This window comes from Cupriavidus pauculus (assembly GCF_008693385.1).
Taxonomy (GTDB): domain Bacteria; phylum Pseudomonadota; class Gammaproteobacteria; order Burkholderiales; family Burkholderiaceae; genus Cupriavidus; species Cupriavidus pauculus_D.
This window is the reverse complement of the sequence record NZ_CP044067.1, coordinates 2258187-2314222: the sequence shown is the minus strand read 5'-3', so window position 1 is coordinate 2314222 and position 56036 is coordinate 2258187. Positions and strand designations below refer to the sequence as shown.

Annotated in this window: 55 protein-coding genes, 2 pseudogenes and 1 riboswitch (2 of these 58 cut by a window edge); of the genes and pseudogenes, 37 read left to right on the top strand and 20 right to left on the bottom strand. The window is 65.7% G+C overall.

Annotated elements, in window-relative coordinates; translation table 11 throughout:
- Both FOB72_RS28665 and FOB72_RS28660 read left to right on the top strand, forming a co-directional pair.
- A protein-coding gene (locus tag FOB72_RS28665; RefSeq protein ID WP_150376540.1) for an esterase-like activity of phytase family protein crosses the window boundary here: on the top strand, positions 1–151 show its final stretch. 1016 nt of this gene lie to the left of the window's left edge; 151 of the gene's 1167 nt are visible here — the last part of the coding sequence; the start codon falls outside the window, past its left edge; the stop codon is at positions 149–151.
- A 39-nt stretch (positions 152–190) separates the two neighbouring features.
- The gene (locus FOB72_RS28660; protein WP_150376538.1) at positions 191–562 is read left to right on the top strand and encodes a cupin domain-containing protein; all 372 of its coding nucleotides are present in this window, start codon (positions 191–193) and stop codon (positions 560–562) included.
- A gap of 16 nt (positions 563–578) precedes the next feature.
- Here the strand turns inward: FOB72_RS28660 and FOB72_RS28655 are convergent, their stop codons facing one another.
- A complete protein-coding gene (locus tag FOB72_RS28655) occupies positions 579–1769 on the bottom strand; it encodes an SMP-30/gluconolactonase/LRE family protein (RefSeq protein WP_150376536.1) in 1191 nt (396 codons plus the stop codon).
- Between the two features lie 133 nt (positions 1770–1902).
- Between FOB72_RS28655 and FOB72_RS28650 the strand changes: the two genes are divergently transcribed.
- Entirely contained in the window at positions 1903–2850 is a 948-nt protein-coding gene (locus FOB72_RS28650) for a LysR family transcriptional regulator (protein WP_150376534.1), read from the top strand.
- A gap of 5 nt (positions 2851–2855) precedes the next feature.
- Here FOB72_RS28650 and FOB72_RS28645 read toward each other — a convergent pair whose 3' ends face one another.
- On the bottom strand, positions 2856–3629 hold the full coding sequence (locus FOB72_RS28645; protein WP_150376532.1) for an SDR family NAD(P)-dependent oxidoreductase: 774 nt from the start codon (positions 3627–3629) through the stop codon (positions 2856–2858).
- A 145-nt stretch (positions 3630–3774) separates the two neighbouring features.
- Between FOB72_RS28645 and FOB72_RS28640 the strand changes: the two genes are divergently transcribed.
- Positions 3775–4689: a LysR family transcriptional regulator gene (locus tag FOB72_RS28640; RefSeq protein WP_150376530.1), complete on the top strand. Its 915-nt coding sequence runs from the start codon at positions 3775–3777 to the stop codon at positions 4687–4689.
- A 3-nt stretch (positions 4690–4692) separates the two neighbouring features.
- Here FOB72_RS28640 and fliD read toward each other — a convergent pair whose 3' ends face one another.
- The gene (gene fliD, locus FOB72_RS28635; RefSeq protein WP_191002291.1) at positions 4693–5505 is read right to left on the bottom strand and encodes a flagellar filament capping protein FliD; all 813 of its coding nucleotides are present in this window, start codon (positions 5503–5505) and stop codon (positions 4693–4695) included.
- Between the two features lie 182 nt (positions 5506–5687).
- On the opposite strand from fliD, the gene FOB72_RS28630 reads away from it, so the two are divergent.
- On the top strand, positions 5688–6218 hold the full coding sequence (locus tag FOB72_RS28630; protein WP_223851618.1) for a glycine zipper 2TM domain-containing protein: 531 nt from the start codon (positions 5688–5690) through the stop codon (positions 6216–6218).
- Here the strand turns inward: FOB72_RS28630 and FOB72_RS28625 are convergent.
- Complete coding sequence (locus FOB72_RS28625) at positions 6215–7105, bottom strand: AraC family transcriptional regulator (protein ID WP_150376526.1); 891 nt, start codon at positions 7103–7105, stop codon at positions 6215–6217. The genes FOB72_RS28630 and FOB72_RS28625 overlap by 4 nt on opposite strands.
- Positions 7106–7240: 135 nt before the next feature.
- Here FOB72_RS28625 and FOB72_RS28620 point away from each other — a divergent pair, with 135 nt between their 5' ends.
- Positions 7241–7786: a carboxymuconolactone decarboxylase family protein gene (locus FOB72_RS28620; protein ID WP_150376524.1), complete on the top strand. Its 546-nt coding sequence runs from the start codon at positions 7241–7243 to the stop codon at positions 7784–7786.
- On the opposite strand, the gene FOB72_RS28615 is transcribed toward FOB72_RS28620, so the two are convergent.
- Entirely contained in the window at positions 7767–9026 is a 1260-nt protein-coding gene (locus FOB72_RS28615) for an MFS transporter (RefSeq protein WP_150376522.1), read from the bottom strand. The two genes, FOB72_RS28620 and FOB72_RS28615, sit on opposite strands and share 20 nt — an antisense overlap.
- Before the next feature lie 103 nt (positions 9027–9129).
- Between FOB72_RS28615 and FOB72_RS28610 the strand changes: the two genes are divergently transcribed.
- Positions 9130–9939: an AraC family transcriptional regulator gene (locus tag FOB72_RS28610; protein ID WP_223851617.1), complete on the top strand. Its 810-nt coding sequence runs from the start codon at positions 9130–9132 to the stop codon at positions 9937–9939.
- A 58-nt stretch (positions 9940–9997) separates the two neighbouring features.
- Positions 9998–11311, top strand: coding sequence for a chloride channel protein (locus FOB72_RS28605; protein WP_150376520.1), 1314 nt, complete (start codon positions 9998–10000; stop codon positions 11309–11311).
- Here FOB72_RS28605 and FOB72_RS28600 read toward each other — a convergent pair whose 3' ends face one another.
- Entirely contained in the window at positions 11312–11755 is a 444-nt protein-coding gene (locus tag FOB72_RS28600) for a histidine phosphatase family protein (RefSeq protein WP_150376518.1), read from the bottom strand.
- Positions 11732–11886, top strand: a riboswitch (cobalamin riboswitch). It overlaps the preceding gene by 24 nt.
- Before the next feature lie 33 nt (positions 11887–11919).
- Between FOB72_RS28600 and FOB72_RS28595 the strand changes: the two genes are divergently transcribed.
- The 8 genes from FOB72_RS28595 (at position 11920) to FOB72_RS28560 (ending at position 21406) form a co-directional block, all read left to right on the top strand.
- On the top strand, positions 11920–12156 hold the full coding sequence (locus FOB72_RS28595; protein WP_150376516.1) for a CbtB domain-containing protein: 237 nt from the start codon (positions 11920–11922) through the stop codon (positions 12154–12156).
- An 11-nt stretch (positions 12157–12167) separates the two neighbouring features.
- Entirely contained in the window at positions 12168–12890 is a 723-nt protein-coding gene (locus FOB72_RS28590; protein ID WP_150376514.1) for a CbtA family protein, read from the top strand.
- Positions 12891–12977: 87 nt separating this feature from the next.
- Entirely contained in the window at positions 12978–15071 is a 2094-nt protein-coding gene (locus tag FOB72_RS28585; protein ID WP_223851616.1) for a TonB-dependent siderophore receptor, read from the top strand.
- Positions 15071–16657 carry an ABC transporter substrate-binding protein gene (locus FOB72_RS28580; RefSeq protein WP_223851615.1) on the top strand — a complete coding sequence of 529 codons (1587 nt, stop codon included), beginning with the start codon at positions 15071–15073 and terminating at the stop codon, positions 16655–16657. Before FOB72_RS28585 ends, FOB72_RS28580 begins: the two co-directional genes overlap by 1 nt.
- On the top strand, positions 16654–17718 hold the full coding sequence (locus FOB72_RS28575) for an ABC transporter permease (RefSeq protein ID WP_223851614.1): 1065 nt from the start codon (positions 16654–16656) through the stop codon (positions 17716–17718). Before FOB72_RS28580 ends, FOB72_RS28575 begins: the two co-directional genes overlap by 4 nt.
- A 2-nt stretch (positions 17719–17720) precedes the next feature.
- Positions 17721–18518, top strand: a complete 798-nt coding sequence (locus FOB72_RS28570; RefSeq protein ID WP_223851814.1) for an ABC transporter permease — start codon at positions 17721–17723, stop codon at positions 18516–18518.
- The gene (locus tag FOB72_RS28565) at positions 18515–19930 is read left to right on the top strand and encodes an ABC transporter ATP-binding protein (RefSeq protein WP_223851613.1); all 1416 of its coding nucleotides are present in this window, start codon (positions 18515–18517) and stop codon (positions 19928–19930) included. Before FOB72_RS28570 ends, FOB72_RS28565 begins: the two co-directional genes overlap by 4 nt.
- A 96-nt stretch (positions 19931–20026) precedes the next feature.
- Complete coding sequence (locus FOB72_RS28560; RefSeq protein WP_150376508.1) at positions 20027–21406, top strand: Fic family protein; 1380 nt, start codon at positions 20027–20029, stop codon at positions 21404–21406.
- A gap of 10 nt (positions 21407–21416) precedes the next feature.
- Here FOB72_RS28560 and FOB72_RS28555 read toward each other — a convergent pair.
- Positions 21417–22214, bottom strand: a pseudogene (locus FOB72_RS28555) (GlxA family transcriptional regulator); the annotation flags it as partial.
- 21 nt (positions 22215–22235) lie between these two features.
- Between FOB72_RS28555 and FOB72_RS28550 the strand changes: the two are divergent.
- Together FOB72_RS28550 and FOB72_RS28545 are read left to right on the top strand one after the other, a co-directional pair.
- Positions 22236–22904: pseudogene (locus tag FOB72_RS28550) on the top strand (nitrilase-related carbon-nitrogen hydrolase); the annotation flags it as partial.
- A gap of 35 nt (positions 22905–22939) precedes the next feature.
- Positions 22940–23482: a carbonic anhydrase gene (locus FOB72_RS28545; protein WP_150376504.1), complete on the top strand. Its 543-nt coding sequence runs from the start codon at positions 22940–22942 to the stop codon at positions 23480–23482.
- 3 nt (positions 23483–23485) lie between these two features.
- On the opposite strand, the gene FOB72_RS28540 is transcribed toward FOB72_RS28545, so the two are convergent.
- The 7 genes from FOB72_RS28540 to FOB72_RS32905 form a co-directional block, all read right to left on the bottom strand.
- Positions 23486–23911: a VOC family protein gene (locus FOB72_RS28540; RefSeq protein ID WP_150377519.1), complete on the bottom strand. Its 426-nt coding sequence runs from the start codon at positions 23909–23911 to the stop codon at positions 23486–23488.
- 35 nt (positions 23912–23946) lie between these two features.
- A complete protein-coding gene (locus FOB72_RS28535) occupies positions 23947–25401 on the bottom strand; it encodes an N-acyl-D-amino-acid deacylase family protein (RefSeq protein WP_150376502.1) in 1455 nt (484 codons plus the stop codon).
- A 5-nt stretch (positions 25402–25406) separates the two neighbouring features.
- On the bottom strand, positions 25407–26393 hold the full coding sequence (locus FOB72_RS28530) for a Bug family tripartite tricarboxylate transporter substrate binding protein (RefSeq protein WP_223851612.1): 987 nt from the start codon (positions 26391–26393) through the stop codon (positions 25407–25409).
- 81 nt (positions 26394–26474) lie between these two features.
- Positions 26475–27536: a threonine/serine dehydratase gene (locus FOB72_RS28525; protein WP_223851611.1), complete on the bottom strand. Its 1062-nt coding sequence runs from the start codon at positions 27534–27536 to the stop codon at positions 26475–26477.
- A gap of 11 nt (positions 27537–27547) precedes the next feature.
- Positions 27548–28537 (bottom strand): N-carbamoyl-D-amino-acid hydrolase, encoded by a 990-nt coding sequence (locus FOB72_RS28520; RefSeq protein ID WP_150376500.1) that lies wholly within the window; start codon positions 28535–28537, stop codon positions 27548–27550.
- Positions 28538–28802: 265 nt separating this feature from the next.
- Positions 28803–29747, bottom strand: a complete 945-nt coding sequence (locus FOB72_RS28515; protein ID WP_150376498.1) for a LysR substrate-binding domain-containing protein — start codon at positions 29745–29747, stop codon at positions 28803–28805.
- Positions 29748–29836: 89 nt separating this feature from the next.
- On the bottom strand, positions 29837–30262 hold the full coding sequence (locus FOB72_RS32905; RefSeq protein ID WP_150376496.1) for a rubredoxin: 426 nt from the start codon (positions 30260–30262) through the stop codon (positions 29837–29839).
- 328 nt (positions 30263–30590) lie between these two features.
- Between FOB72_RS32905 and FOB72_RS28505 the strand changes: the two genes are divergently transcribed.
- From FOB72_RS28505 to FOB72_RS28480, 6 genes are all read left to right on the top strand, one after another.
- Positions 30591–32039, top strand: a complete 1449-nt coding sequence (locus FOB72_RS28505) for an aldehyde dehydrogenase family protein (RefSeq protein ID WP_150376494.1) — start codon at positions 30591–30593, stop codon at positions 32037–32039.
- 62 nt (positions 32040–32101) lie between these two features.
- Complete coding sequence (locus FOB72_RS28500; protein WP_223851610.1) at positions 32102–33073, top strand: Bug family tripartite tricarboxylate transporter substrate binding protein; 972 nt, start codon at positions 32102–32104, stop codon at positions 33071–33073.
- Between the two features lie 63 nt (positions 33074–33136).
- Positions 33137–34114, top strand: a complete 978-nt coding sequence (locus FOB72_RS28495; RefSeq protein WP_150376490.1) for a Bug family tripartite tricarboxylate transporter substrate binding protein — start codon at positions 33137–33139, stop codon at positions 34112–34114.
- A gap of 25 nt (positions 34115–34139) precedes the next feature.
- A complete protein-coding gene (locus tag FOB72_RS28490) occupies positions 34140–35303 on the top strand; it encodes an iron-containing alcohol dehydrogenase (protein WP_223851609.1) in 1164 nt (387 codons plus the stop codon).
- 12 nt (positions 35304–35315) lie between these two features.
- On the top strand, positions 35316–36338 hold the full coding sequence (locus FOB72_RS28485; RefSeq protein ID WP_150376488.1) for a substrate-binding domain-containing protein: 1023 nt from the start codon (positions 35316–35318) through the stop codon (positions 36336–36338).
- A gap of 132 nt (positions 36339–36470) precedes the next feature.
- Complete coding sequence (locus tag FOB72_RS28480) at positions 36471–37856, top strand: carbohydrate porin (protein ID WP_150376486.1); 1386 nt, start codon at positions 36471–36473, stop codon at positions 37854–37856.
- Between the two features lie 74 nt (positions 37857–37930).
- Here FOB72_RS28480 and proC read toward each other — a convergent pair whose 3' ends face one another.
- The 6 genes from proC to FOB72_RS28450 all read right to left on the bottom strand — a co-directional run bounded on the left by proC (position 37931) and on the right by FOB72_RS28450 (position 43275).
- Positions 37931–38755: a pyrroline-5-carboxylate reductase gene (proC, locus tag FOB72_RS28475; RefSeq protein WP_150376484.1), complete on the bottom strand. Its 825-nt coding sequence runs from the start codon at positions 38753–38755 to the stop codon at positions 37931–37933.
- 17 nt (positions 38756–38772) lie between these two features.
- Positions 38773–39492: an ABC transporter ATP-binding protein gene (locus tag FOB72_RS28470; RefSeq protein WP_150376482.1), complete on the bottom strand. Its 720-nt coding sequence runs from the start codon at positions 39490–39492 to the stop codon at positions 38773–38775.
- On the bottom strand, positions 39489–40307 hold the full coding sequence (locus FOB72_RS28465) for an ABC transporter ATP-binding protein (RefSeq protein ID WP_150376480.1): 819 nt from the start codon (positions 40305–40307) through the stop codon (positions 39489–39491). The genes FOB72_RS28470 and FOB72_RS28465 overlap by 4 nt, the downstream gene beginning before the upstream one ends.
- Positions 40304–41191 carry a branched-chain amino acid ABC transporter permease gene (locus FOB72_RS28460; protein WP_150376478.1) on the bottom strand — a complete coding sequence of 296 codons (888 nt, stop codon included), beginning with the start codon at positions 41189–41191 and terminating at the stop codon, positions 40304–40306. The genes FOB72_RS28465 and FOB72_RS28460 overlap by 4 nt, the downstream gene beginning before the upstream one ends.
- Positions 41184–42077, bottom strand: a complete 894-nt coding sequence (locus tag FOB72_RS28455) for a branched-chain amino acid ABC transporter permease (protein ID WP_150376476.1) — start codon at positions 42075–42077, stop codon at positions 41184–41186. Before FOB72_RS28455 ends, FOB72_RS28460 begins: the two co-directional genes overlap by 8 nt.
- Positions 42078–42153: 76 nt before the next feature.
- Positions 42154–43275 carry an ABC transporter substrate-binding protein gene (locus tag FOB72_RS28450; protein ID WP_150376474.1) on the bottom strand — a complete coding sequence of 374 codons (1122 nt, stop codon included), beginning with the start codon at positions 43273–43275 and terminating at the stop codon, positions 42154–42156.
- A 169-nt stretch (positions 43276–43444) separates the two neighbouring features.
- Here FOB72_RS28450 and FOB72_RS28445 point away from each other — a divergent pair, with 169 nt between their 5' ends.
- The 13 genes from FOB72_RS28445 to FOB72_RS28385 all read left to right on the top strand — a co-directional run.
- A complete protein-coding gene (locus FOB72_RS28445; protein ID WP_150376472.1) occupies positions 43445–44119 on the top strand; it encodes a GntR family transcriptional regulator in 675 nt (224 codons plus the stop codon).
- 385 nt (positions 44120–44504) lie between these two features.
- Complete coding sequence (locus FOB72_RS28440) at positions 44505–45092, top strand: hypothetical protein (RefSeq protein ID WP_150376470.1); 588 nt, start codon at positions 44505–44507, stop codon at positions 45090–45092.
- Positions 45089–45304, top strand: a complete 216-nt coding sequence (locus tag FOB72_RS28435; protein WP_150376468.1) for a hypothetical protein — start codon at positions 45089–45091, stop codon at positions 45302–45304. The genes FOB72_RS28440 and FOB72_RS28435 overlap by 4 nt, the downstream gene beginning before the upstream one ends.
- 384 nt (positions 45305–45688) lie before the next feature.
- The gene (locus FOB72_RS28430) at positions 45689–47290 is read left to right on the top strand and encodes an ATP-dependent nuclease (RefSeq protein WP_150376466.1); all 1602 of its coding nucleotides are present in this window, start codon (positions 45689–45691) and stop codon (positions 47288–47290) included.
- Positions 47283–48353: a UvrD-helicase domain-containing protein gene (locus FOB72_RS28425; protein WP_150376464.1), complete on the top strand. Its 1071-nt coding sequence runs from the start codon at positions 47283–47285 to the stop codon at positions 48351–48353. The genes FOB72_RS28430 and FOB72_RS28425 overlap by 8 nt, the downstream gene beginning before the upstream one ends.
- Positions 48354–48664: 311 nt before the next feature.
- Positions 48665–48823: a hypothetical protein gene (locus FOB72_RS28420; RefSeq protein WP_191002290.1), complete on the top strand. Its 159-nt coding sequence runs from the start codon at positions 48665–48667 to the stop codon at positions 48821–48823.
- Between the two features lie 129 nt (positions 48824–48952).
- Complete coding sequence (locus FOB72_RS28415; protein WP_150377511.1) at positions 48953–49522, top strand: GbsR/MarR family transcriptional regulator; 570 nt, start codon at positions 48953–48955, stop codon at positions 49520–49522.
- A 5-nt stretch (positions 49523–49527) separates the two neighbouring features.
- A complete protein-coding gene (locus FOB72_RS28410; protein ID WP_150376462.1) occupies positions 49528–50904 on the top strand; it encodes a cytochrome ubiquinol oxidase subunit I in 1377 nt (458 codons plus the stop codon).
- Positions 50901–51926: a cytochrome d ubiquinol oxidase subunit II gene (locus tag FOB72_RS28405; RefSeq protein ID WP_150376460.1), complete on the top strand. Its 1026-nt coding sequence runs from the start codon at positions 50901–50903 to the stop codon at positions 51924–51926. Before FOB72_RS28410 ends, FOB72_RS28405 begins: the two co-directional genes overlap by 4 nt.
- Positions 51927–52034: 108 nt before the next feature.
- On the top strand, positions 52035–52472 hold the full coding sequence (locus FOB72_RS28400; protein ID WP_150376458.1) for a MarR family winged helix-turn-helix transcriptional regulator: 438 nt from the start codon (positions 52035–52037) through the stop codon (positions 52470–52472).
- A gap of 40 nt (positions 52473–52512) precedes the next feature.
- Positions 52513–53994: an efflux transporter outer membrane subunit gene (locus tag FOB72_RS28395; protein ID WP_150376456.1), complete on the top strand. Its 1482-nt coding sequence runs from the start codon at positions 52513–52515 to the stop codon at positions 53992–53994.
- A gap of 20 nt (positions 53995–54014) precedes the next feature.
- On the top strand, positions 54015–55220 hold the full coding sequence (locus FOB72_RS28390) for an efflux RND transporter periplasmic adaptor subunit (RefSeq protein WP_150376454.1): 1206 nt from the start codon (positions 54015–54017) through the stop codon (positions 55218–55220).
- A 27-nt stretch (positions 55221–55247) separates the two neighbouring features.
- A protein-coding gene (locus tag FOB72_RS28385) for a DHA2 family efflux MFS transporter permease subunit (RefSeq protein WP_150376452.1) crosses the window boundary here: on the top strand, positions 55248–56036 show its 5' portion. The gene runs 771 nt beyond the window's last position; the window shows 789 of its 1560 coding nt (coding positions 1–789); the start codon lies at positions 55248–55250; its stop codon lies off the right edge, out of view.

Sequence of the window (56036 nt, the reverse complement as noted above, 5' to 3'; positions counted from 1 at the left end):
ATTGCAGCGGCTGGACAATATCGAGGGCATCGCGTGGGGGCCGAAGCTGCCGAATGGCCACGACACGATCGTGCTGGTCTCGGACGACAACTTCCATCCGCCGCAGATCACGCAATTGCTGGCCTTCGAGGTGCTGCCGCCGGTAAACTGACGGGCTTTCGTTATCCACACTCTCCGCCCCGGCATCACCATGACCACGACGCCCGCCCTGATCGACTTCCGCGCCGAACCGGCCCCCACGCACGACCGGCCGAGCCCCGACCGCCTGGTCATCGGCAATCCGCACCGCACCACGTGGACGCACTACAGCGCCGAGCGCGGTGACTTCGACTGCGGCATCTGGGCCTGCGAGCCCGGCGCCTGGCGCATCGTGTTTCCGCCGACCAAAGAAGAGTTCTTCCACGTGATCAGCGGCCGCGTGCGCATCGCCGACACCGCGGGCAACGCGCGCGAATTCGGTCCGGGCGATGCCTGCGTGATTCCGTCGGGCTTCGAAGGCACGTTCGAGGTGGTCGAGCCCGTGCGCAAGTACTTCGTCGTACTGGACCGCAGCGCCGGCTGACAGCCCAGCCCGGCGTTTATCGCGTCGGCGCGGGCTTCGCGTCGATCTTCACGCGGAACAGCGAGTAAGGCTTGGATCGCAGGTCCTTGCCGCCGTTGAAGCCCGGCATCCGGTGCAGCTGGTTTGCCGTGAAGTACAGATAGCCGTCCGGCCCGATCGACAGCGTATCGGGCCACAGCGCGCGCGGGTCGTGCACGATCGTTTCCCAGCTGCCATCGGGCAGACGCTTGCGAATGCCGTTGTGTTCGTAGTCGGTTGCGTACACCGCGCCGTCGGCATCGGCCTCCATACCGTCGGAGGCGCCCTTCTCGCCCAGATCCTTCACCGCGGCCGAGATCTGCGCGTCGCTGGCCGCCGGGTCGCGCAGCAGTTGCGTGGGGACCGCGTACAGATGGCGGCTCGACAGCGGCGAGAAGTACAAGGTCTTGCCATCGGCGGACAGCGCGATGCCGTCGGACGCGACGCCGAACGGGCTGGTCTTGCCATCGGCCGCGCGGTTCATCATCGTCTTGCCTTCGACCACGGGCACGAACGACTTGTCCACCGACGTCGATGCATCGCCGCTCAGGCGGCGCACCGCGCGGCCGCTTTCGATATCGACCACGATGATCGCGCCGGGGCCCGATACCGACGAATCGGTGACGTAGATGGTGCCTGCCTGGCCGACGCGGAAGTCGAAGCGCATATCGTTCACGTACGTGCTGGGCAAGACGACCTCGGGCGGGAAGACGAGCGACTTCACCACCTTGTTCGTGGCCAGATCCACGGCGACCAGTCGCGCGCGGCCCGGTGCGGGCGCCGAGAATTTCGGCGCGGCCGTATCGAGGATCCACACCCTGCCCTGGCCGTCGGCCACCACGCTCTGCACGCTCAGGAAGCCCTGCGGGTTGTCCTCGCGGTTGATCGCCGCGTCGGGATACGGCACCACCTTGCTGCCGCGAATCTCGCCCACGGTGAACGGCACATCGTCGCCCCAGCGCGGGAAGTTGACGAAGATGCGGCCGGTTTCGGTCACCGTCACGCCCGTCGGCATCGCACCGCGAAATGCGAAGACCTGCTCCAGCGTGCCGGCATATCGCTCGGCCGGGAGGCTTGCGGAAGCGGGCTTGCCGGCGAGCGCGAACGGCGCGGCCAACGCGAGCGTGAGGGCTGCGGCAAATCGCGAGAGTCTGGGAAGGCCCCGATGGGCGAGAGACTGAGCTTGCATGGTGAACCTCGGCGGATAGATGACGATGGGAAAGACTGCAATGGATCCATCATGGCCATCGCCAACTGATTCAGAAAGAGGCAAAATCAGGGAGCACTTTCCCTGAATCAGTGAAAATCCCCGCGTCTCTCCCATGATCCGCATCGACGACCTCGCCCTGTTCGTACGTTCCGCCGCGCTGGGCAGCTTCTCCGCTGCCGCGCGCGAAATCGACCTGCTGCCCGGACAGGTCAGCGCCGCGATCCAGCGGCTCGAGCGCGACCTCGGCATTCGCCTGTTCGCGCGCTCCACGCGCAGCCTGCGGCTGACCGCGGATGGCGAGCAATACCTGCCCTATGCACAGGGCGCGCTGGAGTCGCTGCGCGAGGGACATGAACGTGTGCACGCGGAGACCGCGGCGATCAAGGGCGTGCTGCAGATTGCCGCGCCCTCCGATCTCGGCCGCAACGTGCTGCTGCCGATGCTGACGGAATTCCGCCGCGCGCATCCGCAACTGACGCTGCGGCTCTCGTTCTCCGATCAGGTGGCCGACGTGTTTCGCGACCCCGTCGATGTGGCATTGCGCTACGGCAATATGGAGGACTCGAGCTATGTGGCCATGCCCGTCGATCCGGGCAATCGGCGTGTGGTGGTGGCATCGCCGGCCTACCTCGCCGCGCATGGCGCACCGGCATCGCTCGATGCGCTCACCTCGCACACCTGCCTGCGCTTCATGCTGCATGGACGCGTGTACGACAAGTGGGCATTCCAGGAGGATGGCAAGCGCCGCGTGGTGGCGGTGTCCGGCCCGCTCGTCAGCGACGATGCCGATATCGTGCGCCGCTGGGCGGTGGCCGGCGAAGGCATCGCTTACAAGTCGCGGCTGGACGTCGCCGAAGACATTGCCACGGGCCGGCTTGTCCCGCTGCTCGACGGCGTGGTCGGCGATGCGATTCCGCTGAATCTCGTCTGCCCGCATCGCAAACAGTTCTCGCCGGCCATCCGGCTCCTGCACGCGTGGCTGCAGGACCGCGTGGCGCGGCACTTTCCGGCCACGGAACGCCCGAGGCGCGCGGCCGGCGGGCGCGCGCGCAAGGGCTGACCGGCTCAGACCAGCATGCCGCCCGACGCTTCGATGCGCTGCGCATTGATCCACTTCGTGCCGGGCGAGAGCAGCGCCGCGACCACGCCCCCGATATCGTCGGGCAGGCCCGGGCGCCCCAGCGCCGTAACCGACGCCACCATCGCATTGACCTGCGGGTTGTCGCGAACGCTGGCGCCGCCGAAGTCGGTCTCGATCGCCCCGGGCGCCAGGCTATTGACGCTGATCTGGCGCGCGCCGAGTTCCTTGGCCATGTAGCGAGTGAGCACTTCCACTCCACCCTTCATCGCGCCATAGGCGGCGTAACCGGGCATCGAGAAGCGTGCGAGGCCGCTCGACACGTTGAGAATGCGCCCGCCGTCGGCGATCAGCGGCAACAGCTTCTGCGTCAGGAAGTACGGCGCCTTCAGATGCACGCGCATCAGTTCATCGAACTGGGCCTCGGTCGTTTCCGCGATCAGCGCATGGATACCGACGCCCGCGTTGTTGACCAGAAAGTCGAAGTGCGTGCGTTGCCAGTCAGCGAGGACTGACTTCACATTTGTCGCAAACGCGTCGAAGGTGCTGCTGTCGCCGACGTCGAGCTGCAGCGCGACCGCGCGGCGGCCCTGTGCCTGCACCGCCGCCACGGCCGCTTCGGCCTCCGCGCGGTTGCCGCGATACGTCAGGATGATGTCGGTGCCCTGGCGCGCCAGATGCTCGACGGCATTTCGGCCGAGGCCGCGGCTGCCGCCCGTAATCAGGGCGATGGGAGCGATGGAGGAAGTGGGCGTGGTCATGGTCGGATCCTTGGTCGATGCATCGCGCGTTCATGCGTCGATGCGTTGATCCCACTTTATTGCGCGATCGATAAGGAATAAACTACGCATCTACGATATGACTGTTCACACGACGTGAACGATCGCGACGGCATAGCAGGGCACCATGGACAGCCTCGACACGCTCCGCATCTTCCTGCGCGTTGCCGATCTCGGCGGCTTCGCGCGCGCGTCGGCGAGCCTCGAACTCTCGAAGGCCGCGGTATCGATGGCCGTGCAGCGGCTCGAATCGTCGCTCGACACCCAACTGTTCCACCGCACCACACGCAAGGTCCAGCTGACCCAGGACGGGCAGGCGTTCTACGAACGCGCGCGCGATCTGCTCGACGACATGGATGAACTGCACGGGATGTTCCGGCAGGGCGAACACGCGCTGAAGGGAAGACTGCGCGTCGATATGCCCGCGGGTCTCGCGCAGCAGACCGTGCTGCCGCGCCTGTCGGAATTCCTCGCCGCGCATCCGGACCTGCAGATCGAGATCAGCGGCACCGACCGGCGCGTGGACGTCGTGCGCGAAGGGTTCGACTGCGTGATCCGCGTCGGCCCCCTGGAGGACAGCAGCCTCGTGGCAAGGCCGCTCGGCGTGCTGCCATTGCTGAATTGCGCGAGCCCCGCCTACCTGCGTGCGTACGGGACGCCGCACACGCTGGCGGACCTCGCGAACCACCGGCTCGTGCATTTCGTGGGCACGTTCGGCCAGCGGTCTTCGGGATTCGAATATATCGAGGATGGCGAGGCAAAGGCCCTGCCGATGTACGGCGCGGTGACCGTCAACAACGGGCAATCGTACGAGGCCGCGGCGCTCGCGGGCCTCGGCATCGTGCAGGCGCCCGCGCACACGATGCGCGCGCTGATCGAGGCAGGCGGCCTCGTCGAGATCCTGCCCGGCCTGCAACCGCCAGCGATGCCGGTGACGCTGCTCTATGCGCAGCGGCGCAACCTGCCGCTGCGCGTGCGCGCCTTCATGGACTGGGTGACGGCGTTGCTGACGCCGTCGATGGTGAAGCCGGTCAACCCTTGAACTTCAACCCTTCAGCACAGCCAGCTGGTCCGACATGAACGCGCTGGCCACGCCCATGTCGTTGTAGAGCAGGCTCAGCCGCTGGAACTGCGCGCGATAGCTAGCCATCAGCGCGGTCACGCGATCGGCCTCTTCATCCTGGTTCCGGCCAAGCAGCGCAAGCATGTCGCTCGCCTTGTCGGACGCCTGGGTCAGCGGGCTATTCTTGCCGGTCAACGTGGTAGTGAGCGCCGACATGCGGCCGCTCAGACCGGACGTGCCGTCATCGCCCACGAAGAACTGCTTCACGCCTTTCGGATTGCTCTGGATAGCGCCGTCGAGCCTGGCCTCGTCGAGCTGGAGCGCGCCGTCCTTGTCGAACGACAGACCCATGTCCGCGAGCGAGCCGCCGGGAATATTGTCGAAAGCCTTGCGCAGCTGCGACTGCACGTCGCTCAGCGCCTTGTCGCCGAACAGCGCCGCGCCGGCCTTGGCATCCTTGTCGTAGGCACCGAGATCCGAGACCACTTTCTGGGCCGCGTTGTACGACGCCACGAACGCCTTCACGGCCGACTTGATCTTGCCAGCGTCCGGCCTGGCCGTCGCGGGATCGTTGCCGACGGGGTCGAACAGGCCCGTTTTGCCGAGGCCCCCCGCCGCCGTCTTGAGGCTGCTCAGCGCGTTGATCACCTTGCCGTAGCCCGAAAGCTTTGCCGTATACGACTGCTCTTGCTGCGCCAGATTGCCCAGCCGACCGCTCTGTTGGCGCTGGATGTTGGCCATCAGCGTGTCGAGATTGAGGCCTGCAAGCGATCCGAGCGAGGAGGACGTAGCCATAGGGGGCATGGGAATGGTGATTGACAAGCGATTAACGGTGACATGTCCAGACAGCTTTAGCGTCACTTGAAGCATTTTTGCCAGATCGCACGCCGTGCCCGTGTGGTCTGCACGTATCTCATTTTCGGCTCATTCTCGCTTCGTAATCTTGTTCTCAACCAACGCTTGTCAGGGGAAACAAGATGAACACCGCCACTGCCACTACCACCACCGCCACCACCAGCACCGCCGGCCGCGCCCTGCGGGCCGCCACGCTCGTCGGCGCCGTCATGGCCGCCACATTCACGGTCACCGGCTGCGCCAGCCTCAACCCGCAGGAGCCGATCTACTCGGCCTCTCAAGTGCAGCGTGCCGACTATGTGCAGACCGCCCGCGTCGAATCGGTCCGTCCGGTGCTGATCGACAATAGCTCGCAGGCCTCGAGCCTGTTCGGCACGATCGGCGGCGGCCTGCTCGGCGCCGTGGCCGGCAGCGCCATCGGCCACGGCCATGGTTCGCTGCTCGCCGGCGTGGCCGGCGGCCTCGGCGGCGCGCTTGCCGGTAACGCGATCCAGTCGCACGTCGAACGCACGCAGGGTCTGGAGATCACGGTGCGCACGCCCGACGGCCGCATGCAGTCGATCACGCAGCCGGCGTCTGCCGGCCAGTTCTACCCCGGCCAGCCGGTGCGCCTGATCTCGGGCTACGACGGCACCACGCGTGTCGCGGTTTAAGTCGAATGTGAGTCCTGACCTTCGGCTTCGCCCCGCAGCCATTCGCGGGGCGATTGCCCGACCTTGGCCTGGAACGCGCGCGACAGGGCCGACGGGTTGGCGTAGCCGAGTTCGTCGGCCAGCCGCTTGACCGGCGTGCCGTCGCGCAGCCGCGCCTGGGCCAGGCTGACGCGCCAGTCGGACAGATAGTCGGCGGGGGTCTGGCCCACCACGTCGCGGAATGCCGCGGCGAACGCGCTGCGAGACATGCCCGCGCATTGCGCCATCCGCTCGAGATTCCATGCGTCGCCGGGCGCCTCGTGCATCGCGATCAGCGCGCGCGCGAGCCGCGGATCGGACAGTCCCGTGATCAGGCCCGGCTGGACGCCGGCCTCATCCGGATGGTCGAGCAGCCAGCGCAGCAGCTGAATCAGCACGACCTCGAACAGCCGGTCCGCCAGCAGCCGCTGGCCGCAACGCACCTGCTCGGTCTCGGCGAACAGCAGGTCCAGCGCGGGCGACAGGCCTTGCACCCGGGCAAGCGGCAGTGCAATCAGCGGCGGCAGCGCCCGCGCGATCGGGTTCATGGCACCCCCCGCGAACTCGAGCGTCGCGCAGGTGAACTGGGAACCGTCGGCCGGCGGATTGTGGAAGCGATGCACCGCATGGCGCGGGTAGAACAGCAGCGTCGGTTCCCTGACATGCAGCCGGCGCGGCAGGCCGCGCGTGCTGTGCGTGACCTCCATCTCTCCTTCGCGCATGACATGGAGAAAGCCCCGGCCCTTCTCGTCGAATGTGGTCAGGCCGCAGAGCGGTCCGTTGTAGAACAGGTGTGCCCGTACGCGGAACCGCTCGAGCACGGCGGAGAGGCGGTCCTGGGCGGTGACGGGTGACGAGGAAGCGGCCATGGCGGTGACTGGACTGGCTGGACGAATTGATACATATTCCGGACGAATTGTATCTTAGCGTACAGCGCCGACAACCATACTGGCTTCCAGGGACAGCAACCGCCGTCCGCCACCACCGAATGAAAGGAAGCCATCATGACCGCACGTATCCCCCTGCTCGACCAGCAAACCGCCCCCGCCGGCAGCGTCGAGACGCTGGCCCGGATTCACGGCGCCTTCGGCACCACGCCCAACATGTTCCGCGCCGTGGCCGATTCGCCGGCCGCGCTCAAGTCGATGTGGGGCGCCTTCGGCGCGCTCGGCGGCGGCGTGATTCCGGCCCAGCTGGGCGAGAAGATCGCCGTGGCGATCGCCGACCGTAACCGTTGCGAATACTGTCTGGCCGCGCATACGGCGCTGGGTCGCAAGGCCGGTGCGTCGACCGCCGACATGGCCGCCGCGCAAGGCGGCCGCTCGGACGACCCTAAGACGGCCGCCGCGCTGACGTTCGCGCTCAAGGTCGTCGAGCAGCGCGGCCAGGTGGCGGAAGCCGATGTCGCCGCGGTACGCGCCGCCGGTTTCAGCAATGAAGAAGTGGTCGAGATCGTCGCGCACGTCGCGCTGAACCTCTTCACCAACTACATCAACGTCGCGTTCGACGTGCCCGTGGATTTCCCCGGCGTCAGGCTGACCGCGCGCTGATCGGTCTTGCCCGCTCCCTCGCCGGGAGCGGGGTCTTTGCCGTATCGATCCGGATCGAACGCCCCGCGAACATCCCCACCCCCGCCATCGCCACACCCACCGCCACGCACAGCAGCAACGGCAGCGTCCAGTGGCCCGACCCGTCGTGCAGCAGACCGACCAGCGGCGGACCACCCGCCGCAAGCAGATAGCCGATGCACTGCGCCATGCCCGACAACGCCGCGGCCTGGCCCGCGCCCGACGTGCGCAAGCTGATAAAGGCGAGCGCGAGAATCAGGCCGCCGCCGGCGCCGAACCCGAAGCAGAGAATCCACAGCACGGCCCACTGCGGGGCGAGCAGCAGACCGCCAAGGCCGACCGACATACTCAGCGACAGCATCGCCGCGAGCGCGCGCTGATCGCGCATGCGCGGCACCAGCGGAATCAGCAGCAGCCCCGGCAACGCGGTGGCCAGCAGCAGCACGCCGTGGAAAGAACCGGCCTGCCCGGCGGAATAACCGCCATCGCGCAGGATCGCGGGCAGCCAGCTCACGCCCACGTAATAGAGGAAGCAGTCGAGCCCGAGGAACAGCGTGACCTGCCACGCGAGCGGCGAGCGCCAGAGCGCGCGCGAGGAAGCTTCGAGAGCGGCTGCCGCTGGTGCCGCGGTTGCCTTCGGAGCGCCGCGCGACAGCTGGGGCAGCCACACGACGGCGGCAATCGCCTGCAATACGAGCGCGGCCGCGGCCACGACGCGCCAGTCGAAGCCCGCGAGACGAGACAGCGGTACCGCCAGCGCGGAAGCGCTCGCCGCCGCGATACCCATCGTCAGCACATACACGGCCGTGAGCGCGGCCACCTTGTCGGGGAAATCGCGCTTGAGCAGGCTCGGCAGCAGCACGTTGCCGATCGCAATCCCGCTGCCGACGATCGCGGTGCCCGCATAAAGCGGCGCGGCGTGGCCGCTCGACCGGACCGCAATGCCCGCGGCGATGATGCCGAGCGCGAGAAACAGCGCGCGCTCGAGGCCGAGCCGGCGCGCGATACCGGCCGCGAACGGCGACACCGCCGAGAACGACAGCAGCGGCAGCGTGATCAGGAGGCCCGCCTGCGTGGCGCTCAGGTCGAAGGTCTGCTTCAGCGTTTCCAGCAGCGGGGCAATGCTCGTGAACGGCGCGCGCAGGTTGGCCGCGATCAGCAAGATGCCGGCAAGCAGCGCGATCTGGGACCGTGTGCCAGTCCGCTTCGTTTCGGTTGTCATGGTCGGAACTCTCATGGGGTGGGCAACATGGGAGTCAGCTTATCGATGGCCGTACGGCATGAATTTAGCTATCCTGACAAGATATCGCTAAATCCGGTCATCCATGTCCCCGTCAGTCCTTGCCGAGATGCGCGCGCAGAACGATCTCGATCGCATCGCGCAGCCCGCCATCGCATTGCGTGCCCACGCCTTGCGCGGCGACCGCGATCCATCGATGCATCGCCATCGCAAGGGGCAACTCGTGGTGGCGCTGCGCGGCAGCGTCATTTGCGAAGTGCCCACAGGGCTCTGGATGGTGCCGCCGCATTGCGGCGTGTGGATCCCCGGCGGGCGGCCGCACCTGATGCGCGTCACCGCGGACACCGACCTGTGCCTGCTTTGCGTGGAGCCGACGGCCGCGGCGCTGCCCGAAGAATGCTGCACGCTCTCCATCAGCCCGTTGCTGCGCGAACTGATCCTGCGCATCGCGGCCGACCCGCAGGACTATGACGAGGGCAGCCGCACCGCCCGCATGGTCGGCGTATTGCTCGAGGAGCTCGCGCAAATGAAGGTGGAGCGGCTCTACTTTCCCATCTCGGAAGATGCGAGGCTCCGGCGCATCGCCGACGCGCTCGCCGCGCGTCCCGACGATCGGCGCACGGCAAGGGAATGGGCCGAGCACGTTGCGGTGAGCGAGCGCACGCTGACGCGGCTGATCCAGCGGGAGACGGGCATGACGTTCGGCCGATGGCGCCAGCAACTGCATATCGTCGTGGCGCTCGGCAAACTTTCCGCGGGGGCGCGCGTCCAACGCGTGGCCGAGGACCTCGGCTATGAATCCGTGAGCGCGTTCATCACGATGTTCCGCAAGGCGATGGGCAAGCCGCCGGCGCGCTATTTTTCCGAAACCACCGGCGTGGACGCGCTTCGATGACCGACATGCGCCCGATATGGCACCATGCGGTGCGCCATCCGTTCCTCCTGACGTCAGCATGAAGCCTTCCGACACCGCTCCGCTCGCCGCCACCGACAACCCCAGCCCCACCGTCGGCGCGATCGCGCCGCGCTTCTCGATGAAGCTCGGTGTCGTGACGATCCTCACGGGTATCGGCGCGGGTCTGGGCGGCATGCTGCTGGCGTTGCTGCTGCACAAGGTCCAGCACATGGCGTACGGCTACAGCCTCGATTTCACGATCGGGACGGAAAGCTTTCTGGTCGGGGTGACGCATGCCTCCGCGCAGCGGCGGCTGATCGTGCTGGTGCTATGCGGCCTCGTCGCGGGCTTCGGCTGGTGGGCGATCTATCGCTTCGGCCGGCCGCTCGTGAGCGTCAAGCAGACCGTGGATTCCGATGCGCGCCCGATGCCCCCGGGCACGACGATCGCGCATGCGCTGCTGCAGATCGTCACCGTTGCCATGGGCTCGCCGCTCGGCCGGGAAGTAGCGCCGCGCGAGATCGGCGCGCTGTTCGCAAGCTGGCTGTCCGCGCGCACCGGCCTCACGTCCGAGCAGCGCCGGATGATCGTCGCGTGCGGCGCGGGGGCCGGCCTCGCGGCCGTCTACAACGTTCCGCTCGGCGGCGCCGTCTTCACGATGGAAGTGTTGCTGGTCACGTTCAACTGGCAGGCCGCGTGCCTGGCGATGGCCACGTCGGCGATCGCCGCGGGCGTCGCGTGGCTCGGCCTCGGCGCGGAGATCCAGTACGCGGTCCCAAGCTTCCTCCCAACCGCAAGCCTCGTGGTGTGGGCGCTCGTCTGCGGCCCATTGTTCGGCCTCGCCGGCCACGCCTTTATCCAGTTGGCCAACGCCGCGCGTAACCACGCCGCGCGCGGCTGGCAGTTGCCCGTCTACGCGGTCGTCAATTTCACGATACTGGGCGCGCTCGCGATGTACTTTCCGCAGTTGCTCGGCAACGGCAAGGGTGCCGCGCAGCTTGCGTTCGACAGCCAGTTCGCCATCGGCCTGGCCGCCACGCTGCTGGTGCTCAAGGTGCTGGTGACCGTGGGCAGCCTGCGCGCGGGCGCGAGCGGCGGCCTGCTGACGCCGGGGCTCGCCAATGGCGCGCTGATGGCCATCGTGCTCGGCGGACTCTGGAGTGTCGCGTGGCCGGGCGTGCCGCTCGGCGCATTCGCGCTCGTCGGCGCCGCGGCATTCCTGGCCACGTCGCAGCGCATGCCGCTGACGGCGGTGGTACTCGTGGCCGAGTTCACGCAGGTCAATCACAACTTCCTGGTGCCGATGATCCTCGCGGTGTCGGGCTCGGTCATGACCAGCCGCCTGTGGGAGCGGCACGCATCGGCGCGGTAATCAAAGCTGTACGCGCCAGTGCCCCTGCCGCATCGACAGCACGATCTTCACGCCCGGTGCCACATCCAGATGCCAGAACGCGGACATCGGCGCCTGCAGCAACTCCAGCACGCAGGCCCTGACCACGTTCGCGGGCAGGACGGCCTGCCTGTGGCCATCGTCCCAGACCGTCGCCGCAAACCACTGCGAGACGCGCGCCCGCATGGCGGCGAGCGACTCGCCGCCATGGCCATCGAAATCCGGATCGGCGAGCCAGCGTGCGAACGCGTCGGGCTCGGCATCGGCCACTTCCTTCAGCGACCGTCCGGCCCAGCGGCCGTAGTCCACGTCGCGAAGCGCGGGCTCGATGCGGTCATCGACCCGCGCATCGCCGCCGGATGGAAAGACGCCCGCGCGCAGGGCGGCCGGGGCAGGCTGGCATAACAAGGTGAGTTGGACGGTCATGCTCTACAATGGCACCCGATTTCGATGCGAGGAAGCCGGTGAGAGTCCGGCACGGTCGCGCCACTGTATCCCATGCCGGCGGTCATGCCACGGCACGGGGAGTCAGACCTTCCATCGATCCCCTGCCATCCATCACGGAACGCGTCATTCCACAAGGAGCCTCCATGCACGCCAGCGCCGCGCTCGGTTCGTCCCGCGCAGTCCCGACATTGCCCGCACTCGAGCCCGTCTCGATTCCCGTCCGCGAACTGTTGCCCTGGGCCATCTTCGGCAGCATCCTGCTGTTGCTCGCCATCTACTTCGTCGGCGTGGAGGAAGGTGCCGCGGCGATCTTCAACACGATGTACGTGCACGAATTCGTCCACGACGGTCGCCACCTGCTCGGCTTCCCCTGCCACTGACAGGCGCCGATATGGTCAGGAGTCTGTTGATACGCGGCATGGCCGCGGGGTTTCTGTCGTGCCTGCTGGTCTTCGCGTTCGCGAAAATGTTCGGCGAAGCACAGGTGGAAGGCGCCATCGCTTATGAAGCGCGCATGGAACACGCGATGGGCGGCAGCCACGCGCACGAAATGCCGGAACTCGTGAGCCGCGAGGTACAGGCCGGGCTCGGGCTGTTCGTCGGGCTGGCCGTGTTCGGCACGGCAGTCGGCGGGCTGTTCTCGCTCGTGTTCGCTTACGTATACGGCCGCTTCGGCAGGCTCGGCCCGCGCGCGCTGTCGGCAACGATCGCATTGCTCGCCTTTATCGCCATCGTGCTGGTGCCGTTTCTCAAATACCCGCCCAACCCGCCTTCGATCGGCGACCCCTCGACGATCGGCAGCCGCACCGCGCTGTTTTTCGCGATGATCGCGCTGTCGCTGGCGGCGCTGGTCGTGGCCGTCATGCTGGCGCGCCGGCTCGCCCATCGCCACGGGGCGTGGAATGCCACGCTGGCTGGCGGCGCGATGTACCTCGTGCTGATCGGTCTGGCCTGCGCCTTGCTGCCCACGGTCAACGAAGTCCCCGACGCATTTCCTGCCTCCCTGCTCTGGCACTTCCGCGTCGCGGCGTTCGGCATGCAGGCCGTGCTGTGGGCCGCCCTCGGCCTGCTGTTCGGCGCCCTTGCCCAGCCGCTGCTCATACGACATTCATAGACGAAAATTTTCTATCCGGGCGTGGGCCCTTCGCTGCTACCATATGCAACTTTGTTGCAATAGATAGACAATATGCCCGCGCCTCGAATGTCTTCGTCCCGCATCGTTCCCCACTCGCTCGCGCTCGCCGCGACGCTGGTCGCCGCGCAAGCCGGCGCGGAAGAAGCGCGGCTGCCGGAAGTCGTGGTCACCGGTGTGGCGGAGGACAGCTACGCCCCGCGCTATGCCACCGGCGCCACGCGCACCGAAACGCCATTGCGTGAAATTCCGCAGTCCGTGCGCGTGCTGCCACGCACGCTCGTCGAGGATATCGGGGCCTCGCGGCTCGACCAGACATTCGACTATGCCAGCGGCGTATCGCGGCAGAACGGCTTTGGCGGCCTCTGGGACAACTACGCGGTGCGCGGCTTCAGCGGCAACGAGAACACCGGCGCCGGCTATCTCGTGAACGGCTTTGCCGCCAATCGCGGTTACACCGCGCCGCGCGATACCGCGACGATCGAGCGCATCGAGGTGCTGAAGGGCCCGGCCTCGTCCCTGTACGGGAGCAGCGATCCGGGCGGCATTCTCAATATCGTCACCCGTCAGCCACAGTTCAAGCCGGCGCAGACGTACGAGATCGAAACCGGCAACTACGATCACTATCGCGGCGTGGCCGATATCACCGGACCGCTCGGCGAGAACGTGGCGGGACGGCTGATCGCGGTGGCCGACCATAACGGCAGCTCGCGCGACTTCGTCAATACGCAGCGCTATCTGCTCGCGCCATCCATCACATGGGCCGTGGGACCGAACACGATCATCGAGTATGCGGCCGAGATCCAGCGCTATACGGTACCGCTCGACCGTGGCGTCGTGGCCGTCAACGGGCACCTCGGTGCCGTGCCCCGCTCCCGTTTCCTCGGCGAGCCGAACGATGGCGACATCCGCCTCGACAGCCAGTCCCATCAGTTGTCCGTCGAACATCAGTTCTCGGAGGACTGGAAGGGCCGCGTGGCGATGGCCTATCGCGGCGGCAGCCTCGAAGGCTTCTCGACCGAGGCTACCGCGTTACAGGCCGACGGCCACACGCTGACGCGGCAGCGCCGCTATCGCGACTTCCAGTCCGACGACGTATCGCTGCAAGCCGATGTCACGGGCAAGTTCGCGACCGGTCCGGTCCGGCACGAGTTGCTGCTGGGTGTTGACACTTATCGGTTCAGCACGAGCCAGGTGCTGCTGCGGCGCAATCCGAGCACCGCGGCGCCCTACGCGATCGATATCTACGCGCCGGTCTATGGGCAAACGCCGCCGGCGCTGCTGCCCAACACGAACACGTACGAGCGCCAGACCAACGTCGGGTTCTACACCCAGGACCAGATGCAGTTCGGCGAGCGCTGGCGCGTGCTCGCGGGCGCGCGCTTCGACATCTACAACCAGTCGCTCGACAACCGCCTGCGCGCGACCGGCACCGGCCAGCACCAGACCGCGGTGTCGCCGCGCATCGGCGTGACCTACCTCGCCAGCCAGAACGTCTCGCTGTTCGCCAATGCGAGCCGTTCGTTCCGGCCGAATGCGGGGAGCGACGCGAGCGGCAACGCGTTCTCGCCCGAACACGGCCGCGCGCTCGAGGCCGGCGTGAAGTTCGACAGCACCGATCGCCGTACGAGCGCGACGCTCGCGGTGTTCGACATCCGCAAGCGCAACGTGCTGACCACCGATCCGCTCGACGCGTCGTTCCAGATCGCGGCCGGCGAAGCGCGCAGCCGCGGCGTGGAACTCGATGTGGCAGGGCAGATCACGACGAACTGGCGCGTGACGGGCAACTTCGCGTTCACCGATGCGGAGGTCACGCAGGACTCGCGCCTCGCGCCGGGCACGCCGCTGGCCAATATTCCGCGCACGAGCGGCAGCGTCATGGCGATCTACGAGGATCAGGCGCCGATCGGCCAGCGTTATGGCGTGGGCGGCGGCGTGCGCTATGTCGGCACGCGGGCCGGCGATACGCAGAATTCGTTTTCGCTGCCCGCGTACACGCTGGCGGACGTGCTCGCCTACTGGCAATACAGCAAGACCGTGCGCGTGACGATGAACGTCGATAACCTGTTCGACCGCACCTACTACGTGAACTCGTACAGCAGCGTGTGGGTGGCGCCGGGGCTTGGCCGCACCGTGCGTGTGGGCCTGCGGCTCAGCTACTGATGACGACGTCCCGCTCCGCACTGCCTGACTCCGCGCGGCGGCGCCGCGTGCTGCGCGCGGCCATGCTGTCGCCGCTGGCCGGGCTCGCTTCGGCAGCACGGGCGCATTCCACCGCGCCGCCACCCGCCATGTCGCGTCATGGCGTGCGCGTGATCGGGCCGTGGGAGCTTTCCAGTCTCGATCCGCTGCGCAATGGCTATCTGTTCGCGCGCATGCAGGTCACCGAGACGCTCGTCGATTACGACCTCGACGGTACGCCGGTGCCCGGGCTGGCCGCGCGCTGGACCGTGTCCGCCGATCGGCTGACATGGCGGTTTGCGCTGCGCCCCGATGCGCGCTTCCATGACGGCACGTCGGTGCGTGCCGTCGATATCGTCGCGGCGCTGACCCGTGCGCGGCATGCCGCCGGCGTACTCGCGCGCGCGCCGATCGCGGCCATCGACGCCGAAACGGATGCGGTGCTCATCCGGCTGGAGCGGCCATTCTCGCCATTGCTCGCCTTGCTGTCGCACAGCAGCACGCAGGTGCTCGCGCCGGCGTCGTTCGGCCGCGATGGCAATGTGCGCGCCATCGTCGGCTCCGGGCCCTATCGCATCGCCGAGCTCGAGCCTCCACAGCGATTTTCGATTGCCGCGTTCGACGGCTGGCGGGGGGTGCAGCTTGCCGTCCGGGAGGCCTCCTATCTGTCGGTGGGCCGTGCCGAGATGCGCGCGCTGATGATCGAGGGCGGACAGGCCGAGCTCGCCTACGGTCTCGATCCCGGCACGCTCGCGCGGTTGCGTCACGACCCCAACGTGCGGGTGCACGCGGTCACCATTCCGCGTACCACATTGCTCAAGGTCAACGCCGGGCATCCGTTTCTCGCCGATGCGCGCGTGCGGCGCGCGATGTCGCTCGCGCTCGACCGGCGCGGGATCGCCAGCGCAATCCTGCGGGATCCGGAACTTGCCGCCACCCAGCTGTTTCCGCCATCGCTGCCGGGCTGGCACGATGCGCGGCTGCCACCGCTGACGCACGATACCGGTGCCGCGCAGGCACTGCTGCGCGCGGCCGGGTGGACGCCCGGCCGCGACGGTATCCTGCGGCGCGGCGATGCGCGCTTCGCGGTGACCCTGCGCACATTCCCCGACCGGCCGGAACTGCCCGTCATCGCCACGGCCATTCAGGAGCAGTTGCGTCTCGCCGGTATCGACGTCCGCGTGGCGGTCGGCAACTCGAGCGACATTCCATTCGCGCACCGCGACGGTACCCTGGCACTGGCGCTATATGCGCGCAACTACGGCGTGGTACCCGACGCGTTCGGGGCCGTCGCGCAGGATTTCGGCGGAGAGGGCGGTGACTGGGGACCCATGGGCTGGCACGCACCGGCCATCGCCAGCGCGATCGCCGAACTGCCGGCCACCGTGGACACCCGGCAGGCCCAGACCTTGCGTGGGCAAATCGCCGCGGTGCTGCAACAGGAGCTACCGCTGATTCCCGTGGTCTGGTATCGGCAGACGCTCGCGGCCAACCCGCGCCTCGCCAATGTGTCGATCGATCCGTACGAGCGCACCTACCGTCTGACGCCACTGCAGTGGTCTTCATGAACGAGCAATCCGCTTCCCTTCCCGACGAGGCTTCGTTGCCGGACGCGTCCCCGACCCGCCGCGCATCGGCTGGCGGCCTCGGCCGCGCCGTCGGCCGCATCGTGCTCCAGCGCGGTGTGCAGGCACTGATCGTGGCGGCACTCGTGGGCACGCTGAGCTTCGTGATGATGCGGTTGCTGCCCGGCGACATGGCGTTTCGCGTGGCGGCGGGCCGCTATGGCTACGACATGGTGACTGCCCAGGCCGCGGAGGCCGTGCGCGCCGAACTTGGCCTCGGCCTGCCATGGGCGCAGGCACTGATGCAGTGGTGGCACCGGTTATTGCAGGGCGACTTCGGTCTTTCCGCGGTCACCGGCGCGCCAGTCGTCGCGGAGATCGGCCACCAGCTTGGGCATACGCTCATGCTGGCGATGGCCGCGCTTGCCGTGTCCTGCGCCATCGCGGTGCCGCTGGGCTTTGTCGCGGGCCTGCGCGCCGGTGGCGCGGCCGACCGTGCAACGCTCGTGGCCTCCGTGCTGTTGCGTGCCATGCCGCCGTTCGTACTGGGCATCGTGCTGGTGTCGGTACTGTCGATCGATTTCGCGCTGATCCCGGCCGCGGGGCCGCACGATCATGGCGGCCTGCTGGCGCCGGCCATCACGCTGGGGCTCGGCCTGTCCGCCACCGCCATGCGCGTGGCACGCGACGCCATGGCCGCGGTGACATCGTCGGCCTATTTCCGCTTCGCCCAGACCAAGGGACTTGCCGACCGCGACGCGCTGCTGCGGCACGGCGTCCGCAATGCGGCGATTCCGCTGGTCGCGTACCTCGGCGTCCAGCTGGTGTTTCTCGTCGAAGGCGTGGTCGTGATCGAGACGCTTTTCGCGTGGCCCGGTATCGGCCACGCACTCGTGCATGCGATCTTCGGCCGCGATGTGCCCATGATCCAGGGCACCGCCATCGTGATGGGGCTGCTGTTCGTCGCGCTCAATACGCTGGTGGACATCGCCTGCGCGTGGATCGATCCCCGGTTGCGGTTGCGTCCATGGTCGCGCGGCACCGGCACGGGGAGCGCGCCGTGACGATGCTTCGCTCTCCGCGCCATCTTTCAGGGCTTGCGCTGCTTGTGCTGCTGGCCGCGTTTGCACTTGCGGGTCCGTGGGTCGCCGGCCGCGCGCCGTTCGAGCAAAACCTGTACGGCATCCTGCAGGCACCGAGTCTGCAGGAACCGCTTGGCACCGATCACCTCGGCCGCAGCATGCTGGCGCGGCTGGCGAGTGCAAGCCGTCTGTCGCTTGGCCTCGCCGTGCTCAGTGTGCTTACTGCCGCGATCCCCGGGACATTGCTGGGTCTGCTGGCCGCCTGGCGAGGCGGCTGGACCGCGCGCACGATCGGCGCTATCGCCGATGCGGTGCTCGCGCTGCCCGGCCTGCTGCTCGTCCTGCTGCTCAGCGCGTTTGCGCCGGGTGCGTTCTGGCCGCTGTATGTCGGCCTGTCGCTCGTGCTGTGGGTCGAGTACTTCCGCGTCACGCGCGCATCGGCGGCCGTGCAGCTTGCCAGCGAGCATGTGGAGGCCGCGAGACTGCTTGGCTTTGGGCCGATGCATGTGCTGCGCCATCACGTGCTGCCTGAGGTGCTGCCGCTGCTCGGCACGCTGATGAGCTTCGGCGCGAGTGCCGCGGTGCTTGCGCTGGCCGCGATGGGCTTTGTCGGACTCGGCGCGCAGCCGCCTTCGGCCGAACTCGGCCTGATGATGACCGAACTGCTGCCCTACGCCGCCGAGGCGCCGTGGATCATCGCGAGCCCGATCGTCGTGCTGACGTTGGCCACGCTGACCATGGTGCTGCTTGGCGGCGGCGCAAACCGGAGGCACGCCGCATGACGCCAATGCAGCCATTGCTCGAAGTCGAGGCACTGCATGTGGAAGGTGCCAATGGCCGGTTGCTGGCGCCCGTATCGTTCGCGCTGCACGCCGGCCGCGCCCTCACGCTGCTCGGCGAAAGCGGCTCGGGCAAGAGCGTGCTTGCCCATGCGATCATGGGCACGCTGCCGCGTGGCTTGCGCGCGCATGGCCGCGTCGTGCTGGGTGGCCGCGCCTTCGATGCCGCCGATGGCGCATCGCGCCGCGCGTGCTGGGGCCACGAGATTGCGCTGCTGCCGCAGGAGCCGTGGGGCGCGCTCGATCCGACCATGCGCGTCGGGTCTCAGTTATCGGAAACGCATGCGCTGGTCGCCGGCAAATCGCGTGCCGAGGCATGGTCGCGCACGCTCGACGATCTGCGCACACTGGGTATCGGGGACGCGGCGATGGCATGGCCCATCACGCTGTCCGGCGGCATGGCCCAGCGCGCGGCATTCGCGATCACGCGCGCTGGCGGGGCGCCGGTGCTCATCGTCGACGAACCGACCAAGGGGCTCGATCATGCCTGTCGCGACGAGATCGTCGCGCGACTGCGGCAGGCGCTGGATGCAGGCTGCACGGTCCTTACGATCACCCACGATATCGCGGTCGCACGCGCATTGGGCGGGGATGTCGCGGTGATGCTGGGCGGCGATATCGTCGAACGTGGCGAGGCGCGGACCGTGCTGGCGCAGCCCGCGCACGCGTACACGCGTGCACTGATCGCCGCCGACCCGGAAGCGTGGACGGCCCACGCGGTAGCGGAACCCGGCGAGGAAATTCTCGGTGCCACGCGTCTGGGCAAGCGCTTCGGGCAACGAGCGCTGTTCCGCCATCTCGACCTCACCCTCCACGCGGGCGACCGCGTCGCCGTCACGGGTCCGAGCGGTAGCGGCAAATCGACGCTGGGCAACGTCCTGCTTGGACTGCACGCGGCCGACGAAGGCACGGTCCGCCGCCACACGGCCATCGACCGCGTGCGCTACCAGAAGCTCTATCAGGAGCCCACCTCCGCGTTCGCCCCGCGCCGCAGCATCGGCCAGGCGCTGGCCGACCTGTGCAAACTTCATCGCCTCGACGGCGCGCGCATCGCCCCGCTGATGCGGCAGATACGCCTGCCCGACGCACTGCTCGTGCGCCTGCCCGGCGAAGTCTCCGGCGGCGAACTCCAGCGCTTCGCCCTGCTCCGCGCGCTGCTGCTCGACCCCGTCTTCCTGTTCGCCGACGAACCCACGTCACGACTGGACCCGATCACCCAGAAAGAGGTCATCGACATCCTCATCGGCATGACCCGCGAGCGCGGATGCGCGCTGATGCTCGTCACGCATGATCCGTTCATCGCGGCCAGCGTCGCGATGCGGCGTGTAGAGATGCGGGGTGAGCAGATTTCATGAATCTGCCCAGAATCTGCTCATATCTGAGCGGATTCATTGCAAATCCGCTCAGATTAGCTTAATCTGCTCACAAACTGAGCAGATTGAGCCCTAACCATGCAACGTCTTTCTCCTGAACAGGTACTCGACGCGATCGAACGACTCGCCAACGCGGGCAGGAACGAGGTGTCTTCCAGCGAAGTCACGCGCGAGCTTCAAGGAAGTTCGGCCTCGGTCCGCCGACATCTGGAAGCTTTGCTGGCCAATGGCAAGCTGACGCGCACGGGACAGGCCAGAGCCACCCGATATCGCTTGACGGGGTCGTCGCAGGTCGGGGTAGCCAGCCCTATCGCCCGACCTGCCGCCAGCAACGCACCCGCGTCCGATCCGTACGCCCATCCCAACTGGTCGCAGGCATCCCGCGTGTTGCGCGAGCAGTTGAGCGCGCCGCTCGGTGCCAGGGCCCCGGTCACATATCATCGCGGCTTCGTCGATGGATATCGTCCGAACGACAGTTTCCTGCTTCCCCAAGGGCTGGCCGATGAGCTCTATCAACTGGGCCGCCTGACTGACCAGCAACCGGCGGGAACCTACGCGCGCAAGGTCTTCGAGCAATTGCTGGTAGACCTGTCCTGGTCCTCATCCCACCTCGAAGGCAATCGATACACGCTGCTGGCAACGAAGGAACTGTTCGAGCGCGGCGTGGATGGAGACGATGCCGACGCAACCATGCTGCTCAATCACAAGCGCGCGATCGAGTATCTGGTGGAGGGCGTTCCCACTGAAGGCCTGACGATGGCCGTACTCCGGAATCTGCATGCAACGCTGATGGAGGCCCTGCTTGCGAACGACAACGCCCTGGGCGCCATTCGGAGCACCGTCGTCAATATCAGCGACACCGTTTACGTTCCCGCTCAGGTGCCGGCGGTACTGCACGAGATGTTGCAGGCCATCGTCGACAAGGCTCGTCTCATCAAGAACCCGGTCGAAGGCGCGTTTTTCCTCTGGGTCAACGTCGCTTACCTGCAACCTTTCGAGGATGGCAACAAACGCACGAGCCGCCTTGCCGCGAATATTCCCTTGATGCTGTACAACTGCGCACCCCTATCGTTCCTCGATGTGGATCCGTCGGATTATGCGCAGGCCATGCTCGGCATCTACGAACTCAGAGACACGTCGGCGGCCGTGGATCTCTTCGCATGGACCTACCGCAGATCCATCAGGAAGTACGCCGCGGTGAAAAACTCCTTCGCCGCACCGGACCCGAGGCGCCTTCGCTATCGGCCCGCGCTCGAAGACGCCATCAGAATGGTCGTGCTCGATCGCCAGCCCGCCGACGCTGCGATCAGGGCTGTGGAACATACGGAAGACAAGGCTCCGGGCTTCGCCGCCCTGCTCGCTGAAACGCTCCAGTCGCTAGGGGAGTACAACTGCGCGCGGTTTCGCCTCACTTCGAGTGCGACGAAGGAATGGGTCGAGGCGGGACGCCCGATGTAAAGGACCGCAATTAGATCCGTTCCGCCCGCGCCGTGCGGCGTAGTACGTCGGCGGGCACGCCGAATGTTCTGACGAAGGCGCGCCGCATGCGTTCGCGGTCGGCGAAGCCGGTTTCCCGCGCGACCACGTTGATCGTGTGCCGGCCCTGCTCGATCATGAATCGGGCCGCTTCCAGCCGGAGTTGTTCCACTGCCTTGGCCGGAGACTGGCCGGTTTCGGCCTGAAAGGTCCGGCTGAACTGGCGCGGGCTCAGGTTGGCCACGTCCGCGAGTTCCTCGACGGTGAGCGGATTTCGTAGATTGCGGCGGATATGCGCGAAGACCAGTTCGATGCGATCGGACTTCGGGGTCATGTCGAGCAGTGCGGAGTGCTGCATCTGTCCGCCCAGCCGACGCTGGTTCATCACCAGCAGCCTCGCGACCAGCTTCGCCACGTCGCCGCCCAGATCGTTGTCGAGCAATGCCAGCGCGAGGTCGATGCCGGCGGTCATGCCGGCCGATGTCCACACCGCGCCATCGTTGATGAAGATGCGGTCTTCCTCGGTGAGGACGTCGGGATAGCGCACCCGGAATTCCGACGCATGGGCCCAGTGCATCGTGGCGCGCCTGCCAGCGAGCAGACCCGCTTCGGCTAGCACGAACGCGCCGCTGCAGATCGAGGCGACGCGGCGCGATGTCTTCGCGGCCGCTTTCACGTACCGCACCACTGCCGAGTCCGCTGCCGGCATCTTCACTTCGGTGACCGAACCCACGATCACCGTATCGAACGCGGCGTCGCCGAACGCCTCGGTCTCCAGACGCATACCGCCACGTCACGAAAGGAACACCACATGTCGAAAGTCATCCGGGCCGCGGCGGTACAGATCGCACCCGTACTCTACAGCCGCGAAGGCACCGTCGATAAAGTCGTCAGAAAAATTCTGGAACTGGGCAAGCGCGGCGTGCAGTTCGCGACGTTTCCCGAGACGGTCGTCCCGTATTACCCCTACTCCTCCTTTATCGAATCGCCCTTCGCCATGGGTGCCGAGCATTACAAGCTGCTCGAACAGGCCGTGGTCGTCCCGTCGGACACTACCCGCGCCATCGGCGATGCGGCACGGCAGGCCGGCATGGTCGTGTCGATCGGCGTCAACGAGCGCGACGGCGGCACGCTGTACAACACGCAGTTGCTGTTCGATGCCGACGGCACGCTCGTGCAGCGGCGCCGGAAACTCTCACCGACCTACCACGAGAGGATGGTCTGGGGCATGGGCGACGGCTCGGGCCTGCGCGCCGTCGATACCGCCGTGGGCCGCGTGGGTCAGCTCGCCTGCTGGGAGCACTACAACCCGCTCGCCCGCTACGCGCTGATGGCGGACGACGAGGAGATTCATTCCGCGATGTATCCGGGCTCGTTCGCGGGCGATCTGTTCTCCGAGCAGATCTCGGTCAACATCCGCCAGCATGCGCTGGAAGCGGGCGCCTTCGTCGTCAACGCCACCGCCTGGCTCACGCCCGAACACGTATCGAGACACTGGCCTGAGGAGCTTGGAAAATGGACTTCAACGATGTCATGCTGGAACGCAACGCCGAGTTTGCAAAGACCGCGTTCGCCCCCGAACTCAAGATGATGCCGTCCACAGGCACCGTGGTGGTCGGTTGTGTCGATCCGCGTGTGGATCCGGCCAACGTACTGGGCCTGAAGCAGGGCGAGGCGGCCGTCATCCGCAATGTCGGCGGTCGCGTGAACAAGCCGCTGCTGGAGACGCTTGCCATTCTGGGTGTGGTCGCGAAGGCCGCGGGCCGACCCGATGGCGCGCGCAATCTCGTTTTGCTGCAGCACACCGATTGCGGCATCATCGGCTGCCATCATCACGCGCCCGCGTTGCTCGCGGACCATCTCGGCGTGGAGGCCTCCGGCCTCGACGAACTGGCGGTCACCGATCCGTACAAGGCCGTCGCGCTCGACGTGACCGCGCTCCGGGCCAATAGCAAGCTGCCCGACAACGTCGTGGTGTCGGGCCTCGTCTACGACGTCAAGACCGGCGAGATTGCGACCGTCGTACCGCCCGCACCACTGCGGGCGCCGAAAGCCTGAAGCTCAATGCGCGTAGACCGCTTCCCAGGTCTTGAACCCCTTGACCTCGATCGGGTTGCCGAACGGGTCGGTGAAGAACATGGTCCACTGTTCGCCCGGCTCGCCTTCGAAGCGCACCTGCGGCGCGAGGACGAATTCGGTACCGGCCGCCGTGAGGCGGTCGGCCAGCGCGCGCCAGTCCGGCAGCAGCAGGATGATCCCGAAATGCGGCATCGGTACCATCGCATTGCCGACGCGCCCCGTGCGGGCGGTGTCGAAGGGCTTGCCGAGGTGTAGCGAGATCTGGTGGCCGAAGAAATCGAAATCGACCCAGGTCTCGGTGCTGCGGCCTTCCTTGCAGCCCAGGACGTCGCCGTAGAAGCGGCGCGCCTCGTCGAGGTTCGTGATGTTGAAGGCGAAGTGGAAACCCGATTGCGCGGGTTGCGTCATGAAGCGTTGAATGCCGATGGAGTGGATGGAAAGCGTCAAGCCGCCGGGCGGCGCCGAAGGACCGCGCCGGCGCGCGCGCCAGTCGCGGCGCCGTCGCGCCATGCGAGCTCGCCATTGACGAGCACGCACACGATGCCGGCGGCCTGTGCCACCGGCTGCTCGAACGTCGCGGTGTCGATGATACGCGCGGCGTCGAACACCGTGATGTCGGCGTAGTTGCCCTCGGCCAGCACGCCACGGCCCTCGAGACCGAAATGGCGCGCCGTCAGGCCGCTCATCTTGTGCACCGCGGTTTCGAGCGGGAACAGCCCGACGTCGCGGCTGTAGTGCCCGAGCACGCGCGGAAACGTGCCCCACAGGCGCGGATGCGGCACGGGATCGTGCGGCAGGCCATCGGAGCCGATCATCGTTTGCGGGAAAGCCAGAATGCGGCGCACGTCGGCCTCATCCATCAGAAAGTAGATGGCGCCGGCCGGTTGCAGCGCGTCGACGGCGTCTTCCGGCGACAGCCCCATCTGCGCGGCGATCGCATCGAGGTCCTGCCCCGCGTACTCGGGATGCGGCTGGGAACGCGTCACGATCACGCGGCTCGACACCGCAAGGCGATCCTTGCGCAGGATCGTCGAACCCGCCTGATAGGGATAGCAGTCGAGGCCGACGCAGTGATGGCGCATCGCCTGCGACAGATGCCCGAGCGTTTCCACCGAGCGGCCATGATTCTTCGGGCCAATCAGCTTGTGATGGGACACCACGGTGCCCGCTTCGGCCGCCGCGCCGATGGTCACGGCCTCGTCGATGGCATCGCAGACTCGATCGCCCTCGTCGCGGATATGGCTCGCATGCACGCCGCCGAAGCCCCGCATCGCCGAAGCCACGCGCGACATCTCGTCGGTGGGCGCCGGCATGGCCGCGGGATAGGCGGCACCCGTGGACATGCCACGTGCGCCCGCCACCATCGCATCGCGCAGCAATGCCTGCATGGCACCGATCTCGGCATCGGTCGCCGCGCGATCGAGCCGGTCCATCACCGCCACGCGCAGCGTCGTATGGCCCACGAGGCATGCCGCATTGACGGCCGGCATCGCGCGCTCGAGTGCATCGAGGTAGTCGCCGAACACCGTATAGCGAAACGCGGACGCGTCTTCGCCGAGCAGATCGAGCGGCGGTGGCACGGTCTGCCCCGGCGTGGCACACCACGGCGCCAGGCTGATGCCGCAGTTGCCGGTGACCACGGTCGTCACGCCCTGGCTGAGCTTGGCCGGCATCAGCGGGTTCTGCATCAGATAGCGGTCATCGTGCGTATGCGCGTCGATAAAGCCGGGCGCCACGATATGCCCGCCCACGTCGAGGTCGACGCGACCGCGCGCGCCGGACAGATCGCCGATCGCCGCGATGCGCTGGCCCTCGATACCCACGTCCGCATCGAAGCGCGGCGCGCCCGTTCCATCGATCACCGCGCCGCCGCGCAGCACCACGTCGAAGTCCGCCATGATCGTCAGTCCAGCGTCGCGCCGGACATGCGGATCACGCCAGCCCAGATCGGACGCTCCTTGTGCGCGAGGTCGAACAGCGCGCTGCGCGGGCCGGTGGTGACTTCGTACGCCATGTCCGCGAGGCGTGCCTTGAGGGCATCCGAATTGGCTGCCTTGTTGAACGCGCGGTTAAGCATGTCGAGGATCTGCGGATCGACACCGGCCGGCGCGACATAGCCGGTCCATGCCACAGCCTGATAGTCCTTGAGACCGCTCTCCGCCATCGTCGGCAGTTGCGGCAGGCGGCTGTCGCGCTCCTTGCCCGTCACGGCCAGCGGCACGACGCTGCCGTTCTTGAGGTATGGAGAGATCGACGTGATGTTCTCGAACACGAGGTCCACCTCGCCGCGCAGCACCGCGAGGTCGGCTTCCGGACCGCCCTTGTACGGCACATGCGTGATCGACACGCCGGCCATCGACTTGAACATCTCCGCGCTCAGGTGCCCCGTGGTGCCGTTACCGCCCGATGCCACGGCCAGCTTGCCCGGCGCCGCCTTGGCCTTGGCCACGAGTTCGGCCACGCTCTTGACGCCCAGGTCCTTGCGCACGGCCAGCACGTTCTGCACGTAGCCGGTGAGTGCCACGGGCGCAAGCTGCTTGTCCGCGTCGTATGGCAGCTTCTTGTACAGCGACTGGTTGATGGCCAGCGTCGCCACGTTGGCAAACCCGATCGTGTAGCCGTCGGCCGGCGCATTGATGATGGCCTGCGTACCGATGATGCCGGACGCGCCCACGCGGTTCATGACGACGATCTGCTGCCCGATGTCGCGGCCCACGGCTTCGGCGAGCAGACGCGACACGATATCGGGTGTGGTGCCGGCGTTGAACGGCACGATCAGCTGGATCGGACGCTCGGGGTAGGCGGCGAACGCCTGGGCGGACAGCAGCAGCGAGGCGGCGGCAAGCGCCATGCGCGCGAACTTGCGGAACGGGTTGAGGTTGGGAGACATATGATGCGATTCCTGATTCGGCGGGGTTGGCCGCACGTTGGTGGTAATCCGGCGCATGCGCCGGCATGGGCACGGGTTGTCTCAGTTCCCGTGCATCGCGGCCGCAGTGGACTGCAGCATCGTTTGTAGAAGAGGAAGATCGATATTGCCGCCGGACAGCACCACGACGGCATCGCGGCCGGCCAGGTCGACGCGGCCGGCAAGCAGGGCCGCCAGCGCAACGGCGCCGCCGGGTTCGACGAGGAGCCGCAGTTCCTCAAGCGCGAAGCGAATCGCGGCAGCGACTTCCTCGTCGCTGACCGCATGGGCGGCATCGAGGTAACGGCCGTTGATCGCGAAGGGCAGCTCGGCCGGTGTGACGGCCTGCAGCGCGTCGCAGATCGATGCGGCGCCCGCCGCGTTGGTTTCGCGCTGGCCGCTGCGCAGCGAACGCACGGTATCGTCGAATGCGGCGGGCTCGGCGGCGACGAGGCGCGTGCCGGGACTGATGGCTTCGATCGCGAGCCCGCAACCCGCGAGCATGCCGCCGCCGCCGCATGGCGCGGCAAACGTGCCGAGGTTGCGGCGCGCGCCCGATGGCAGGTCCTGCAGCGCTTCCAGCGCCAGCGTGCCCTGTGCCGCGAGCACATCGGGATGATCGCCGGGCGGCACGAGCGTGCCGCCGGTTTCGTCGAGCAGACGCATGCCGATGGTCTCGCGGCTTTCATGGCGGCGGTCGTAATGCACGACGCGCGCGCCTTGCGCCAGCGCGCGTTCCACCTTGTTGCGCGGCGCATCCACGGGCATCACGATGGTGGCTTCCACACCAAGACGTTTGGCGGCCCATGCGATGGCCTGGCCGTGATTGCCCGTCGAATACGCGATGACGCCGCGCGCCCGCGTGGCATCGTCCATCGCGAGCAAGGCGTTCAACGCGCCGCGCGCCTTGAACGAGCCCGTGACCTGCAGGCACTCGGGCTTGATCCATACCGGCGCGCCGGCCAATGCATCGAGCCGCGCGCTGCGCAGCAGCGGCGTCCGCACGATATGCGGAGCCAGCGCCCCCGCGGCGCGTTCCACATCGGCGAATACGGGCACGCGCATCTCGCCGAGCATCTCGTGATGAATCGTGGCGGGCAACGCCGGACGGACTGTCGATTGCATCGAGGCCTCCATCATGCGGATGCCGGCGTCCACACGGGTGGCGCCTCGCTGCCCGTCTGCTCGGTAATGCGGCCATAGGCTTCGATGCGGCGATGCTTCTCGAAGTTGAACACCGTGGAGCGGCCCAGCTCGCACAGGTCGAGGTTGCAGTCGGCGACGATCAGTTCGTCGTCCCACGTAGTGGCCTGCGCGAGGATCTCGCCCTGCGGATTGACGATGATCGAGTGGCCGAACAGCTCGTGCCCATCCTCGTTCCCCGCCTTTGCCACCGCCGCGGCGAACGTCGCGTTCTGGTAGCAGCCGGCCTGGATCGAAAGCTGCGAGTGGAACACGCGCAGGTGATGGGCCTCGAACCCGCGGTTCTCCTGATTCATGCTCGGGGTGTTGTAGCCCAGCATGACCAGTTCCACCTGCTGCAGGCCCAGCACGCGCCACGACTCGGGCCAGCGGCGATCGTTGCAGATCATCATGCCGAGGTTCACATCGACGTCGCCGATCGGCGCGCGCTTCACGGGGAAGCCGAGGTTGCCGATCTCGAAGTAGCGCTTCTCCAGATGCTGCACCTTGCGGTGCGTCGCGAACTCGGCGTGGCCCGGCAGATGGACCTTGCGGTACTTGAGGATGATTTCGCCCGACGGCGCGATGACGACCGACGTGTTGAACCGGCGCTTGCGCACGATGCCCGTTTCATCGGGCTCGAATGCGATTTCCGCGTAGCCGAGGTAGACGGTCAGCCCATACTTGCGGATCGCATCGAACAGCGGCTGGGTGGCCGGCGACGGCAACTCGGTTTCGTACCAGCCTTCGGCTTCGTCGAGGTCCTCGTGATACCAGCGCGGAAAAAACGTCGTCAGGGCCAGTTCCGGGAAGACGACCGCCTGCGCACCACGTTGGTGTGCGCGTTCGAGCAACCGCACCATGCGGCCAACCGCAACGTCGCGGCCCTCGTGTTTCTGGATCGGGCCAAGCTGGGCGGCGGCTACGGTGATGAGTCGGGTCATGGATCTGGCGTGCGGGGGCATCTGACGTTGAAGGCAGGGCCAGTGTAGGGAGGCCGCCATCGCGCCGAAAGCGCCCGGCCCGCGCGCCGGCAGGCCCTGCCCGGCAAGGGATTCCGGGTGCTCCGGCCTTGCGGCGCAAGGGCTGCCGGCCAGCCGGGGGCGATCTCGCCATCCATGACCCATAACCGTGCGTTATGGGTTTCCGACAAACATTGATGCCGCTTCGGCCGCCGTCGTCGCAAGGCCGCCACACACGCGGGCACGCTTACCCCGCCTGCCGGTCGAGCAGATGCGTGAGCGTCGCGACGAAGCCCTTGGCCAGCGTGGACATCGCCTGCTGGCGCGAGTGGATCAGGTAGATCTTGTGGGCGAGCGCCGGCCGGATCGGCTTGAGCACGATATCGCCGGCCCCCTCGGGGGTGTAGCCGAACGACTCCATCAGCGCGACCCCGACACCTTCGCGCACGAGCGCCATCGCCTCGGGCGTCGAGCGGATCTCGATATCGGGGGCAAGCGTGCCGCGCTCGGACGTGAGGAACCGCGCGGAGAGCCGGCCGAACGGCGTATCGCCGCCGTAGCCGATAAAGGTCGAGCCGCGCAGATCGTCCACGGTCAGCTCGGCGTACTCGGCCAGCGCATGGCCACGCGGCACCGCGCACATGATGTTGCCTTCGCCGATCTCGCGCGCGCGCAGCTCCGAGCCTTCCGGCGGTGCCATCGACGCGATGCAGAGGTCCGCATGCCCTTGCGCCACGAACGTCATCAGCGCGTCGGACGGCAATGGCCGGTAGTGCACGCGTACCGACGGATGCCTGTGGCGAAAGCGCTGGATCGCGCGCGGCATCAGCCATTCGCTATAGCTCGGGCTCGACACGATCGAGAGCTTGCCGTCGCCATGCTCGGCGAGACTCGCCGCCACCTCGTTGAAGCGGCGCACCCCATCGAGAATGGGCCGCACCTCGGCAAACAGCCGATGCGCCTCGGGGGTCGGATGCAACCGCCCACGCTCGCGATCGAACAATGCAAAGCGCATGCGCGACTCGATGGTGGCGAGCACGCGGCTGATCGCGGGCTGCGACACGCACAGCATGCGGCCGGCCTCGCTCAGCGAGCCGGCCACCATGATGGCGTGGAAGACCTCGATCTGGCGGAGGTTGAGCGGCGCGGAGGGACTGCGGGCCGGGGTGGGCGGCTGTGAAGGGGAAGGCATGCGAGGGTGCGCTCTGCGGGCGCTTGATCGAGCAGGACGCTTCGTCACGCAAGATTTACGCCACGGCAGTCTTCATCCCGCCCGCGCCGTCAAAGAGGCACCATCGCAAAGTCCTCCTTGCCGACGTCGCACAGCGGGCAGCGCCAGTCATCGGGCACGTCCGCCCATTTCGTGCCGGGCGGAATCCCCTCTTCGGGCACCCCTTCCGCTTCGTCGTAAACCCACCCGCAAAGCAGGCAGACCCATTGCTGGAATTCCGTATCGGCCGATGGCGCGGGCTTGCTCACGGCCTTGCCGGGCGCCGCCACGTCGGCGGCCACGTCGGCCACGACGTCCAATGGCACGACGAGCGGCGGCGCGGTATCGGGAAGCGCCTCGTCGAGGCGCCGCTGCAACGCCTCGCACAACGCCCGCGCTTCCTCGCGCGAAAGATCGATCCAAAAGGGCTCCCCCGCCGCGTCGTTGAGCCGGCGAGCGGAGAACTGCAATTCGAGAAATGTGCCTTTGGTGTACATGCGGGTGAATCGTCTGAAGTGAGACAGAACGATAAGCGAGCAGGCGCCTGGCAATGCGGGCCGATGCCGTACGAGTCATACAAAATCGTTGAGGATCTCAACAGATGGCGATGTTTGCCCGCGCGGGCACGCCCGCGTAGAAAACGATTTCTCGTCCGACTGGTATTATGTCTTATGAGGCGCTTTTCGATAGGTGCCGACCGATCGGTGCCGAGCTTACGATGTTCCAAATATCGCGAAATCATCGGGGTTTACCCATTCCCACGCCACATTGACATATTCCGCCCACGCCCCGATCATTGAGAAAACGTTTTCTTTGAGATCGCTAATGCGCAACACCCGACTCCCCAGCACCTCCCTCCCCCCGACCGGCTCGCTCATCGACGGCAGCTGGACTGACTCGCAAGACAGCTTTGAAGTCCATGACAAGTTCACCGGCGAGGCCATCGCGGTCGTGTCGTCGGCGACCCGAGACCATGTCGCGCGGGCCGTGCGGATCGCCAAAACCGCAGTGGATGCGGGCGCCCCCGCGCCGTTCGACCGTAGCGTGACGCTCCGGCGGGCCGCCGAACTGCTCGAGACCCAGCGCGCCCGTTTCGTCGATGCGATGACCACGGAAGCGGGCTTCACGCTCGTCGATGCCCATACCGAGGTCGACCGCGCCAAGGTGACGCTCACCCTCTGCGCGAATGAAGCCACTCAACTGACCGGGGAGATGGTGCCGTTTGCCGCCAGCCCCGGCGCGCATCGGCGGCTGGGTTTCACGCAACGCTTTCCGGTGGGCGTGGTATGCGCCATCACGCCCTTCAACTCGCCGCTGAACACCGTGCTCCACAAGGTGGCTCCCGCCTACGCGGCCGGTAACGCCGTCGTGCTCAAGCCTTCCGCCTTCACGCCGCTCACCAGTGCCTTGTTGGGCGAAGTCCTGCTGGAAGCCGGCATGCCCGCACCCTTCCTTTCCATTCTTCAGGGGGAAGGCGAAACGGTCGGCACATGGCTGCTCGAAGAAAACGATGTCGCCTTCTACACGTTCACAGGCAGCACGCGCGTGGGCAAGATCATTCAGCGGGCGGCGGGCCTGCGGCGCACACAGATGGAGCTGGGCAGCATCGCCAGCACGTTCGTCGCCGCCGACGCGGACCTCGACCGGGCCATTCCGAAGATCGCCAATGCCGGACTCCGGAAGGCAGGACAGGTATGCACCTCCGTCCAGCGCCTGTACGTTGACGCCCGCGTCGCCACCGAGGTTGCCGAGCGGCTGGTCGAGTTCGCCGGAACATTGGTGGCCGGGGATCCGCGCGATCCGGCCACGCGCGTCGGCCCGCTCATTACCGAGCAGGCCGCGATACGCGCCGAGACGTGGATTCGGGAAGCGGCATCGGCAGGGGCTCAGGTCCTCTGTGGCGGCACCCGCAGGCGCTCCGTGATCGATCCGGTCATCATGAAAGACGTGCCCGAAGAAGGTCGCGTGTGGTGCCAGGAGGCGTTTGCCCCGTTGATCGCCCTCCGGCCGTTCGACGACTTCGACGCCGCGCTCGCCAGCGCCAACAGCACGCCCTTTGGGCTGGCCGCCGGCATCTTTACGCAGGACATCGACCGCGCGCTGAAGGCCGCGGCAACGCTGCGCTTTGGCACCGTGCAGATCAACGAGACGTCCAGCGCCCGCTCCGACGTCATGCCGTTCGGCGGCGTCAAGGACAGCGGCTTCGGCAAGGAAGGCCCGCACTACGCCATGCGGGAGATGACCGAAGAACGCCTCGTCGTGTTCAATCCGTGATGCGCGAAACGCGAACCCCATCTCAGGGCATGTCGCAGGGCGCGCATTCGCGCCGGCGTCGCATGCTGCTTGCCGCTATCGCGGCAGCACCGTTCGGCGCCGCCGCGTCCGCCCTCGCCCAGACGCCATATCCGAATCGCCCGCTCACGCTCATCGTACCTTTCGCGGCAGGCGGCCCGACCGACATCCTCGCGCGCGTGATCGCCGAAGGACTGGCACGCGACCTCGGGCAGCCTGTCGTCGTCGAGAACTTCCCCGGTGCGGGCGGCACGCTGGGCACTGCGCGTGCGGTCCGGGCGCCCGCCGATGGCTACACCTTGCTGATCGGCAATGTCGGCACACTGGCCGCGAACGCCACGCTATACAAATCGTTGCCCTACGACGTCCTGAAGGACCTGATACCGCTAGCCTCCGTCGGCGATGCACCGCAGGTCGTCACGGCCCGCAAGGATCTTCCCGTGACGGGTCTCGATCAGTTCGCCACCTACGCCAGGCAGCACGCCGCAACCATGAACGCGGGCGCGGCAGGCACCGGCTCCGGATCGTTTCTCGGCAGTGTCCTGCTGAATGCGAAGCTTGGGGTCAAGGTCAGTATCGCCAACTATCGCGGGGCGGGCCTGGCGCTCAACGACGTTGCCGCGGGCCATATCGACTACCTCGTCGACAGCACCACCACCTCCACGAGCTTCATCAAGTCGGGACTGGTGCGCGGCGTTGCGGTGCTGCGTCCGAAACGGATCAAGGCACTTCCCGACGTCCCGGCCGCCGGCGAGTCGGGATTTCCCGATCTGCACTACGACATCTGGAACATGGTGCTCGCGCCAAAGGGAACCCCGCCAGCCGTCGTGGCGCGACTGGGCCAGGCGTTGCGCAAGACGATCGGCGATGCCCAGACGCAGGCCAAGCTCGGCCCTTCGGGCGTGGAAGTTCCTGCCGAACGCCAGCAAACCCCGGAGGGGGCGGCCGAGCTTCTGGCGGGATCCGTGGCGAACTGGCGCACGCTGCTTTCGGGAATGAACATCCGGCTCGACTAGCCAGCACCCTCTTTATGCAGAACGCCGGCAACCGGCGAGAACAAATAAGACTCGGAGACAGACATGCTTCATCCCCTCACAAAGCTCGTGCGTTCCCTCGGCATTGCGGTGGCTTTCGCCGCGACGGCCAACGTGGCGGTTGCCGCGGACTGGCCGACCAAACCGATCACGATCGTCGCCCCCTTCACGCCGGGCGGCACGACCGATATCGTCGCGCGCGCCGTTGCCGCGCAACTGCAGAAGGAGCTCGGCCAGTCCGTCGTCGTCGATAACCGGCCCGGCGCCGGGGGCACCCTCGGGGCCGCGATGGTGGCGCGGGCGCAGCCCGACGGTTACACCTTGCTGCTCGCGAATGTCGGGCATGCGGCGGCGTCCGCGCTGTACAAGAATCTGCCCTACGACTTCGAGAAGGATATGACGCATATCACGACAGTCGCCGTCGTGCCGAATGTCCTGATCGTGCGCAAATCGCTGCCGGTCAACAACGTCAAGGAGTTGATCGCCTACCTGAAAAGCCATCCCGGCGAAGCGACGTTCGGCTCCGCCGGTATCGGGACGACCCAGCATCTGTCGGCCGAGTTGCTCAAGAAGCAAGCCTCGTTCGATGCCGTGCACGTGCCGTACAAGGGGGCATCGCCCATGATGACCGACATCATCGGCGGTCGCGTGGTCTTCGCACTCGATTCCGCCGCCTCTGCCAATGCCCAGCTTGCGGGTGGCAATATCAAGGCGCTGGCCGTCACGACATCGCAGCGTACGCGCTTCCTGCCCGACGTGCCGACTCTCAGCGAGGCAGGCGTGCCCGGGTATCAGATGAGCACCTGGTATAGCCTCGCCGCGCCGCGCAACCTTCCGCCGGCCATCCGCGATCGCATCTACAACGCCGTGGTCGCAAGCATGAAGGATCCGTCCATGCAGACCACGCTGCAGAACATGGCCGCGGAACCCGGAGGCATGAGCCCCACCGCCCTCACGACGTTCGTGCAAACGGAAACGCGACGCTGGACCACGATCGCATCGGGCTTCTCCGCAACGGATTGATTCAACACTTCTGCATTACGTTTTCATGCCCATTACCGACATCTCCACATTCTTCTGTCCGACCCGCATCCATATCGGCGCCGGCTCTCATGAGCGCATCGGCGACATCATTCGCGAGCGCGGCGGCAAGCGGGTATTCATTGCCGTGGATGCGGCGCTGCTCGCCAGCGATTTCTACGCGCGCGTGGTGGCGCTTCTCGAAGGCCAGGGCGTGGCCATCGCCAGCTATTCCGACATCGAGCCCGACCCGAGTGCCATCACCGTGCAGCGCGCACTCGATGTGTGTCGCGCGCACGAGGCCACCGTCATTCTCGCGATCGGCGGTGGCAGCACCATCGACGTGGCCAAGGCGGTCGGCGTCGTGCTGGCCAACGGTGGCCGCATTCATGACTATGAAGGCATCGAGAAATTTTCGATCGCGCCGCCGCCCTTGATTGCGATTCCGACGACCGCCGGTACGGGCTCGGAGGTCTCCGGATCCTGCGTCATCACGGATACGGAGAAGAACCTGAAGATGTCGATCCGGCATGCGGCGCTGAACCCTGCTGCCTTCGCCATCCTCGATCCCCTGGCATTGCGGACGGTCCCCGCTCACGTGGCGGCGCATTCCGGCATCGACGCGTTCGTCCACGCGTTCGAGTCGTACCTCTCGCGCCAGGCGAATCTGATTACCGACGCCATCAATATTCAGGCAATCGAACTCCTCGCCGCCAACATCCGCCAGTTTGTGGCCGATCGCGAAAATATCGAGGCCGCGACGAACATGCTGTGCGGATCCGCGCTGGCCGGCATCACGTTCGGGCAGACCGGGCTGGGCAACGTCCATTGCATGGCCCGTTTCATCGGTGCCGAATATCACCTGTCCCACGGCTTGTCCAATGCCCTGTGCCTGCCGACGGTCGCGCGATTCAACCTGCTTGCAAACCCGGCGAAGTACGCGCGCGTTGCCGCCGCCATGGGCAGGCCGGTCCAGGGGATGCCGATGCTCGATGCGGCACGCATGGCCATCGAGGCGATCGAGACGCTCTGCGCGGATCTCGGCATCCCGCGGCGACTGCGCGACGCGGGGGTGGCCGACGACAAGTTCGAGGTCATGGCCGACCTCTGCGTCAAGGCAAACTATAATCGCTGGAATCCCCGGAAGACCACGCTCGCGGACTTCCGGACCCTGTTCCAAGAAGCCTATTGACCGGATTCGAATTTGACCAAGCGCGTCACTGTCCACGATGTTGCCCGCGCAGCGGGCGTCGCTATCGCAACGGTGTCGCGCGTGGCAAATGGAGTACCCACAGTCGCCGAGGACGTGCGCGCGCGCGTTCAGGCTGCCATCGATGAACTGGGCTGGAAGCCGAGCATGGCGGCCCAGAGCATGCGGGGCGTCTCCGCGCGCATGGTCGGATTCATCTTCTCGGACATCCGCAATCCGATCTACTCCTCGATGGTGAAAGGCGCCGAGAGCGTACTGACCGAACAGGGGTACATGCTGATGGTCGCCAGCAGCGATGGCAGCAGCGAGCGCGAGCTCGCGCTCCTCGACCTGTTTCGGCAGCGTGGCGCCGATGGCGTCATCTTTGCCGTGCAGGATGAATCGAACAGCAAGGTGCTGGCCAAGGTCCGCTCGGGGAGCCTGCCGGTCGTGCTGCTCGAGCGCGAGCTCGATGCGCAGGTCAATGCGGTCGGCGCCGACCACTTGCGTGGCACCAGACAGGCCGCTGAGTATCTGATCAGCCTGGGGCATCGTCGCATCGCCATGATCACCGGCGGCCGCGGCAATCGCGTGGCGCGTGACCGGCTGCTCGGCCTGCAGCAGGCGCATGAACAGGCGGGACTCCCCGTGGACCCGAAGCTATTGCGGCTCGACGGTTTCTCGGCCGATTATGCGTATCGTGAGACGCAAATGCTGCTCGGGCTATCCGACCCTCCGACGGCGATCATCGGATTGGGGACGCCGTTGCTGTCGGGCCTTCTGCCAGCCATTCGCATCAACAATCTGCGCGTCCCCGAAGATGTGTCCCTGATCGTCTCCAACGACAGCGAACTCGCGCAGTTGGCCACGCCGCCCGTTTCCGTGATCCGCTACGACGCACACGCGCTCGGCGATGAAGCCGCGCGCATCCTGCTGCGCCAGCTCAAGGGTGAAATCCAGCCCGAACGGACGCGCATTCAGATTCCTACCGAACTCGTGCTCAGAGGCTCTTGCGCGCCGCCCCGCACGCGGCGTTAACAGCTGGAAAAGGGCAAACATCGCGAACGTCCGACATCGGATTCAGCCGCCGTCTGACAGCCGCCCCAGGACACGGCGCCGTATTCATGAGGCATCCATCCATCGAGGCCGGCATGCTGTCGGAGCGCCTTCATGTCACTGCGAAACCTGCTCCACGCGGTCCTGCTGACATGCGTCCTGACGGGCTTCTGTCGCATGGCCGAGTCCGCGGAACCGGAAGACCCGACGGCGAGCCTCGAAGCGGTCGCCCCCGCGGAAGATCACGAGAAGGCCAAGGCAGAGGAGCAGGCGTCGGTACACGGGCAGACAACCTATATTCGTCAGTTCAAGCCCGGGTTTCCTGCTGACTACAGCGGCCCGAAGAGCTTGTCCGCCTCTCCCGAACATGGATACTCCTGGACCGCTACGCTAAGCTTCGGCCTGCGGTTGTGGCAAGGCGCGTCCGTCTATTTCGACCCAGAGCTGCTGCAGGGCGTCGCCTTCTCCAACTCCCAGGGCCTCGGTGGGCTGGCCAATGCCGAACTGGCCAAGGCCGCCGACGCGAATCCAACGATCTATCGCGCCCGCCTTTTCCTCCGGCAGGAGTTTGGGCTCGGCGGGGGCAGCGAGGCCGTCGAGCCCGCCATCCACAAGCTCGCAGGCCAGCAGGACAAACGGAGAATCGTGCTGACCGCCGGCAATTTCTCGGTGCTGGACGTGTTCAACAGCCTGGAGTATGCGCACGATCCCCGCACCGAATTCTTCAACACATCGTTTGCTTCTCACGCCTCGTTCGACTATCCGGCGGACGCGCGGGGCTACACGTGGGGCGCTGCGCTCGAGTACATCGACGACGAGTGGGCCGTGCGCCTCGGGCGCTTTCTCCAGCCGCGCGAGCCGAACGGCCTTCAGCTCGATACACGTCTCCTCGAACACTATGGCGACATGCTCGAACTCGAGCATGGGTACGACATTTCCGGGCAAGCGGGCAAGATTCGCGTGCTGGTGTGGAGAAATCACGCGCACATGGGCGCATTCTCCGATGCCCTCGCGCTCGCGGCACGCACCGGTAGCCCACCCGATGTCGGCGAGGTTCGGCGCGAGCACGCCAAGGTGGGCGTTGGGGTGAGTCTCGAACAGAAGATCGGCGAGGCATTGGGGATCTACGTCCGGGCGGACTGGGCCGACGACAAGACGGAGAGCTATGCATTTACCGAGGTGGGTAGAAGCGCTTCAGCAGGGGGCATCCTCCACGGCGGCGGATGGGGCCTGCCCATGGATGGCATCGGCCTTGCCGCAGCCATCAATGGCCTGTCGCCAGAGCATCGCGCCTATCTCGCGGCAGGCGGGCTGGGCGGGTTCCTCGGTGATGGCCAACTGCGATATGGGCCCGAACAGGTACTGGAAGCGTTCTACAGCTTCCGCCCGGTTCCGCATCTCTATATCAGCCCCGATATCCAGTTTATTCGGCATCCCGGCTACAACCGGGACCGCGGGCCGGCGCGGGTCTATGGCATACGCGCACACGCTCAGTTCTGAGTCTCCTTGCTGGCTGGCGGGGCGGTGCGTCAAACCCATACGCAGTAATCATGACTGTTAGATAAATCCGAGGTCTACTGACGCGTCGCTTGCTGTGCGCTCAGATCGGCGGCGCGGCGGTTGGCCGCCCACATGGCATCGATGAAGGTCTGTTGCAGGCCTGCGGACTGGAGGGACTCGATGGCCGCGAAGGTCGTGCCGCCCCGTGACGTGACGCGCGCGCGCAGGGACTCGAGCGGCTCATTGGACTGGGCCGCCAGCGCGGCGGCACCCGCAACCGTCGCGCCCACAAGTTCAGCGGCCTGCTGGTTCGACAAGCCCATTTCGACGCCGGCGCGCACCATGCTTTCCATGACGTAGAAGACGTAGGCAGGACCGGAACCCGATACTGCCGTCACGGCGTCGATCAACCGCTCTTCGGACACCCAGACGAAGCGGCCCGTGGAGGCCACCAGCATTTCCACCTGCGACCGATCGTTCGCGCTGACCTCATCGGCGGCGAACAATCCCGTGATACCCATGCCAATCAGCGCCGGTGTATTGGGCATCGCGCGTACGACGCGCGCGGCGCCGAGCCAGCGCTGCAAGGTGGCGACGTCTACCCCGGCCGCGACGCTCACGTGCAGGGCGTTCGCGGTGAAGGACGCGGCTTGCACGGCTGCCACCGCGAGATGCTGGGGCTTCACGGCCCACACGACCATATCGCACCGGCCGAGCCGCTTGCAGGGCGCCTCCGCCGTGCTGACGCCGAATGCGTCGGCCAGGTGCGTCCGCGCCGCCGCAACCGGGTCCACCACGTGGATGGACTCGGGCGGAAGGCCGCCCTTCACAAGACCGCCGATCAGTGCGGTGGCCATGCTGCCACCGCCGACAAACGCTACGTTCAGATTCCGTTCCATGCTAGTTACCAGGTAGATCAATCGGCGCGGCCACCGAGGTACAGCTCGCGCACCTTCGGGTCCGCCATCAGCGCGCCGGCATCGCCAGTCAACGCCACCGCGCCGAGCGACAGCACGTAGGCGCGGTCAGAAATGCGCAACGCCTCCATGGCGTTCTGCTCCACCATCAGGATCGTGACTTCCTCCTTCGCTCTCACGTGCCGGATCGCCTCGAATACCTCGAGCAATACCTTGGGGGAGAGCCCGGCGGACGGTTCGTCGAGCAGCAGCAGGCGCGGGCGTGGCATCAGCGCGCGGGCGAGCGCCAGGATCTGCCGCTCGCCGCCGGACATCGACGCGGCCGGTGCGTTCAGCTTGCGACGGAGTACCGGATAGAGTTCGCAGAGTTCGTCCACGCGCGCCCGCACTTCGCGCTCGGGAAGAAACTGCCCGCCGATCAGCAGGTTCTCGCGCACACTCAGTGCGCTGAACACGTTGTCGGTCTGTGGGACGAAGCCCACGCCGCCGTGCCGCACCTTGTGGTGCACGGGTTCGCGCGACACATCCTTGCCGTCGATGGTGACCGAACCGGTTCGTGGCAGCAGGAAGCCGGCAACGGTCTTGAGCAGTGTCGATTTGCCGCAACCGTTGGGGCCCAGGAGCGTGACGATCTCGGCATGGTTCGCGTGCAGTGTCATGCCGCGCAGGATGTCGACCTCGGGCGTATAGCCCGCGACGACATTGTTGACTTCGATCATGCGGACTCCATTTGATTCTGCGCCGCGGCGGCGCCGCCAAGATACGCTTCGAGGACGCGTGGGTTGCTGGCTAGCTCGGTCGGCGCGCAGCTTGCCACGATGTGACCGCGGTCGAGGACCACGCAGCGCGTGCAGACGTCGCGGATGAAATGCATGTCGTGCTCGACGATGACAATGGTCATGCCTTGCGTGTTGAGGCGCTGGAGCGCACTTACGATGTCGCGCCGCAGATTGGGGTGAACCCCCGCCGTCGGCTCGTCGAGCATCAGCATCTTCGGGCGCAGCATGAGCGCGCAGACGATGCCGAGCAGCTTCTTCTGGCCGCCGGACAGCGCGGCGGCGGGCAGATCGCGCACGCGCGTGAGCAACAACTCGTCGAGCAGCGCATCGGCACGCTCGCGCGCGTCACGCTCGGCGGCGCGGGTGGCGGGTGTATTCAGCAGGGTGCCCCAGAAGCCGGCGTGTTCGATTGCCGCTGCCATGGCCACCTCGATGACCGACATCTTCGTCGGCATGGAGGGCAACTGGAAGGTGCGGCCGATGCCGTCCGACACGATCTTGTGCGCGGGCAAGCGGTCGATCGGCCTGCCCGCGAAATGAATCGATCCTTTGTCGATGGTTTCGAAGCCCGTGATCGTATTGGGCAGCGTGCTTTTTCCTGAGCCGTTGGGCCCCAGCAATCCGACGATTTCGCCAGCGCCGATGCCGAAGCTCACATCCTGCAACACCTTGTTGCCGCCGAATGCCTTGGCTACGCCGCGCACGTCGAGCAGCGTCCGAGTCTTCTGTGCCGTTTCGTTGGCTGCGATGGTCATGCGATCTTCCTCAGTCGTTCGGGGACCAGGCCCTCGGAGCGCCACAACAGGCAGGCAAGCAGAATCAGTCCCACCAGACCCAGCCGCATGGCGCCAGCAAGGTCCGAACTGAAATGCAGGTAATCCTTGGCGAAAGGCACCAGCGCGTAAGCGGCCTGCACGAGCACCACGCCTACCAGCACGCCGGCGGTATTGCCCAGGCCGCCGATCATCAGCATGGTCCAGAGCATGAACGTCTCCGATGCAAGCATGTAATCGGGACCGACGAAGCCCATGTAATAGACGTAGAAGCTGCCTGCGAGCGCGGTCAGCGCGGCGCCGGACATCACGGCGCGGGCTTTCAGCACCGACGTGTTGTAACCGAGGCAGGCAGCGAGTTGCGGCTCCTCCCGCATCAGTCGCAGCGCACGCCCGAAGCGGCCATTGCCAAGCCGTCGGCACAGGAGCGCAAGCCCACCCGCGGCCACCGCCACGATGATCAGGAAGGCAAGGGCATTCCATGGGCGCCCCAGCGCATCGAACGGGGAGGACAACCCGCTGATGCCATTGGCGCCGCCGGTGAGCCAGTCCTCGTTGAGCGCCACCGTGCGCAGGATCTCCGCGATGGCGAGCGTGGCGATGCCCCAGTAGTCCGACCCGAGCTTGCGTCCGAGCCTGGCCATGCACCAGCCCAACAGCATCGCCAGCAGCATGCCGCCGGCAACACCCGCGAGCGGTGGCCAACCCGCCTGCAGCGCGATGCCCGTGGCGTAGGCGCCGAGCCCCGCGAATGCGATATGCCCGAAGTTGAGCAGGCCCGCGTAGCCAGCCTGCAGGTTGAGGCCGAGCGCCATCATGGCGTAGATGCCGGCCAGCGTGAGGGAAGAGATGAGGAAATCAAACACGGCGCACCTCGCGGTCGAACAGGCCGTAGGGCTTGAACAGCAAGGCCAGCAGCAGGATGAGGAACGATGCCGCGCCGATATACGACGCCGGCAGGAAGGCGATCGTCTTGCCGACCGCCCAACCAAAATCGAGGTTGGTCACCACGGTTTCGGTCAGCGCGATCAGTACCGCGCCCGCGACCGCGCCAAGCGGGTTGCCGAGGCCGCCGAGAATGGCGGCCGCGAACACCGGCAGAAGCAGGTCGTGGCCGAGGTTCACGTGTGCGCCGGTCGACAACGCCAGCATGCTGCCGCCGAAGCCCGCTACGGCGCCGCTTCCGAATACGGCAAGCTGCGTCAGCCGGGCGGCATTCAGGCCCGAGGCCGCGGCCAGCGCGGGGTTGCACGCCAGCGCGCGCATCGCGCGGCCGACCCGTGTGTAGAAGAGCAGCGACGCGTACAACGCGAGCAGCAACAGCGTCGCGCTGACGAACCACAATTGCGTGTGAGTCAGGCGCGCGCCGAACACCACGAGGGGCGCCTCGAGCGGCAGGTTGAACATCTTCGGGAACGAGCCCGCCAGGCCTTGTGCGACGGCCACCACGAGCATGGAGACCGCGAGCGAGCCGATCATGGCAATGGCCGGCCCGGACCGCAGCAGTCGGCGGAACACCAGCAGATGCGTGGCCAGCGTCAGCGCGCCCGTGGCGAGCGCGGCCAGCGCGATGGCCAGCGCGAGGGGAACCCCGCTGGCATGCAGTGTCCACGTGAGGTACGCACCCAGCATGGCGTATTGCACATGGGCGATGTTGGGAAACTTGACGAGGCTGTACACCATGCTGAGGCCGAGCGCGATGAGCGCAAGGTCCGACGCACGGAGGAGCGTGTCGATCAGGAATTGGAACATGGGATGAATTCGGCGAATGCAGGCTTGCCGCCGCGCCGGCGCGGCGCGGCGGAGACGTGTAGGGCGCGCCCTTCGTTTAGCGCGGCACCACCTTGTCGTCGAACTTCAGCTTCGCGTATGGCGGATCGATGCGCTGGCGGTTCTCGTCGAAGGTGATCGGGCCCGTCACGCCCTGGTAGTTCTTGCCCACGGCTTTCAGCGCTGCCTGCACCGCGGCCGGATCCGTCGACTTTGCCTTCTCGATGGCAGCGGCCGTCATCAGCACGGCGTCGTAGGCGTAACCCGTATAAGAGGTCTTCGGACCTTCCTTGTACTTCGCCGCGAAGGCGTCCGTATAGGCCTTGCCGGCGGTACCCTGCACCGATCCAACCTCCATGCCGAGCTGGCCCTTGGCGATCTGGGGCGGCGTGTCGGACAGGCTCATGCTGAGCAGGATGGCGTACCACGGCTGGGCGCGCAGTCCGAGCTCGAATGCTTCGCGATTGATGATCGCCGATTCCTGGCCATAGGCCGTATAGATGTAGGCATCCGGGGTGGCGCGCGCGATCTGCTGCAGCTCGCGGCGATACGTCGACTGGCCTTGCGTGTAGAGCACTTCGGCGACGATCTTGCCGCCCAGCTTCTCGAACTCTTCCTTGTATCCGGCGGCCACGCCCTGTCCGTACGCGTTGTTGGGGGCGATGATCGCAACCTTCCGGTAGCCGAGCGCCCAGGTGTCGGCCGCGGAGAAGCGATTGCCAAGGTTCTCCAGCCCGATGAGATTGAACGAGGTGGCACCCAGGTCGCGCACCTTGATGCTCGTGCTGGCGATGTTGATGTGGGTCACGCCCTCTTTGACCAGATATTGAGCCATGGGCAACGTGATACCCGACGAGTATTCGCCGATCACTACCGGCACTTTGTCTACCGAGACCAGCTTGCGCGCGGCATTCAGCGCGGTGGTGGCATTGCCATTCGAGTCTTCGACGATCACGCCGAATTTCTTGCCCATCACTCCGCCCCTGGCGTTGACCTGATCGACGGCCAGGGCCACGGCGCGGCGCACGTCTTCCCCCACGGTGGCATTGGAGCCGGTCAGCGACAACACGGCGCCCATCCGGACTTCATTCGCATCCTGCGCGATGGCGGCTGGCACCACGGAACACAACGAAACAGCAACCGCCAGCAGGCTCAGGGCTGGGCGAGGCAGCAAAGACATAGATCTCTCCGATAGGTGGATTGTACAAATTTCATCGTGCTTTGGATCTCCGTTGTGCTGAATTGGATCCAATTTGGTATCGATCGGATGCGAGTATAATCCGGCGCGTGGATTTCGCAACCGATTTCCATCGAGTCCAGATTCCAGTTCCCCCGGATACAAACAAGACATGGCCACCACTTCCCGGTCGCAACCGATGCACCAGACGATCCGGAACGTTCTCCGAGATGAAATCCTGACGGGGGTGTTGCAGGGCGGCGCCGTGTTGCGCCAGGACCAGTTGGCCACGCGGTTCGGCGCGAGCCGCATCCCGGTGCGCGAGGCGCTGCGCCAGCTGGAGTCGGAGGGGCTGGTGGTCTATCGCGCGAACCGCGGCGCCACGGTCACGCGCATGAACGTCGAGCAGATCTGCGAACTGCTCGACATCCGCGTGGCGCTGGAATGTCATGCGGCACGCCTGGGCGTGCCGAACATGGTGGAGCGCGACTTCGATGCGATGGACAAGATCCTCGATGCCTACGAGGCGTCGACGGACATCAACGAATGGGCTGAGTACAACCGGCGATTCCACCTGGCGCTATCGGCGCCGGCCAACAATCGCCGGCTGCGGCGATTGATCGAGGAGTATTGCCTGAACACGGACCGGTACACGCACGTCGCCATGTCCATCGCCACCGGCAAGGACAAGCCGATGAGCGATCACCGCCGGCTGGTCGAGGCCTGCCGGCGACGCGACATACCGGCCGTGGTGTCCCTGCTCGAGGAACACATCATGGACACCAGGCGCGAGCTCATGGCCAACGAGCGCGCGGCGGAAGTCGATGAGCGCGACGAGCCAATCTGACTCCATTGGGCCACCGACGTCCACTCGCCGCCCCCACGCCAGCAAGCGGCACATGACACCCACTGTCCCGTCTCAAAATTCATGAGCGAGGCGCGCCCAATAAATCAACGACCTAACCCTCAATGTCTCAGACTAAATGAGCCGAGATATTGGATTTCTTGGATATGACATAGCGCAAGGTTTCACCGAATCAGGATTGCTACCATGCGGCGCCTTGAGTCCTGGCCCACGACATTCGCTTATGTATCTTGCTCGTTTTGCTGCCGCAGCCCCCACCGCCTTCAACTTCCGCACACAGCTGGAGACGGGAGCCCGCCGACGTCTCCGGACCCAACGACCGGATCATCTGACGCGCGCATATTTCAATGGCGCTTCGACTGTGACCATGGACGAGGCCACTGAGCGTGTCCTACCCATTCCGCGACGACGCATCCCTTGGTTGGTTGGCGCACTCGATGGCAGCACGATCACCGTCCAGCATGATAAAGACGGTCACTCCTTCGTTTTCACCGTGGTTCACTACCTGCTGGAGCAGCCAATGATTCGCATTCTTTGGCAAGATCCCGAGGATGGCCGGCTCTATCTGATGTGGAACGAAGCATTCCGCTTGAAACAAGGCGCACAGCGCCGGGGTTTCGGCACGCGCAGCATCGCGATTGAGCTCCGCGAAATTGCCCGGCTGGGCATCCAGTGTATTGGCTGTCGAGCGGCCGGCCCGGCGGACGGCCAGATTGGCTACTATGCTTGGCCACTGATCGGCTTCGACGCAGAGCTAGAGGCAAGGGACATGGCACAGCTTCCGCCACGGCTGGCACATTGCCGGACGCTAACGGAATTGTTTATGGAACCAGGAGGAGCGGATCACTGGCGCCGCTTCGGAAGATCCATGACCGTCTTTTTTGACCTTGCGCCGGGCAGCGGGTCGTGGAGTATACTTTCGGCGTACTTGGAGAAGCGAGGCATCACGCTATGAGCACGAAGACGAAACCCGTATTGCCGCCTGCGCGCGCGCTGAAGGATATCGCTGCGGTCTTGGCTCGCCACGGTGCTCCCGACAAGATCATCGACGACGACTCGGCGGCTCAGGAAATTGCCCGCGCTGGTACGTCGCATCTCAAGATTGCGCGTGATCGCTTCCAGATGAGCACCGATCCGAAGAAGCACAAGCTAGTTGAGTCCAAGTAACGACAACCGTCATACGCAAGCGGCCGCACTTCATGTGCGGCTTTTTTTTTGCGTTCTGCATTGGGATGCCCAATCCGTACGCCTTTGGTTGCGTCGTTTAGGAACGAGGTATCCGAGTCCGCAAGCGTGGAATGTTCGCGTCATCAGCTAGTACTTGCATTTTCCAGCCTCGCTTGAAGTTATAGCGGGGACGTCGTGGGACGAGCATGATTGGACGACTCATCTTGCAGTCATTTTGGTCTGATTTGGCTGGTGCTAACGCCGGTTCGCCATAGGGTGTCAGCTTGTAGAGGCCGAGACCAAGGTCGCTACGCAGCCCCGGGATCACCTCGTCGGCATGTGCCATATAATCCGCTCGAGACAAACTTCGAGGCGGGGTGTCGGTTGATTACCAAGATCAAGATCCGCGGATACCGCATCTACACCGACTTCACGCTGTCGCCTAACCCAAAGCTCAACCTGATCGTGGGAGGCAACGAAGCCGGCAAGTCGACGCTGATGGAGGCCATCGCGCTCGCGCTTACCGGGCGGATCGGTGGCCGCAGCGCAAGCGAAGAGCTAAACCCGCACTGGTTCAACGTCGGAGTGGTGGCCGAATTTGTCGCCAAGATCGAGCGCGGTGAACGACCTCGGTTTCCTGAGATCCATATCGAGCTGTACTTCGCGGACAAGCCCGAGTTGCAACGGCTTTGCGGCGCCATCAATACCGAGGTGCCAACCCTGGCCTGCCCAGGCCTGTCGCTGCGGATCATGCCGAATCCCGACTATGCGGACGAGCTGACCCGATGGATGGCCAAGCCTTCCTCCCTGCTGCCGGTTGAGTTCTACCTTATTGAGTGGCGCTCCTTCGCCGACGAGCGCATCACCAATCGCCCCCGGCAATTGGCCGCGGCCATTATCGACTCGCGGACCGTTCGCTCCTCGAGCGGCGTTGACTATCACCTGCGCCAGATCCTTGGCGACCATCTCGACCCGCCTGAGCGTGCCGCCGTGTCCTTGGCCTACCGCGAGCTGAAGGCGACTATGTCGACCACGGCACTGGACGCGATCAACAAGCGCATCGGCACGATTCACGCCTCCTTGCACGATCGGCCGATCTCGCTGGCCATGGATCAAAGCGCGCGGACCGCCTGGGACGGCGTGGTGACCCCCCATGTCAACGATGTACCGTTCTCGATGTCCGGACAGGGCCAACAGGCCGCGATCAAGATCTCGCTAGCCCTGAATCGGAATGCCGGCCACGCGGCGTTCGTCATGATCGAGGAGCCAGAGAATCACCTTTCCCATACCAGCCTGACCACGCTTCTCTCTCGGATCGAGGCGCTCACTGGCGACCATCAGCAGCTATTCATCACCACGCACAGCACCTTCGTGCTGAACCGGCTCGGTCTCGACGCCATCCTGCTCTTGGCACACGGCAAGACGTCGAAGATTACGACGCTAGATCCAGAAACCGTCTCATATTTCCAGCGCCTTCCCGGCTATGACACGTTGCGCATGGCCTTGGCCAAGAAGATCGTCCTCGTGGAAGGGCCGTCCGACGAGATCGTTTTCGAGCGATTCTTCAAGGATCTGTTTGGGAAGCGCCCAATGGAATTGGGCATCGACGTGATTAGCATGCGGGGATTATCGCTGGCGCGCTGCCTTGAATTCTGCGCCGCGCTGGATAAACCAGTGGCCGCCATGCGCGACAACGATGGCACGGACCCGGCCGAGCTGTACACAAGCGTTGATGCGTGGCTCAGTCCAGGAAGGCGTGAGCTGTTCATTGGGGAAGTCGCCGACGGCCACACCCTGGAACCGCAAATCATCCGCCACAATGGCGAGGCGACATTGCGCAGCCTACTTGGCATCACGGCGAGCGCAGATCTACACAAATGGATGAGCCGGGAGAAAACCGAGACGGCGCTCCGCATCGCCAACGCAACCAGCAAGCTTACGCCACCCAAGTACATGCGCCAAGCCGCGGCGTTCATCCATGGCTAACCAGCTCACTCTGGCCGTTGCTGGCTCGCGCAAGACCCAAGGTATCGTCGAGCATTGCACAAGGCTTCTTCCGGAGCGCCGCGTCCTCGTCCTGACCTTTACCCGGGCAAATCAGGAGGAACTCCGACGCCGGCTCGGGCAACGAGCGGGCGATCACCTGGGCATCGAAGTCATGGGATGGTTCACCTTCCTGTTACGACATTTTGCAAAGCCTTTTCTGCCCTTCATGTTTCCCGGAGCGCGAGTTCTGGGGTTCAGTTATGAGGGGCGACCGGACAGGTACGCGAAAGGCTTGTCGCGATTTGTCGACGGCAACGGCGCGGCCTACGCGTGCGAGCTCGGGCGCCTTGCCAACGAACTGTTGGGCGCCAGCAAAGGCGCTTTGCTGCATCGATTGGAGAGCTTGTACGATGAGATATTGATTGACGAGGTACAAGACCTGAGCGCCCATGACTGGGAGATCGTCGACGCCCTGTTGCACTCGTCTATTCAGATCCAGATGGTCGGTGATATCCGGCAATCCGTTCTGGCCACGAACCCCCGTGGCACCAAGAATAAGCAGTATGCCTATGCCGAAGCTGTAAAGTGGTTCCGGGAGAGAGAGAAACTCGGGAAGCTGACCATCAAAGAAAGTGTGGAGACTTGGCGGTGCCACCCGAAGATCGCGGAATTTTCAGACACAATCTTCGATCCAAGCTGGGCATTCCCGTCCACAATCTCCCGCAACGAAGTTGCGACAAACCACGACGGCGTATTTCTACTGATGAAAAAGCACGTGGGGGATTACGTGGAGCGATTCACACCACAATGCTTGCGAAGCATGGCGACCTCTGGCAAAGAGTTCAACCTCGACTACATGAACTTCAAGGTTGCAAAGGGTTCCACATATACGCGCGTGCTGATCGTTCCGACGGCAGGAATTTCTGACTTCCTGCGTAAAGGATCAATGCTCGAGCCAGTACCCGCGGCAAGTTTCTACGTGGCAGTCACCCGTGCTGAACAGAGTGTCGCCATCGTTATTGACAAAGCGGGCACGTCTACTTTGCCTTACTGGATTCCGTAACGCACCGCTCATCGGCTCGCATTCACCCCGGCGCCATATCGACACGGTCGACGGCAACTCCCCCGCTAGCGGGGGAGTGTAAGGACCACGGCGCCGCGGTATCGTGACACGCTTCTGGGCGAACAACTTGAAACGGCCGCGTCGAATCCAGAGTAGGAGGCTGCGGCTTGAAGGAAAAAAATGGACCGCACCGAACGACTTCTTGAGCGAGGCTATTTTCCCTCCCAACTGCTCTTAAGCAGATGGCAGACTTTAGCCATTTCTTCGAGTTAGCGAAAGAACTTGCGCGATTAAACGCTGACGAGAGCGTCATGATCTATGCTCTCAAAAAAGCATCTTCTGTCGTTGTCCGAAAGAACAACTGGGATCGCTTCGAAGCTCATGTTTGCCAAGTGGCGATGGGATATCCGAATACTCTGCAAACAGTTGCGAGGATCTTCCAGTGCAATCTGGCTGTCATTGAGACGTGACAGCAGCGCTCGCCCCCCCCCCGCGACACCCCGTCGCACCCCTGTACTTTTCCCTCTCTTTCGTTCTAAACTTTCACAAACTTCTGAAAATTGAAAACGAACCGCCCCCCTATGTCCCCTGCCGTCCCGATGCAACTGTCTCCGCTGGTCCAACGATTCGTCCTGCATTTCGGCGAGATGGGCAGTCGATGGGGGATCAACCGGACCGTGGGGCAGATTTACGCGCTGCTGTTCACCGCATCCCGGCCGCTCAATGCGGACGAGATTGCCGAGGCGCTCTCGTTTTCGCGGTCCAACGTGAGTATCGGGCTCAAGGAGCTCGAGTCGTGGAATCTCGTGCGGTTGTCGCATCAGCCTGGCGACCGGCGCGAGTACTACTCCGCGCCCGACGACGTCTGGGCGATCTTTCGGACGCTGGCCGAGGAGCGGCGCCGGCGCGAGATCGACCCGACGCTGTCGATGCTGCGCGACGTCCAGCTGGAGTCGCCCTCCTCGGCCGAGGATCGCCATGCGCAGGCGCGCATGAAGGAAATGTATGGCCTCATCGTGCTCGTCACCGGCTGGATGGGTGACATGCAGAAGCTCGACGTCGCCACGCTCGAAAAACTGATGCGGCTGGGTTCGCGCGTGACCAAGCTGCTCGAGGTGAAGGACCGCATTGCGTCCGCCGCCAAGTCCACGCGCGCCAAGAAGGAATAAAGGCCATGTTTGCCGAGCTAGATCCGGTGATACTGGCGCGAATCCAGTTCGCCGCCAATATCACCTTCCATATCCTCTTCCCCACGATCAGTATCTCCCTCGCGTGGGTCCTGCTGTTCTTCAAGCTCCGCTACGGCAAGACCGGCGATGAAAGCTGGATGGACGCCTACCGCCTCTGGGTCAAGGTGTTCGCGCTGACCTTCGCGCTCGGCGTCGTCAGCGGCATCACCATGAGCTTCCAGTTCGGCACGAACTGGCCTGGCTATATGGAGACGGTCGGCAATATCGCGGGACCGCTGCTCGCCTACGAAGTCCTTACCGCCTTCTTCCTCGAAGCCACCTTCCTCGGCATCATGCTGTTCGGCATGCATCGCGTCAGCAACCGCATGCATACCATCGCCACGCTGCTCGTCGCCGGCGGCACCACGCTGTCGGCGTTCTGGATCCTCGCGCTGAACTCGTGGATGCAAACCCCCGCCGGCTTCGAGATGATCGACGGCCGCGCGCATGCGACCAGCTGGTTCGAGATCATCTTCAATCCGTCGTTCCCGTACCGCCTCGTACATATGCTGCTCGCCTCGGGACTGACCGTCGCGTTCCTGCTGGCCGGACTCTCGGCATACCGCTGGCTCCGCGGCGATCGCGGCCGCGACACGCTCGCCGCGATGCGCACGGGCGTGATGCTCGGCGCCATCCTCATTCCGCTGCAGATCGTGGCGGGCGACCTGCATGGCCTGAACACGCTGCACCACCAGCCCGCGAAGATCGCCGCGATGGAGGGGATCTGGAAGACCGAGAAGGGCGCGCCCGCCGTGCTGTTCGGCATTCCCAACGCGACCACGCGCAGCAACGACTACGAGATCGCCATTCCGAAGCTTGCCTCGATCTACCTCGCGCATGATCCCGAAGGCGAGATCAAGGGCATCGACGCGTTCGGCGACAAGCACCCGCCCGTGGCACCGATGTTCTACGCGTTCCGCGTGATGGTCGGCATCGGCCTGCTGATGCTCGCCGTCTCGTGGGTGGCCGCATGGCAGTTCCGCAAGCGCGGCGCGCCCGCGCCGTGGATGGCGCGCGCCCTCGTGGCGATGACGTTCTCCGGATGGATCGGCCTGATCGCCGGCTGGTATGTGACCGAGATCGGCCGCCAGCCCTACCTCGTCTACGGTGTGCTCACGACAGCGCAAGCCGCCTCGAAGGTGCCCGCAACGATGATCGGCTCCACGCTCGCGATGTACCTCGCGCTCTATCTCTCGCTGCTGGCCGCCTATATCAGCGTGGTGTTCCATCTTGCGCGCAAGGCCGGAAAGAGCGCTGGGCCCGACTCACGAATCATGACGCCCCAGCCCGTCATCCTCACGCCTGCAAGGAGCGCGCAATGACCCCCGATCTGTCCCAACCCGCGGGCTGGCTCCCGCTCGTTTTCCTCGGCCTGATGGCGCTGTCGATGCTGATCTACGTGATTCTCGACGGCTACGACCTCGGCGTCGGCGTGCTGCTGCGCCGCGCGGACGACGCCGACAAGGACACGATGATCGCGTCGATCGGTCCCTTCTGGGATGCCAACGAAACCTGGCTCGTGCTCGGCGTGGGCCTGCTGCTGACCGCGTTTCCGATCGCGCACGGCGCCATCCTCACGCATCTGTACCTGCCCGTGGCATCGATGCTCGCCGGCCTGATCCTGCGCGGCGTGGCGTTCGACTTCCGCGTGAAGGCGCGCGATCCGCACAAGCCGTGGTGGAATCGCGCGTTCTATGCAGGCTCGCTGCTCGCGAGCTTCTCGCAGGGCCTGATGCTGGGTCTCTATATCACCGGCTTCCGCTATGACTGGCCTCACCTGCTGTTCGCGATCGCCGTGGGCCTGTGCCTCGTGGCCGGCTACTGCGCGCTGGGCGCGGGCTGGCTCGTCATGAAGACCACGGGCAGCCTGCAGAAGCGCGCGACCTACTGGGCCCGCCGCAGCCTGTGGCTGACCGGCGTGGGCGTGACCGCGATCTCGGTGGTCACACCGCTGGTGAGCGATCGCATCTTCGACAAGTGGTTCTCGCTGCCGAACATCATCCTGCTCGCACCGATTCCGCTGGCGACCGTCGCCATCTTCGTCGTGCTCGACCGTCTGCTGCGACGCCTCCCCGCCATGCAGGCGGCCGGTAACGACCGCTGGTGCTGGGTGCCGTTTGCCGGCACGGCCGCGATTTTCCTGATGGCGTTCAACGGCCTCGCCTACAGCCTCTTCCCGTACCTCGTCGTCGATCAGATCGATATCTGGCAGGCGGCCAGCGCGCCGGAGTCGCTTGGCGTGATCCTGATCGGGGCGGTCATCGTGCTCCCCACGATCCTCGGCTACACGGCCTACGCGTACCGCGTGTTCTGGGGCAAGGCCACGGATCTGCGTTACTACTGATCCCCCTCGCCCTCCCGCATTAGTTTTTGCCTATCACCGCGATAGGCAAAATTTTCTTCACTTATCTGATGCATCAGCTATTGTTGCATCAACCAGTTGGAGCACCGCATGGACCATTACACGAAGGACAACTTTCAGATGACGAAGAGCGTGGGCTTTCAGCTCAACCGCGCGCGCAATTCGTTGGTCATGGAACTTGACGGCGCGTTGCAGGAACTGGACATCACGGCTCAGCAGATCGGCATTCTGCTGGGCCTGACGCACGGGGTGGCGAGTACGCCCTACGAACTCTGCAAGATCCTGGCAATCGACACCGGCCTGATGACCCGCATGCTCGACAAGCTCGAGAAGCGCGGCCTGCTGGCGCGTAGCCGAAGCCTGGAGGACCGGCGCGTGGTCAATCTCACGATTACCGACAAGGGTCGTGAAGTGGCCGCTCGCATTCCAGATATCGTCCCGCCAGTGCTGAATCACCGGCTGCGCGACTTCACCCCTGCCGAGTTCGACGAGTTCCTGCGCCTGCTCAACAAATTCAATAACGCCTGAGGGCGGTTTTTCTTTCGCCCATTACCTGATAGGTCAGAAAATGATGAATCAGCATCGGCCACGGACATCACGCGTCACGCGTCTGCTGGCCCCCGCCCTCACGATGGTCGCCGCGGCCGTACTGGCCGGCTGCGCCAACTACGCTGGCATCCATAGCGACAAGCAGATGGCCGAGCCGGCGCAGCTTGCCGCCACCGAAAGCCTGCCCGCGCAGCAGGGGCGCTGGCCCGCCGCGGACTGGGCCGACCAGTTCGGCGACGCGCAGCTCCGGTCGCTGCTCGATGAAGCGATGCAAGGGAGCCCGACGCTCGATATCGCCCGGGCTCGCGTCGATGCGGCGCGCGCCATGAGCGAAAGCGCGAATGCCAACACATTGCCGCGCGTCGGCGCCGGCTATTCGTGGTCGCGCCAGCGGCTCAGCGAGAACGCGCTGATTCCGCCGGGCTTCGGCGGTTCGTGGATCTCGGAGAACAAGGCCGTCCTCGACGCGTCGTACGAGCTCGACCTCTGGGGCAAGAATCGCGAGGCGCTGAAGGCCGCCGTGTCGTCGGTCCGCGCGAGCGAGGCCGACGCCGAACAGGTGCGGCTGACGCTGACCAACGCCATCGCTCGCGCCTATAACGAACTGGCCCGGCTCTATACGTTGCGCGATATCGCGAGCGACGAGGTCGTGCAGCGCCAGGACGTGCTGCGCGTCACCAACGGTCGCGTCACGATGGGCCTCGAAACCGAAGTGGAAAAGCGCACCGCCGAGGCGGACCTCGCCACGGCCGAAGCGGCGCTGTCCGCGCTCGACGGTTCCATCCGCCGTACGCGCTATCAGCTGGGCGCGCTGCTCGGCAAGGGGCCCGATCGCGGCCTCGCGATCGCCAGGCCCGCGCTCGGCGCCGGCGCGGAAGTGCGCCTGCCCGACAACCTGCCCGCGGACCTGCTGTCCCGCCGCCCCGACATCGTGGCCGCGCGGTGGCGCGTCGATGCCACGCTGCACGACATCAAGGTGGCCAAGGCCGAGTTCTATCCGGACATCAACCTGTCCGCGGCGATCGGCCTCGATGCCATCGGCTGGGGCCGCTTCCTGCGCGCGGCCAGCCGTACGGCTTCCGCGGGCCCTGCCATCCATCTGCCGATCTTCGATGGCGGCGCATTGCGCGCGCAGCTCAAGGGCCGATACGCGGACTTCGACTATGCCGTGGCCAACTACAACGAGACGCTGATCAACGCGCTCACGGATGTGGCCACGCAGCTGTCGGATATCCAGTCCATCGACGCGCAGATCGTCAATGCCGAGCGTAGCGATACCGCCGCGCAACGCGCGCAGAAGCTCGCCATCGCGCAGTACAAGGCTGGCCTGACGACGCAGCTCACCGTACTCAACGCCACGACCAACGCGCTCGCGAGCAGCCAGAACGTCGCCAACCTGCGCATGGCGCGCCGCGACCGTCAGATCGCGCTGGCGTCCGCGCTCGGCGGGGGCTTTACCGATGCTTCCGACTCGATCCGGCAGGCAGCCGTCACGCAATAAATCCGAACACAGGTGTCATCATGAACGCAGAGAACAAAACCGAAACCACGGCGATCAAGTCCTCCGAAACAACGACCGCCAACGTCAATCCCTCGGCAGGCAAGCGCAAGAAGCTGCTGGCCGCGCTCGGCCTCGTCAGCGCGCTTGCCGCGATCGGCTACGGCACGTACTACTACACCGTCGCGCGCTTCCACGAAGAAACCGACGACGCCTACGTCAACGGCAACCTCGTGCAGATCACGCCGCAGGTCACCGGTACGGTGGTCACCGTGAACGCCGACGATACGCAGGTGGTCAAGGCCGGCGAGCCGCTGGTCACGCTCGACCCCGCCGACGCGCGCATCGCGCTGGCGAATGCGGAGGCCTCGCTCGGCCAAACCGTACGCCAGGTCAGCGCGCTATACGTCAACAACAATGTACTGGCCGCCACCGTGCGCCAGCGCGAAGCCGACCTGTCGCGCGCACAGTCCGATCTGCGCCGCCGCACCGAAGTCACCGAGACCGGTGCGGTCTCCGCGGAAGACGTCGCGCATGCCCGCGATGCGGTGAAGATTGCGGCAGCCGCGCTCGATACCGCGCGCCAGCAACTTACCGCCAACCACGCGCTGACGGATCGCAGCAACGTGGCCGAGCACCCGAGCGTGCAGGCCGCCGCCGCGAAGGTCCGCGATGCCTGGCTCGCCAACGCGCGCAACACGCTGCCCGCACCGGTCACGGGGTACGTCGCGCGCCGTTCGGTGCAGGTGGGCCAGCGCGTGGCGCCGGGCAATCCGATGATGGCCGTCGTGCCGCTCGACGGCGTGTGGGTCGATGCGAACTTCAAGGAAGTCCAGCTGCGCCATCTGCGCATCGGGCAACCGGTGGAGCTGCGTGCCGATGTCTATGGCAGCAAGGTGACGTACCACGGCAAGGTGGTCGGCTTCGCGGCCGGCACCGGCAGCGCGTTCTCGGCGCTGCCCGCGCAGAACGCCACGGGTAACTGGATCAAGGTTGTGCAGCGCCTGCCGGTGCGCATCGAACTCGATCCGGCCGAGTTGCGCGCGCATCCGCTGCAGATCGGCCTGTCGATGGCCGTCGATGTAGACACCAAGGGGACCGGCGCGGAGCTCGGCACGGCCAACACCGCGTACCGCACGCGCTATGCCACCGAGGTGTTCGAGCGCCAGGGCGAGGAAGCCGATCGCGAGATCGCGCGGATCATCGCGCAGAACGGCTCGCAAGGCTGACGCACCAGTCCCCCATCGGAGCGCATCATGTCCTCTCAGGCACCGACCACCCCGCCACCGCTGACCGGCACCCGTCTGCTGCTCGGCAGCTTCGCGGTCGCGCTGGCCACTTTCATGAACGTGCTGGACTCGTCGATCGCGAACGTCGCGATTCCGACGATTTCCGGCAACCTCGGCGTGTCCGTCGACGAGGGGACATGGGTGATCACGCTGTTCGCGGCCGCCAACGCCGTGTCCATTCCCCTCACCGGCTGGCTGACGCAGCGCATCGGCCAGGTGCGATTGTTCGTCGGCGCCCTGCTGATGTTCGTACTGTCCTCATGGCTGTGCGGCATCGCGCCGAACCTCACCATCCTGCTGGCCGCGCGTATCCTGCAGGGCGCGGTAGCCGGACCGCTGATCCCGCTCTCGCAGGCCCTGCTGCTCGGCTCGTTCCCCAAGGACAAGAGTTCGTCCGCGCTCGCGTTGTGGGCGATGACCGCAACGGTGGGCCCGATTGCCGGCCCCGCGCTCGGCGGCTGGATCACGGACAGCTATTCGTGGTCGTGGATCTTCTATATCAACGTGCCGGTCGGCCTGTTCGCGGCCGCGGTCACGTGGGCCGTCTATCGCGACCGCGAGTCGAAGACGCGCAAGCTGCCGATCGACCTCGTCGGCCTCGCCTCGCTGGTCACCTGGGTCGGCGCGCTGCAGATCATGCTCGACAAGGGCAAGGATCTGGACTGGTTCAACTCGCCCGTGATCGTCACGCTTGGCGTGGTGGCGCTGCTCGGCTTTGTCTTCTTCCTTATCTGGGAGTTGACCGAGCCCAATCCG

Excerpts from the sequence above, each read along its gene's own strand:
- FOB72_RS28425 (WP_150376464.1), top strand. The coding sequence starts at position 47,283 with ATGGCTAACCAGCTCACTCTGGCCGTTGCTGGCTCGCGCAAGACCCAA.
- FOB72_RS28535 (WP_150376502.1), bottom strand. The coding sequence starts at position 25,401 with ATGGCGGACTTCGACGTGGTGCTGCGCGGCGGCGCGGTGATCGATGGA.
- FOB72_RS28505 (WP_150376494.1), top strand. The coding sequence starts at position 30,591 with ATGCGCAACACCCGACTCCCCAGCACCTCCCTCCCCCCGACCGGCTCG.
- FOB72_RS28545 (WP_150376504.1), top strand. The coding sequence starts at position 22,940 with ATGGACTTCAACGATGTCATGCTGGAACGCAACGCCGAGTTTGCAAAG.
- FOB72_RS28660 (WP_150376538.1), top strand. The coding sequence starts at position 191 with ATGACCACGACGCCCGCCCTGATCGACTTCCGCGCCGAACCGGCCCCC.
- FOB72_RS28560 (WP_150376508.1), top strand. The coding sequence starts at position 20,027 with ATGCAACGTCTTTCTCCTGAACAGGTACTCGACGCGATCGAACGACTC.
- FOB72_RS28470 (WP_150376482.1), bottom strand. The coding sequence starts at position 39,492 with ATGATCGAAGTCAACAATGTCGTCGCGGGCTATACGCCCGAGGTCGAC.
- FOB72_RS28410 (WP_150376462.1), top strand. The coding sequence starts at position 49,528 with ATGTTTGCCGAGCTAGATCCGGTGATACTGGCGCGAATCCAGTTCGCC.
- FOB72_RS28595 (WP_150376516.1), top strand. The coding sequence starts at position 11,920 with ATGCACGCCAGCGCCGCGCTCGGTTCGTCCCGCGCAGTCCCGACATTG.
- FOB72_RS28540 (WP_150377519.1), bottom strand. The coding sequence starts at position 23,911 with ATGACGCAACCCGCGCAATCGGGTTTCCACTTCGCCTTCAACATCACG.
- FOB72_RS28570 (WP_223851814.1), top strand. The coding sequence starts at position 17,721 with ATGCTTCGCTCTCCGCGCCATCTTTCAGGGCTTGCGCTGCTTGTGCTG.
- FOB72_RS28605 (WP_150376520.1), top strand. The coding sequence starts at position 9,998 with ATGAAGCCTTCCGACACCGCTCCGCTCGCCGCCACCGACAACCCCAGC.
- fliD (WP_191002291.1), bottom strand. The coding sequence starts at position 5,505 with ATGGCTACGTCCTCCTCGCTCGGATCGCTTGCAGGCCTCAATCTCGAC.
- FOB72_RS32905 (WP_150376496.1), bottom strand. The coding sequence starts at position 30,262 with ATGTACACCAAAGGCACATTTCTCGAATTGCAGTTCTCCGCTCGCCGG.
- FOB72_RS28390 (WP_150376454.1), top strand. The coding sequence starts at position 54,015 with ATGAACGCAGAGAACAAAACCGAAACCACGGCGATCAAGTCCTCCGAA.
- FOB72_RS28395 (WP_150376456.1), top strand. The coding sequence starts at position 52,513 with ATGATGAATCAGCATCGGCCACGGACATCACGCGTCACGCGTCTGCTG.
- FOB72_RS28625 (WP_150376526.1), bottom strand. The coding sequence starts at position 7,105 with ATGGCCGCTTCCTCGTCACCCGTCACCGCCCAGGACCGCCTCTCCGCC.
- FOB72_RS28435 (WP_150376468.1), top strand. The coding sequence starts at position 45,089 with ATGAGCACGAAGACGAAACCCGTATTGCCGCCTGCGCGCGCGCTGAAG.
- FOB72_RS28405 (WP_150376460.1), top strand. The coding sequence starts at position 50,901 with ATGACCCCCGATCTGTCCCAACCCGCGGGCTGGCTCCCGCTCGTTTTC.
- FOB72_RS28620 (WP_150376524.1), top strand. The coding sequence starts at position 7,241 with ATGACCGCACGTATCCCCCTGCTCGACCAGCAAACCGCCCCCGCCGGC.
- FOB72_RS28440 (WP_150376470.1), top strand. The coding sequence starts at position 44,505 with ATGGACGAGGCCACTGAGCGTGTCCTACCCATTCCGCGACGACGCATC.
- FOB72_RS28575 (WP_223851614.1), top strand. The coding sequence starts at position 16,654 with ATGAACGAGCAATCCGCTTCCCTTCCCGACGAGGCTTCGTTGCCGGAC.
- FOB72_RS28590 (WP_150376514.1), top strand. The coding sequence starts at position 12,168 with ATGGTCAGGAGTCTGTTGATACGCGGCATGGCCGCGGGGTTTCTGTCG.
- FOB72_RS28565 (WP_223851613.1), top strand. The coding sequence starts at position 18,515 with ATGACGCCAATGCAGCCATTGCTCGAAGTCGAGGCACTGCATGTGGAA.
- FOB72_RS28525 (WP_223851611.1), bottom strand. The coding sequence starts at position 27,536 with ATGCAATCGACAGTCCGTCCGGCGTTGCCCGCCACGATTCATCACGAG.
- FOB72_RS28610 (WP_223851617.1), top strand. The coding sequence starts at position 9,130 with ATGTCCCCGTCAGTCCTTGCCGAGATGCGCGCGCAGAACGATCTCGAT.
- FOB72_RS28495 (WP_150376490.1), top strand. The coding sequence starts at position 33,137 with ATGCTTCATCCCCTCACAAAGCTCGTGCGTTCCCTCGGCATTGCGGTG.
- FOB72_RS28450 (WP_150376474.1), bottom strand. The coding sequence starts at position 43,275 with ATGTCTTTGCTGCCTCGCCCAGCCCTGAGCCTGCTGGCGGTTGCTGTT.
- FOB72_RS28455 (WP_150376476.1), bottom strand. The coding sequence starts at position 42,077 with ATGTTCCAATTCCTGATCGACACGCTCCTCCGTGCGTCGGACCTTGCG.
- FOB72_RS28515 (WP_150376498.1), bottom strand. The coding sequence starts at position 29,747 with ATGCCTTCCCCTTCACAGCCGCCCACCCCGGCCCGCAGTCCCTCCGCG.
- FOB72_RS28520 (WP_150376500.1), bottom strand. The coding sequence starts at position 28,537 with ATGACCCGACTCATCACCGTAGCCGCCGCCCAGCTTGGCCCGATCCAG.
- FOB72_RS28650 (WP_150376534.1), top strand. The coding sequence starts at position 1,903 with ATGATCCGCATCGACGACCTCGCCCTGTTCGTACGTTCCGCCGCGCTG.
- FOB72_RS28580 (WP_223851615.1), top strand. The coding sequence starts at position 15,071 with ATGACGACGTCCCGCTCCGCACTGCCTGACTCCGCGCGGCGGCGCCGC.
- FOB72_RS28615 (WP_150376522.1), bottom strand. The coding sequence starts at position 9,026 with ATGACAACCGAAACGAAGCGGACTGGCACACGGTCCCAGATCGCGCTG.
- FOB72_RS28655 (WP_150376536.1), bottom strand. The coding sequence starts at position 1,769 with ATGCAAGCTCAGTCTCTCGCCCATCGGGGCCTTCCCAGACTCTCGCGA.
- FOB72_RS28490 (WP_223851609.1), top strand. The coding sequence starts at position 34,140 with ATGCCCATTACCGACATCTCCACATTCTTCTGTCCGACCCGCATCCAT.
- FOB72_RS28415 (WP_150377511.1), top strand. The coding sequence starts at position 48,953 with ATGCAACTGTCTCCGCTGGTCCAACGATTCGTCCTGCATTTCGGCGAG.
- FOB72_RS28480 (WP_150376486.1), top strand. The coding sequence starts at position 36,471 with ATGTCACTGCGAAACCTGCTCCACGCGGTCCTGCTGACATGCGTCCTG.
- FOB72_RS28420 (WP_191002290.1), top strand. The coding sequence starts at position 48,665 with ATGATCTATGCTCTCAAAAAAGCATCTTCTGTCGTTGTCCGAAAGAAC.
- FOB72_RS28465 (WP_150376480.1), bottom strand. The coding sequence starts at position 40,307 with ATGACCATCGCAGCCAACGAAACGGCACAGAAGACTCGGACGCTGCTC.
- FOB72_RS28630 (WP_223851618.1), top strand. The coding sequence starts at position 5,688 with ATGAACACCGCCACTGCCACTACCACCACCGCCACCACCAGCACCGCC.
- FOB72_RS28640 (WP_150376530.1), top strand. The coding sequence starts at position 3,775 with ATGGACAGCCTCGACACGCTCCGCATCTTCCTGCGCGTTGCCGATCTC.
- FOB72_RS28585 (WP_223851616.1), top strand. The coding sequence starts at position 12,978 with ATGTCTTCGTCCCGCATCGTTCCCCACTCGCTCGCGCTCGCCGCGACG.
- FOB72_RS28400 (WP_150376458.1), top strand. The coding sequence starts at position 52,035 with ATGGACCATTACACGAAGGACAACTTTCAGATGACGAAGAGCGTGGGC.
- FOB72_RS28500 (WP_223851610.1), top strand. The coding sequence starts at position 32,102 with ATGCTGCTTGCCGCTATCGCGGCAGCACCGTTCGGCGCCGCCGCGTCC.
- FOB72_RS28445 (WP_150376472.1), top strand. The coding sequence starts at position 43,445 with ATGGCCACCACTTCCCGGTCGCAACCGATGCACCAGACGATCCGGAAC.
- FOB72_RS28645 (WP_150376532.1), bottom strand. The coding sequence starts at position 3,629 with ATGACCACGCCCACTTCCTCCATCGCTCCCATCGCCCTGATTACGGGC.
- proC (WP_150376484.1), bottom strand. The coding sequence starts at position 38,755 with ATGGAACGGAATCTGAACGTAGCGTTTGTCGGCGGTGGCAGCATGGCC.
- FOB72_RS28530 (WP_223851612.1), bottom strand. The coding sequence starts at position 26,393 with ATGTCTCCCAACCTCAACCCGTTCCGCAAGTTCGCGCGCATGGCGCTT.
- FOB72_RS28600 (WP_150376518.1), bottom strand. The coding sequence starts at position 11,755 with ATGACCGTCCAACTCACCTTGTTATGCCAGCCTGCCCCGGCCGCCCTG.